Origin of the sequence: Megasphaera cerevisiae DSM 20462 (genome assembly GCF_001045675.1) — a bacterium.
Lineage (GTDB): Bacteria > Bacillota > Negativicutes > Veillonellales > Megasphaeraceae > Megasphaera > Megasphaera cerevisiae.
The window spans coordinates 1-57,671 of the sequence record NZ_LEKT01000012.1 but is presented as its reverse complement, the minus strand read 5'-3'; the positions used below and the strand labels follow the sequence as shown (position 1 = coordinate 57,671).

At 43.1% G+C, this 57,671-nt stretch carries 52 protein-coding genes, 4 tRNA genes, 1 pseudogene and 1 other annotated feature (1 of these 58 running past the window's edge); of the genes and pseudogenes, 3 read left to right on the top strand and 54 right to left on the bottom strand.

Annotated features, from left to right (window positions below; translation table 11 throughout):
* The 16 genes from rsxE to AB840_RS05400 form a co-directional block, all read right to left on the bottom strand.
* Positions 1–186: the 5' end (the start) of an electron transport complex subunit RsxE gene (gene rsxE / locus AB840_RS05470; protein ID WP_048513820.1), read on the bottom strand. The gene continues 438 nt to the left of window position 1, outside the view; the window shows 186 of its 624 coding nt (coding positions 1–186); it begins with the start codon at positions 184–186; its stop codon lies beyond the left edge, outside the window.
* Positions 187–188: 2 nt separating this feature from the next.
* Entirely contained in the window at positions 189–740 is a 552-nt protein-coding gene (locus AB840_RS05465) for an RnfABCDGE type electron transport complex subunit G (RefSeq protein ID WP_048513819.1), read from the bottom strand.
* Between the two features lies 1 nt (position 741).
* Complete coding sequence (locus AB840_RS05460; protein WP_048513818.1) at positions 742–1,797, bottom strand: RnfABCDGE type electron transport complex subunit D; 1,056 nt, start codon at positions 1,795–1,797, stop codon at positions 742–744.
* A 16-nt stretch (positions 1,798–1,813) separates the two neighbouring features.
* On the bottom strand, positions 1,814–3,160 hold the full coding sequence (gene rsxC / locus AB840_RS05455; protein WP_048513817.1) for an electron transport complex subunit RsxC: 1,347 nt from the start codon (positions 3,158–3,160) through the stop codon (positions 1,814–1,816).
* Positions 3,144–3,353, bottom strand: coding sequence for a hypothetical protein (locus AB840_RS05450; RefSeq protein WP_048513816.1), 210 nt, complete (start codon positions 3,351–3,353; stop codon positions 3,144–3,146). The genes rsxC and AB840_RS05450 overlap by 17 nt, the downstream gene beginning before the upstream one ends.
* Before the next feature lie 579 nt (positions 3,354–3,932).
* Entirely contained in the window at positions 3,933–5,543 is a 1,611-nt protein-coding gene (locus AB840_RS05445; RefSeq protein ID WP_048513815.1) for a CTP synthase, read from the bottom strand.
* Between the two features lie 84 nt (positions 5,544–5,627).
* A complete protein-coding gene (gene argS, locus AB840_RS05440; RefSeq protein ID WP_048513814.1) occupies positions 5,628–7,292 on the bottom strand; it encodes an arginine--tRNA ligase in 1,665 nt (554 codons plus the stop codon).
* Positions 7,292–7,720, bottom strand: coding sequence for a YwiB family protein (locus tag AB840_RS05435; protein ID WP_078791672.1), 429 nt, complete (start codon positions 7,718–7,720; stop codon positions 7,292–7,294). Before AB840_RS05435 ends, argS begins: the two co-directional genes overlap by 1 nt.
* 110 nt (positions 7,721–7,830) lie before the next feature.
* A complete protein-coding gene (locus tag AB840_RS05430; RefSeq protein WP_048513813.1) occupies positions 7,831–8,577 on the bottom strand; it encodes a TIGR03915 family putative DNA repair protein in 747 nt (248 codons plus the stop codon).
* The gene (locus tag AB840_RS05425) at positions 8,574–9,830 is read right to left on the bottom strand and encodes a putative DNA modification/repair radical SAM protein (protein ID WP_048513812.1); all 1,257 of its coding nucleotides are present in this window, start codon (positions 9,828–9,830) and stop codon (positions 8,574–8,576) included. The genes AB840_RS05430 and AB840_RS05425 overlap by 4 nt, the downstream gene beginning before the upstream one ends.
* 89 nt (positions 9,831–9,919) lie before the next feature.
* Positions 9,920–10,075, bottom strand: a complete 156-nt coding sequence (locus AB840_RS17430; protein WP_169749395.1) for a hypothetical protein — start codon at positions 10,073–10,075, stop codon at positions 9,920–9,922.
* A 319-nt stretch (positions 10,076–10,394) separates the two neighbouring features.
* Positions 10,395–11,630 (bottom strand): FprA family A-type flavoprotein, encoded by a 1,236-nt coding sequence (locus AB840_RS05420; protein WP_048513811.1) that lies wholly within the window; start codon positions 11,628–11,630, stop codon positions 10,395–10,397.
* Positions 11,631–11,746: 116 nt separating this feature from the next.
* The gene (locus AB840_RS05415; RefSeq protein WP_236684550.1) at positions 11,747–13,072 is read right to left on the bottom strand and encodes a hypothetical protein; all 1,326 of its coding nucleotides are present in this window, start codon (positions 13,070–13,072) and stop codon (positions 11,747–11,749) included.
* Between the two features lie 27 nt (positions 13,073–13,099).
* The gene (locus AB840_RS05410; protein ID WP_048513810.1) at positions 13,100–13,768 is read right to left on the bottom strand and encodes a hypothetical protein; all 669 of its coding nucleotides are present in this window, start codon (positions 13,766–13,768) and stop codon (positions 13,100–13,102) included.
* Entirely contained in the window at positions 13,765–15,489 is a 1,725-nt protein-coding gene (locus AB840_RS05405) for a DUF2157 domain-containing protein (RefSeq protein ID WP_048513809.1), read from the bottom strand. Before AB840_RS05405 ends, AB840_RS05410 begins: the two co-directional genes overlap by 4 nt.
* A gap of 192 nt (positions 15,490–15,681) precedes the next feature.
* Entirely contained in the window at positions 15,682–16,128 is a 447-nt protein-coding gene (locus AB840_RS05400; protein ID WP_048513808.1) for a universal stress protein, read from the bottom strand.
* A 253-nt stretch (positions 16,129–16,381) separates the two neighbouring features.
* Here AB840_RS05400 and AB840_RS05395 point away from each other — a divergent pair, with 253 nt between their 5' ends.
* A complete protein-coding gene (locus AB840_RS05395; RefSeq protein ID WP_048513807.1) occupies positions 16,382–17,827 on the top strand; it encodes a sodium:proton antiporter in 1,446 nt (481 codons plus the stop codon).
* Positions 17,828–17,963: 136 nt separating this feature from the next.
* Here AB840_RS05395 and AB840_RS05390 read toward each other — a convergent pair.
* The 4 genes from AB840_RS05390 to speE all read right to left on the bottom strand — a co-directional run bounded on the left by AB840_RS05390 (position 17,964) and on the right by speE (position 19,161).
* Positions 17,964–18,039: transfer RNA gene (locus tag AB840_RS05390), tRNA-Lys, on the bottom strand.
* A gap of 5 nt (positions 18,040–18,044) precedes the next feature.
* Positions 18,045–18,119, bottom strand: a tRNA-Gln gene (locus AB840_RS05385).
* A gap of 2 nt (positions 18,120–18,121) precedes the next feature.
* Positions 18,122–18,197: transfer RNA gene (locus AB840_RS05380), tRNA-His, on the bottom strand.
* A gap of 115 nt (positions 18,198–18,312) precedes the next feature.
* Positions 18,313–19,161, bottom strand: a complete 849-nt coding sequence (gene speE / locus AB840_RS05375) for a polyamine aminopropyltransferase (protein WP_048513806.1) — start codon at positions 19,159–19,161, stop codon at positions 18,313–18,315.
* Between the two features lie 260 nt (positions 19,162–19,421).
* Here speE and AB840_RS05370 point away from each other — a divergent pair, with 260 nt between their 5' ends.
* Positions 19,422–23,726 (top strand): 2-hydroxyacyl-CoA dehydratase, encoded by a 4,305-nt coding sequence (locus AB840_RS05370; protein WP_048513805.1) that lies wholly within the window; start codon positions 19,422–19,424, stop codon positions 23,724–23,726.
* 77 nt (positions 23,727–23,803) lie between these two features.
* On the opposite strand, the gene AB840_RS05365 is transcribed toward AB840_RS05370, so the two are convergent.
* The 9 genes and pseudogenes from AB840_RS05365 to phnX all read right to left on the bottom strand — a co-directional run bounded on the left by AB840_RS05365 (position 23,804) and on the right by phnX (position 32,763).
* Positions 23,804–26,098 carry a xanthine dehydrogenase family protein molybdopterin-binding subunit gene (locus AB840_RS05365; protein ID WP_048513804.1) on the bottom strand — a complete coding sequence of 765 codons (2,295 nt, stop codon included), beginning with the start codon at positions 26,096–26,098 and terminating at the stop codon, positions 23,804–23,806.
* Positions 26,095–26,562: a (2Fe-2S)-binding protein gene (locus tag AB840_RS05360; protein WP_253184848.1), complete on the bottom strand. Its 468-nt coding sequence runs from the start codon at positions 26,560–26,562 to the stop codon at positions 26,095–26,097. The genes AB840_RS05365 and AB840_RS05360 overlap by 4 nt, the downstream gene beginning before the upstream one ends.
* Entirely contained in the window at positions 26,559–27,341 is a 783-nt protein-coding gene (locus AB840_RS05355; RefSeq protein ID WP_048513803.1) for an FAD binding domain-containing protein, read from the bottom strand. The genes AB840_RS05360 and AB840_RS05355 overlap by 4 nt, the downstream gene beginning before the upstream one ends.
* Positions 27,342–27,499: 158 nt before the next feature.
* Positions 27,500–28,633: a phosphonoacetaldehyde reductase gene (locus tag AB840_RS05350; protein WP_048513802.1), complete on the bottom strand. Its 1,134-nt coding sequence runs from the start codon at positions 28,631–28,633 to the stop codon at positions 27,500–27,502.
* A 14-nt stretch (positions 28,634–28,647) separates the two neighbouring features.
* Complete coding sequence (locus tag AB840_RS05345) at positions 28,648–29,490, bottom strand: PhnE/PtxC family ABC transporter permease (RefSeq protein WP_143742686.1); 843 nt, start codon at positions 29,488–29,490, stop codon at positions 28,648–28,650.
* Positions 29,487–30,259 (bottom strand): annotated as a pseudogene (locus tag AB840_RS05340) (PhnE/PtxC family ABC transporter permease). Before AB840_RS05340 ends, AB840_RS05345 begins: the two are co-directional and overlap by 4 nt.
* Positions 30,256–31,035, bottom strand: a complete 780-nt coding sequence (gene phnC, locus AB840_RS05335; RefSeq protein ID WP_048513801.1) for a phosphonate ABC transporter ATP-binding protein — start codon at positions 31,033–31,035, stop codon at positions 30,256–30,258. Before phnC ends, AB840_RS05340 begins: the two are co-directional and overlap by 4 nt.
* A gap of 15 nt (positions 31,036–31,050) precedes the next feature.
* Positions 31,051–31,980 carry a phosphate/phosphite/phosphonate ABC transporter substrate-binding protein gene (locus tag AB840_RS05330; RefSeq protein WP_143742687.1) on the bottom strand — a complete coding sequence of 310 codons (930 nt, stop codon included), beginning with the start codon at positions 31,978–31,980 and terminating at the stop codon, positions 31,051–31,053.
* Between the two features lie 15 nt (positions 31,981–31,995).
* Positions 31,996–32,763 (bottom strand): phosphonoacetaldehyde hydrolase, encoded by a 768-nt coding sequence (phnX, locus tag AB840_RS05325; protein WP_048513800.1) that lies wholly within the window; start codon positions 32,761–32,763, stop codon positions 31,996–31,998.
* Between the two features lie 260 nt (positions 32,764–33,023).
* Here phnX and AB840_RS05320 point away from each other — a divergent pair, with 260 nt between their 5' ends.
* Entirely contained in the window at positions 33,024–33,782 is a 759-nt protein-coding gene (locus AB840_RS05320; protein ID WP_048513799.1) for a DeoR/GlpR family DNA-binding transcription regulator, read from the top strand.
* Between the two features lie 76 nt (positions 33,783–33,858).
* Here AB840_RS05320 and AB840_RS05315 read toward each other — a convergent pair whose 3' ends face one another.
* From AB840_RS05315 to AB840_RS05195, 25 genes are all read right to left on the bottom strand, one after another.
* Complete coding sequence (locus AB840_RS05315) at positions 33,859–34,332, bottom strand: GNAT family N-acetyltransferase (RefSeq protein WP_200809898.1); 474 nt, start codon at positions 34,330–34,332, stop codon at positions 33,859–33,861.
* Positions 34,333–34,351: 19 nt separating this feature from the next.
* Positions 34,352–35,122 (bottom strand): amino acid ABC transporter ATP-binding protein, encoded by a 771-nt coding sequence (locus AB840_RS05310; protein ID WP_048513826.1) that lies wholly within the window; start codon positions 35,120–35,122, stop codon positions 34,352–34,354.
* On the bottom strand, positions 35,122–35,736 hold the full coding sequence (locus tag AB840_RS05305) for an amino acid ABC transporter permease (protein ID WP_143742689.1): 615 nt from the start codon (positions 35,734–35,736) through the stop codon (positions 35,122–35,124). The genes AB840_RS05310 and AB840_RS05305 overlap by 1 nt, the downstream gene beginning before the upstream one ends.
* 110 nt (positions 35,737–35,846) lie before the next feature.
* Positions 35,847–36,560 carry an amino acid ABC transporter permease gene (locus AB840_RS05300; RefSeq protein ID WP_048513797.1) on the bottom strand — a complete coding sequence of 238 codons (714 nt, stop codon included), beginning with the start codon at positions 36,558–36,560 and terminating at the stop codon, positions 35,847–35,849.
* Positions 36,561–36,575: 15 nt separating this feature from the next.
* Positions 36,576–37,403, bottom strand: coding sequence for a transporter substrate-binding domain-containing protein (locus AB840_RS05295; protein WP_048513796.1), 828 nt, complete (start codon positions 37,401–37,403; stop codon positions 36,576–36,578).
* Positions 37,404–37,438: 35 nt separating this feature from the next.
* Complete coding sequence (locus tag AB840_RS05290; protein ID WP_048513795.1) at positions 37,439–38,767, bottom strand: MmgE/PrpD family protein; 1,329 nt, start codon at positions 38,765–38,767, stop codon at positions 37,439–37,441.
* Positions 38,768–38,781: 14 nt separating this feature from the next.
* The gene (locus AB840_RS05285) at positions 38,782–39,879 is read right to left on the bottom strand and encodes a glutathione S-transferase C-terminal domain-containing protein (protein WP_048513794.1); all 1,098 of its coding nucleotides are present in this window, start codon (positions 39,877–39,879) and stop codon (positions 38,782–38,784) included.
* A gap of 143 nt (positions 39,880–40,022) precedes the next feature.
* Positions 40,023–40,241: a binding site (T-box leader), on the bottom strand.
* A 141-nt stretch (positions 40,242–40,382) separates the two neighbouring features.
* Positions 40,383–42,014, bottom strand: coding sequence for an FAD-dependent oxidoreductase (locus tag AB840_RS05280; RefSeq protein WP_048513793.1), 1,632 nt, complete (start codon positions 42,012–42,014; stop codon positions 40,383–40,385).
* 24 nt (positions 42,015–42,038) lie between these two features.
* Positions 42,039–42,602 carry an alkyl hydroperoxide reductase subunit C gene (gene ahpC / locus AB840_RS05275; protein ID WP_048513792.1) on the bottom strand — a complete coding sequence of 188 codons (564 nt, stop codon included), beginning with the start codon at positions 42,600–42,602 and terminating at the stop codon, positions 42,039–42,041.
* Between the two features lie 192 nt (positions 42,603–42,794).
* Positions 42,795–44,003, bottom strand: a complete 1,209-nt coding sequence (locus AB840_RS05270) for an alanyl-tRNA editing protein (RefSeq protein ID WP_048513791.1) — start codon at positions 44,001–44,003, stop codon at positions 42,795–42,797.
* Between the two features lie 57 nt (positions 44,004–44,060).
* On the bottom strand, positions 44,061–44,321 hold the full coding sequence (locus tag AB840_RS05265) for a TIGR04076 family protein (protein ID WP_048513790.1): 261 nt from the start codon (positions 44,319–44,321) through the stop codon (positions 44,061–44,063).
* 207 nt (positions 44,322–44,528) lie between these two features.
* Positions 44,529–45,260, bottom strand: a complete 732-nt coding sequence (locus AB840_RS05260) for an amidohydrolase family protein (RefSeq protein ID WP_072061763.1) — start codon at positions 45,258–45,260, stop codon at positions 44,529–44,531.
* On the bottom strand, positions 45,257–45,739 hold the full coding sequence (locus AB840_RS05255; protein WP_159445782.1) for an amidohydrolase family protein: 483 nt from the start codon (positions 45,737–45,739) through the stop codon (positions 45,257–45,259). The genes AB840_RS05260 and AB840_RS05255 overlap by 4 nt, the downstream gene beginning before the upstream one ends.
* A gap of 227 nt (positions 45,740–45,966) precedes the next feature.
* The gene (locus AB840_RS05250) at positions 45,967–47,277 is read right to left on the bottom strand and encodes an APC family permease (RefSeq protein WP_048513787.1); all 1,311 of its coding nucleotides are present in this window, start codon (positions 47,275–47,277) and stop codon (positions 45,967–45,969) included.
* Complete coding sequence (locus AB840_RS05245) at positions 47,277–48,014, bottom strand: gamma-glutamyl-gamma-aminobutyrate hydrolase family protein (protein WP_048513786.1); 738 nt, start codon at positions 48,012–48,014, stop codon at positions 47,277–47,279. Before AB840_RS05245 ends, AB840_RS05250 begins: the two co-directional genes overlap by 1 nt.
* A gap of 683 nt (positions 48,015–48,697) precedes the next feature.
* Positions 48,698–48,901 carry a hypothetical protein gene (locus AB840_RS05240; RefSeq protein ID WP_048513785.1) on the bottom strand — a complete coding sequence of 68 codons (204 nt, stop codon included), beginning with the start codon at positions 48,899–48,901 and terminating at the stop codon, positions 48,698–48,700.
* Between the two features lie 259 nt (positions 48,902–49,160).
* Positions 49,161–50,021: a GGDEF domain-containing protein gene (locus AB840_RS05235; RefSeq protein ID WP_048513784.1), complete on the bottom strand. Its 861-nt coding sequence runs from the start codon at positions 50,019–50,021 to the stop codon at positions 49,161–49,163.
* A 253-nt stretch (positions 50,022–50,274) separates the two neighbouring features.
* Complete coding sequence (locus AB840_RS05230; RefSeq protein WP_048513783.1) at positions 50,275–50,538, bottom strand: helix-turn-helix domain-containing protein; 264 nt, start codon at positions 50,536–50,538, stop codon at positions 50,275–50,277.
* Between the two features lie 885 nt (positions 50,539–51,423).
* A complete protein-coding gene (locus AB840_RS05225) occupies positions 51,424–52,596 on the bottom strand; it encodes an ABC transporter substrate-binding protein (protein WP_048513782.1) in 1,173 nt (390 codons plus the stop codon).
* 189 nt (positions 52,597–52,785) lie between these two features.
* The gene (locus AB840_RS05220) at positions 52,786–53,490 is read right to left on the bottom strand and encodes an ABC transporter ATP-binding protein (protein WP_171969704.1); all 705 of its coding nucleotides are present in this window, start codon (positions 53,488–53,490) and stop codon (positions 52,786–52,788) included.
* Positions 53,491–53,502: 12 nt separating this feature from the next.
* Positions 53,503–54,270, bottom strand: coding sequence for an ABC transporter ATP-binding protein (locus AB840_RS05215; RefSeq protein WP_048513780.1), 768 nt, complete (start codon positions 54,268–54,270; stop codon positions 53,503–53,505).
* On the bottom strand, positions 54,245–55,219 hold the full coding sequence (locus AB840_RS05210; protein ID WP_234984846.1) for a branched-chain amino acid ABC transporter permease: 975 nt from the start codon (positions 55,217–55,219) through the stop codon (positions 54,245–54,247). The genes AB840_RS05215 and AB840_RS05210 overlap by 26 nt, the downstream gene beginning before the upstream one ends.
* 6 nt (positions 55,220–55,225) lie before the next feature.
* A complete protein-coding gene (locus tag AB840_RS05205; protein ID WP_048513779.1) occupies positions 55,226–56,119 on the bottom strand; it encodes a branched-chain amino acid ABC transporter permease in 894 nt (297 codons plus the stop codon).
* A 341-nt stretch (positions 56,120–56,460) separates the two neighbouring features.
* Complete coding sequence (locus AB840_RS05200) at positions 56,461–56,781, bottom strand: P-II family nitrogen regulator (RefSeq protein WP_048513778.1); 321 nt, start codon at positions 56,779–56,781, stop codon at positions 56,461–56,463.
* A 486-nt stretch (positions 56,782–57,267) separates the two neighbouring features.
* Positions 57,268–57,358 (bottom strand) — tRNA-Ser (locus AB840_RS05195).
* Positions 57,359–57,671 lie beyond the last annotated feature (313 nt).

The following is a 57,671-nucleotide window of genomic DNA, read 5'->3' as shown; positions in this document are numbered from 1 at the left end:
GATCGTCTTACGAATAATAGAAACAACAACGTTGTTAGAGGTAATAACGAACCATACTGTCAAGCCCATTGTCAAACCGTTGACTACGCTGGTAGTGACGGCAAGCCCAGGGCACAAGCTCAAGGCCAGGACAAAGTATGGGTTTTCTTCAATAATGCCTCTGCTAAATACTTTCCAAAGACTCATTATTATTTCCCTCCCATCTGAGCTGCTTGTTCCACAGCTTCCTTAACGCCTAATGTAACGGCACGGGAAGAAATCGTAGCGCCGGTCATAGCCTGAATATGCTTTTTATCGCTTTTTTCCTTGGTTACTTCCAGGTTTTCTAATTTCTTACCTTTAAACTGACCGCGGAACGGCGGTTTCGAAGCATTATCTCCCAAGCCAGGCGTTTCATTGGCTTCGAGCATTACAAAATCAATAACAGATCCATCCGTTGATACAGCCGTCAGCATTTTGATCGGACCACCGTAACCTTTAGGAGCTGTAGGAATAATATAAGCAACCTTTTGGCCGCCTTTTTCTGCAATAAATGTGTCTTTTTTGCCTTCTACGGCAACAAACTTATCAGCATCGGGAACCAGGTTTTTCATAGATTGTTCTTTCATTTCTTCCGCCTTTGCCTTTGCTGTCGGTCCTGTAACAAAGAAAACAAGACCAATAATGCATCCGGAAACAAAGCAGGTAAGTATCAGGTTCATTGCGATCTTGACAATACCGCTTCCTTTTTTATCTGCCATTTTATTTAGCCCCCTTTGTCTTTACTTCACCAAAGACTGCAGGTTTTACAAGGCGGTCAATAAGCGGAGTCAGTGCGTTCATGAGCAAAATAGAATAGCAAACACCTTCCGGATACCCGCCGAGAAGACGAATCAATACAGTAATCAGGCCTGCGCCAAAAGCAAAAATGATCTGCCCTTTTAACGTAATCGGAGCAGTAACCATATCTGTTATCATGAAGAAAGCACCGATAATCAAACCACCGGCCATCATGTGGAAGAGTGGATCGCCTGAAAACAGACCTGTACCAAAGGAAACACCGCCAAAGATCCATGTGAGAACCCCGACTGTTGCGATCATAACGACCGGAGCCTGCCAATTGATGTAACCTTTGTAAATAAGATATAAGCCGCCCAATACAAGAAGTACTGTCGACGTTTCACCCAAAGAACCGTTGCGGAAACCGAAAAACAGGCTTTGATACATAGTTCCGGGATCGTTTCCAAATAACTGGAGCACAGCGTCATGGCCGCCGTGTTTTAAAATATTCAACGGCGTAGCACCCGCAACACCGTCAACGACCGTACCGTTTACCTGGGTCCATGTCGTCATGGCAACAGGCCAGGAAACCATCAAGCCGGCACGGCCTACGTGCGCCGGGTTGAACAGATTATAGCCTAAGCCCCCCATAGATTGTTTACAAACGATAATTGCAAGGAAAGATCCGATGATGCTCATCCACCAGGGAAGCGTCGGCGGACAGGTCATAGCAAGCAACAGGCCAGTAATAACCGCACTACCATCCGTGATGGTAATTTTTTTGTGCATCATTTTTTCCCATAAAAATTCAAATACAACCGCGGAAACAATTGCAACGATGATATTGACAAGCGCGCTGATACCAAAATAATATACGCCGAACGCAGCAGCAGGTACAAGTGCGGCAACAACGTTCCACATGATTTTAGGAATTGTTTCGGTACAGCGAACATGCGGCGAAGATGATACAGTAAGTTTAAAATCCTGCATGTCTTTAGCATCCTTTCCCATAGTTTGTCCTTTAGCTTCTGGACTCATGATATCCCTTCTTCCATTATTTCTTGGCTTGTGCTTCGGCTTTCACCTGAGCAGCCCGTTGAATAGCCTTGCACTGAGCTTTGGCATTACGGATATACTGAACAATATTGCGTTTTGCCGGGCAGGTATACACACAGCTGCCGCATTCCACACAGTTCATTACACCATATTCCGTACATTTTTCCCATGCCTGGCAGGAAGCGAAAATGCTTAACTGACTTGGAATCAATCCCATCGGACATGCATCAACACAGCGTCCGCAGCGAATACACGGTTCTTCTTCGCCGACCTGACACTTTTCCGGCGATAATGCAAGAATGCCGGACGCACCTTTGGTAATAGGAACATCAAGCTGATATTGCGCCAGCCCCATCATCGGGCCGCCGGCAATAACACGATCCGGCTGCTGAGAAAAGCCGCCGCAGTAATCAATGACTTCCTGAAATGTCGTACCAATACGAAGACGGAGATTTTTTGGTTCCTTGATGCAATCCCCTGTAACCGTCGTAAGACGTTCAATAAAGGGAATACCCTGGCAGACGGCATCGGTAATCGCAATGACAGTACCTACGTTGCTGACGACACAGCCCACATTCATCGGAAGCCCGCCTGGTTCGACCTGCCGTCCCGTGCATGCTTCGATCATCATTTTTTCAGCCCCCTGCGGATACTTTGTTTTGCAGGCAAGTACGGTCACTTCAGGGACATTCTTGAACGCTTCTGTAAGATGTTGAACCGCTTCGGGTTTGTTATCTTCAATGCCGATAAATCCTTTTTTGACACCCAGCGCCTTCATGCAAATCTGAACCCCGGTCACAAGCTTATCAGATTCTTCAATCATGGCACGATAGTCACACGTCAGATACGGTTCGCATTCCGCACCATTTACAATAAACGTATCAACAGGCTTATTCGGCGTGAGTTTTACATGCGCCGGGAAAGTCGCCCCGCCGCAGCCAACGACGCCAGCTTTTTTAATCAGCTCAATAATTTCCTTGGTATCCAGCGTCTTCCAATCATGTTCTTCCGGAAGTCCATCCGCCCATTCATCCAAACCGTCTGCCTTGATCACGACAGCCATGCATTTGACCATCATATTGTGCGGCATCGGAGCTACCTTGATAACATCACCGGATGTCGATGCGTGGATGTCAGCATGAAGGAAAGCATCACTAGTCCCAATAAGCTGGCCTTTTTTGACATGATCGCCAACCTTGACCGTCGGGGTACAAGGGGCACCAAAATGCTGGCTCATCGGGATGACTACTTGATCCGGTACTGCCGGGGTTTCTATGACCTTGTCTTTCGCATAGATTTTACCATCATCAGGATGGACCCCACCTCTTTTAAAGGTATTCAACATCAAAAATCACCTCATTAAATATATAATGAAAAACAATAAAAACATGAAGCAACCAATTCAGAGAGTCGATATACTTTCCGGCCAGCTTTTCCGTATCAGCCCAAAGACCACCGGCTGCTGCAGAATCTTCACACCTGATACGGAACAATGCGTTCCATGGATAAGTCTTGACTGTACAATATCGTATCTCCAAGGGGTGCCCCCCATTCTCTGTCATGCCCGGTTGGTATAGACGCAAACCAAAGCATGAAAAGTATGTTTACAATCGGATTATCGTTGCACGTTGATAAGCGGCACCGCTTTTCATGCGGCAACACGTATCAAATCCAGCTATTAAAGATTTCCCGACTGCAGTTTGGAAAAATAAGGCAAAAGATAAAACTATCTCCAACACATACTTTCAATCGCTTACATTATATCATTATATAGTGTAATATTCAATGTGAAAATTATAGCAAGCAGGTCTGTTTTTATATCTTTTTAATATACTATTTTCTACGAAAAGACGCGCTATATTCTTTGTTTTTTTTATAAATATACATTTATAGCTTCTACTGTACACATATGAAAAAGTCACCCATTTTGGTGTCTTTTCGTTATTTTAAAAGATTTTTTTTCATTAATGCCCATAAAAAATGTCTCTATATTGTCTGAAATCCTAAACAAAAAAACTTTTAAAAATGTATGTACTGTTTATCACATATTTTAAATATTTGCTTATAAAAAAAAGCAGGGGCTTATCTTGAAAAGTCCCTGCTCCATACGGTTCAGTTTATTGTTTTTTTAAGTCTAACGCCGTTTTTATTAATCCTTTAAAAAGAGGATGCGCTTTTGTCGGACGAGATTTGAATTCCGGATGGAATTGGCAGCCCACAAACCACGGATGATCTTTCAATTCAACAATTTCCACTAACCGATCATCCGGCGAAGTTCCTGATAAGACCAGTCCGGCATCCATCAATTCCGTACGGTACTTATTGTTGAATTCCCACCGATGACGATGCCGCTCATAAATAAGGTTTTCGCCGTACACTTCATATGCATTAGTTCCCTCCGTCAGCTTACAAGGATACAGGCCAAGACGCATTGTACCACCTTTATCAGAAATGTCGACCTGATCCGGCATAAGGTCAATAACAGGGAACTGTGCATCTTCATTGAATTCCGATGACGTAGCTCCTTCAAGCCCGGCAACGTGACGGGCAAATTCCATAACGGCACACTGCATCCCCAAACATAATCCAAGGTAAGGAACCTTGTGTTCGCGGGCATATTGGACAGCACGGATTTTCCCTTCGACACCCCGGTTTCCAAAGCCACCCGGAACAACGATACCATCAATACCCTTGAATATTTCTGCCATGGATACCGACGGGTCTTCCAGTGTCTCTGAATCAATCCAGTGGATATGTACCTTTGCCTTATAGGCAATGCCGGCATGCGTCAACGCTTCAGCTACACTTAAATACGCATCGTGCAGGGCAACATATTTGCCAACAAGTGCAATATCCACATCATATTTCGTGTGGTAAATATCATATACCATTTGTTTCCATGCATCCATATCACAAGGTTTATCCGGCAGCGCCAGTTTTTCCATGACGATCTGATCCATACCCTCCTCCGAAAGAAGAAGCGGTACTTCATAAATACTGTTCAATGTTTTATTTTCAATAACAGCTTCTTTATCAATATCACAAAACAGTGCCAGTTTGTCCTTCATATCATCCGACAAAGGCCGTTCTGTACGGCATACAATTATGTCCGGCTGAATTCCAATACCACGCAGTTCTTTTACACTGTGCTGCGTTGGCTTGGTTTTCAATTCACCGGCAGCTCCAATATAAGGTACCAGTGTTACATGAATGTATAATACATCATTGCGGCCTACTTCTTTTTTGATCTGACGGATCGCTTCCAAAAAGGGCTGACTTTCAATATCTCCCACGGTACCGCCAATTTCCGTAATAACAACGTCTGCATTGTCGTCATCCCCTACGCGGTACACGCGTTTTTTGATTTCATTGGTAATATGAGGGATAACCTGAACAGTGTGGCCTAAATAATCACCGCGCCTCTCTTTTTGGAGAACGGACCAATAAATTTTGCCAGTTGTAACATTGGAATTTTTCCCTAAATTAATGTCAATAAACCGTTCGTAATGACCTAAATCCAAATCTGTTTCCGTGCCATCGTCTGTGACGAACACTTCTCCATGCTGATATGGGCTCATGGTACCGGGATCTACATTGATATAAGGGTCAAATTTCTGAATCGTTACTTTAAAGCCGCGATTTTTCAGCAAACGTCCTAAGGCCGCTGCCGTAATTCCTTTTCCCAATGAAGAAACAACCCCGCCTGTGACAAATATGTATTTAGCCATAATTCCTCCCTTGCTGAGCATCTGCTCATTCTATTAATTTAAATAATTCCAATTTCTCTATATTTTATAATACTCTTTATTGTATTACATTTTTTTGGGAGCAGAAACCCCTAAAACAGCCAAGCTGTTTGCAATCGTAATACGAACTGCTGTGACCAGCGCCAGCCGCGCTTTTTCTAATTCCTTGTCCTCCTGAATAATACGGCAGTGATTATAAAAGGCATGGAATAAGCCGGCCAGTTCATGCGCAAAATGAGCAATACGATGCGGTGCCCGTTCTTTAGCAGCACGCTGTATCTCTTCAGGAAAAGCCGCCATTTTCTTGATCAGTTCCAATTCTTCTTCATTCTGAAGACGTTCCCAGTGCACATCGGACCAGTCCATATCCAAGCTCATTCCATTCTCCTGGGCCTGATGATAAATACTGTATATGCGAGCGTGGGCATATTGAATATAGTATACGGGATTTTCACTGCTATGAGATTTTGCCAGATTTAAATCAAAATCCAGCTGCGTATCCAGCGAACGCATAATAAAGAAATACCGGGCCGCATCTGTGCCGACTTCTTCGATCAGTTCGTTTAACGTAATTGCCTGTCCGGTTCGTTTGGACATTTTGACCGGTTTGCCATCACGAAACAAGCTGACCATTTGAAGCAGCAGTACTTCCAGTTTCCCGGGATCGTATCCCAATGCAGCCATAGCCGCCCTGACACGGGCCACATAGCCATGATGATCGGCCCCCCAAATATTGATAAGGGTTTTGAATCCACGATCGTATTTATTTTTATGATATGCAATATCTGCGGCCAGATACGTAGGCACACCGTTATCCCGAATTACGACACGATCCTTATCATCACCGTAATCTGTGGATTTCAGCCAAAGTGCTCCGTCTTTTTCGTATATTTTACCGCGCTGTTCCAGCACGCTGCAAGCTGCTCGAATGGCCTCCGGATGAAGGGTTCTTTCACTAAACCAATAATCGTAATGGACGTTAAAATCAGCTAAATCCCGTTTCAATGCCTTAAGCTTTTCTTCATATGCCCTATTTTTGAATATTTCCAGGCGTTCTGCCTCTGCCATATGTAAATACGAATCGCCATCCTGGTCAAAAATCGCCTGCGCCGTTTCAATAATATCATGACCGTGATATCCGTTTTCCGGTATTTCCGATGCTTTTCCCAAAAGTTCCAAATATCGGGCATTGACAGATGCTGCCAGATTATCCATCTGATTCCCTGCGTCGTTAATATAATATTCAGCCTGTACATTAAATCCGGCAGCACGAAGTAAATTAACCAGGGCACTGCCATAAGCGGCCCCGCGGCCATGTCCGACATGAAGCGGTCCCGTAGGATTGGCGCTCACATATTCTACCTGCACCGTATCTTCTTGCCGGAACGGCGCTTTGCCATATCCATCACCAGCGTGCAGGATCGCTTTCAGCGTATCATATATCACATCATGTTTAAGGAAAAAATTGATAAATCCAGCTCCAGCAATATCGGCCCTCTGCAACCAGGAGTATGTCATCTGGCCGACAAGAGCTTGCGCAATCATTTTAGGTGCCTGATGGGCGATACGGGCTGACTGCATGGCAAAATTCGTCGCAAAATCACCGAATTCCTTTTGCGGAGGAATTTCCAGATTAACCTCCGGATAGTCTCCTGCAGGAAGCGTGCCAGCTTTTACAGCTTTATCCAACGCTTCTTCAATTCCCAGCTTCAATAATTCCTTCATTTCCATTACGAATGATCCTCCTGCACTGTTATAGTCAATTGCGTATAATTAGCTCCAATACCCTCTAAATCGATATCGTATCCTAATCGGATCGTACCGATGCCATCGCAAAGATCCACGCTGCATTCATAGGTTTTCATAACAACGTCAAAATTTCCCATTGGGGTTTCATAACGGGACCGCATTGTTTTACCCTTACGATATTCCTGACGCTGCCGTATTTTGCCAAACCGCATGAGCATGACCGCATCATCAGGAAGCACCTTGATAATAGTCGTCACACCTTCCATGTCTGTAAGCTTGCTTTCTTCGTATACGATATATTGCGTGCGTTCTTTCGTATAAAATTTCCCTTCTGAAACAAGCTCCAGCTTCAGTTCTTTTCCTTCTTCATTCCGTTGGATGCTTTTTACGCTTACCAAGACAGGTTTCAATGTCTTCCAACCTTTCTCCTACCAATAATCCAATGTTACTATTATATAACAAGTGCAAAGAAAAAGAAACACTTTTTTAGCGTGCAATCCGCACGGACGGAAACGCATGCCTACTTTTTTTCATTTCGCATTTCCACGATATACGGCCAGTATTTTTTCGGCATAAATCGGCGCCGCAGACCTTCATTGCTGCGCTCCCCAATCGCAATTGTCTGATAATATTTTTTCCATAATGCAGTAAATGCGGCTTCCTCATCAGAAACATCTATCTGCTGCAGCGGCCGGGGAATCTCGATGATCGAAAGTACACCACCCTCGTACCAAATGCCCATATGCCGCCGAATATCGTGAATAACCCATTCTTCTCCCGGCAGACGACGCACAAAATGCGGTGCCATAACCGGAACCACACAGCATGTCGGATTGATTCTGCTGTACAGCATCCCCCCCGATAATTCCTGAAACCGTATCAGTCCCAATAATTTATGCCGTTCATTTCCCGTTTTCTGAGCCCACTTGCGGACTTCCCAAATCTCTTCATCACTGAGGTGGCTGAGGAATTCATCTTTCAAGTGAAAAGCCTGTCGAATATACCGAAGCAGCTTCATGCCCCGATCCGGCTGCTCTGCTAAAAAGGCATAATACAGAACATGACATGTCTTGCCGCCGCACTTGGTCTGAAGAGCTGTCAAAATACGCTGGGCTTTCTTCTCATCCGTATAGACATTGCGCTCTTCACCAAATAAAAATGTACTGCCCATAATTTTTATATCTTCCACATGATCCAAGCCGATATGCCATGCATCAAAAACAGCCGATAAAAAGCCGAAAAAAGTGCCGTCATATGTATATATCATGGGCGTGCCGTGGAAAAGAGATCCATTTCCTCATAGCTTCCGGACCGTTCCCGCAGAATTAGACGCTGCCGTATAAAATCAGGACATGATGATTCTCCATAAAATTTCCCTCTGCAGGTAATAAAATACTTGGCCCGTTTCAAAACAATCCCCAGCCGGCGCAGCGTATCATATGACAGCCATGCCGCCCGCCGGGCCGCACAAATACGTTGGGCCGAGGTGACGCCAATACCCGGGACACGCAGCAGCATATGATATGATGCCCGGTTGATTTCCACAGGAAATACCTCTGGATGCCGCAGCGCCCAACACGCCTTGGGATCCAGCTGAAGATCAAAATCAGGAGTTTTTTCCGTCAAAATCTCATCAGCAGAAAATTGATAAAAACGCAGAAGCCAATCTGCCTGATACAGCCGGTGTTCCCGCAGCAGCGGTGGTTTGACAACTGCCGGCAAATTAGCATCCTGCATCGCGGGCACATAAGCAGAATAATAAACACGTTTCAAATTAACCTTCCGGTATAACGCCTCGCCAAGACGAAGAATCGTCCGATCACTATCGGGCGTTGCTCCGATAATGAGCTGCGTCGTCTGTCCAGCCGGCACAAAGGAAGGCATGTTTTTACTTCTGCGCCGTTCCTCCTGCCGCTCAGCAATACCATTTTTAAGTTCATTCATTGGCAGCAGAATGCTCTGCTTCGTTTTCTGCGGCGCCAGAGCCTTCAAGCTAGCAGCGGATGGCAACTCAATATTGACGCTCATACGATCCACATATCCACCTAACTCCCGGATGAGAGAGCGGTCTGCACCAGGAATCCCTTTCATGTGAATGTAGCCGTTAAATCTCTTTTCCTCCCGCAGCTTCCGTGCCGTGCGAATCAGCAATTCCGTCGTATAATCAGGAGAATGATAGACTCCTGAACTAAGAAACAAACCTTCTATATAATTGCGGCGGTAAAATTCAACAGTCAGATCAGCGATTTCATCAGGCGTTAATATGGCCCGATCCGTTTCATGGGTACACCGGTTGATACAATACGCACAATCGTATATACAATTATTAGTCATTAATATTTTCAACAGCGAAACACATCGTCCGTCGGCCGACCAAGTATGACAAATACCGGAACAGGCCGCATTTCCAATACCATTTTTGGTATTAGCTCTGCGGCTGCCGCTGGATGAACATGATACATCGTACTTTGCCGCATCACTCAATATGGTCAATTTTCTTTGCATACTGTCCCAATCCATAGAGACACCTCCCTTCCATGTATCATAGCATATGGGAAGATTTTTTTCAAACGTATGTTCTATGCAAAAAAATCGAAGCGTCTGCGCCCTTATAAATGCAACCCCTCTTTCAATTTCGCAAAAATTTTTTCCTCTTCCTCTGTCAGCGGTCGTCCCAAGTCCACCTGCAGTTCTTCACCCGTATTTTTAGCCTGATCCTGTGTATGCGGATCGCCGCTTTTAGCGCTGTTATCACGAATAATCATGGTATTACCTCCTTTATAATATGATTGGAATTATTATACCATAGGAGAAGCGAAAGAGGTACAACATGATCAGCAATGTATGTATGCAAATATCTTAGTGCCTGAGCTGCTCTGCAAAAAAAAATTCTTTCTATTTTTCAGCATATAAGCATCTTTCGCAAATTCATAGATTACTTTTATTTTACTTCATTTCGGATCAGTGTTTGTTTAGATTATGCATTTTTTCTTTGGATATTTCTATAAATGGCCTTAAGACATGCTCGCTTTATATAATACAAAATTAAAAAGACCGCCCGCAGGCGGTCTTTTTATCAATTCATCAGATTAATGTTTCCGGATCAGGATATGCCTTGATATCTTCAGCAATCCGCAGTGCCATTTCATCGACAATGCATTCTTGATCATCGCAAAGGGATGATTTCATGTCTAGCGCCGGTTCAATCAGTTCGCAGCATTTAAATTGATCTTCCACATAGTCCACCATCGTTTTATACGCAGCAGAAGCCCAGCTGTGATTTGCGATAATTGCAATCTTACGTTTTTGAAAGAGTAATGTTTTCAAATCATGCAGGAAGCTTTCCATCGGCAAAAACAAATTCAAGTTATATGTAGGCGCAGCCAGCACCAAATGACTATATTCCCAAGCTTTGGCCGTAATATAAGAAGGATGAATTTTTGCTACATCATAGAGTCGAACATCATGAATGCCCTGTTGACTAAGCTTATGTGCCAACACGCAGGCCGCCCGTTCCGTATTGCCATAAATTGAAGAAAAAGCAATAACGACACCTTTCTTTTCCGGCACATATTGAGCCCAATGCTGGTATTTTTTAACAATATACTGAATTGTTTCTGGCGTACGGAAAACAACACCGTGAAGTGGGCAAATAACATCAATCGGAATTCCTGATGCTTTTTTCAAGACATTGACTACCTGCGGGCCAAACTTACCAACAATATTCACATAATACCGCCGTGCTGGGTCCAAATAATTTTCTTCAAAATCGACCTGGTCCGCATATACATTTCCTGTCGTCCCAAACATACCGAAGGCATCCGCACTGAACAGCATCTTATCCGTCAAGTCATAGGACATGATGACCTCCGGCCAGTGAACCATGGGCGCCTTAATAAATTGAAGTGTGTGCTTACCTAGTGCCAGCTGATCTCCTTCTTTAACAGAAACGTAGTTGTTCGGGCAGGGATGACGAAAAAACTGTTCGAAAAGCTTAAAAGTCTGCGGCTGTCCAATAATTTTTACATCCGGGTATTTTTCAATCAAGGCCAGTGCCGAGCTCGCATGATCCGGTTCCATATGCTGCAGAACAAAATAATCCAGTTTACGGCCATGGAGCAAATGTTCAACATTCTCCAAAAATTCATCACGGCAAGATTTATCCATGGCATCTAAAACGCAAGTTTTTTCATCATCGATGAAGTAGGAGTTATATGTTATGCCTTCCGGAATCGGGAATATCCGTTCAAATAACTCTGTCCGAAAGTCATTACAACCCATCCAGTAAATGCCGTTTTTTATTTCTTCTACGCAATACATAATAGTAATGTACCTCCTTATTTAAAAACAAATATTAATTAATAGCCTTCCCTTATACATTCATATCATACCATGTTTTTGTCCAATATCAAATATGTATATGAAAAAAAAGCAGCTTATTTAGAGTTTTTACTTTTATCAGAGCCGGCATTGATATCCTTAGAGGTATCGGCTGCTTTAGCAGAGCCGGCAGAAGCGTCGTCTCCATTGACTCTATCGGCCTCATTAGAAGTCGGCCGCGGTTCATCTTTGGCAGCACTGCTTTTAGCCTGATCCGCTGAAAGGGCATCCGCACGCCGCTGTTCTTCCGAAGCACTGCTGTCTGCTACCCCTTTAGAGACAGTAGAACCGCTGCCGATAGAATCCGCCTCTTCAACCAAACGGTCTACGAGCTGCTGCAGGACATCACGATCTGCCTGTGATAGTTCTTTGTTACTGCGCAGCAAGTCCTGCGCTTGTGCCGCAAGCTTGCTCGCAGCTGTGCGAGCGGCGCTTTGACTGATTTGCCCAGATACGTACTCGCGGTTCAATTCCCGCAGCGAGCTGGATATTTCTATTGTTGTGCTGCGGATACGAGATGCCGCCAGCTCATCGTTTCTCTGTTTCTTCGCATCGGCATCATGAATTCGCTTGTCTTCTTCCCTGTTTTCCAGTAATTCTTCCTGCTGCTGTTCCGAAACTTTAGCTAGTGTTTCTGCCGTGATATGCGTCCCCACATAATATTCATATCCCATATAGCCCAAAAGCAGAATCGGTATACATAAGAGCATCATTTCTATCCTGCGCATATGTGCTGCTCGTTTCCAACTGATAACATTTTTACGGCGATGTTCCATAAAAAGAATGATCAGCAGTACGATAACGATGAAAAACAATGCCATATAAATAAACAGCTTATGCCATACCGTTGCCTGCAGCTTGATCTCTGCAGGATCAGAATTATTCAGACGCCACATATAAGTACTGCCCTGATCATCCGCCTTGGTACTGTTGCTCACTACTCGTGTCCCCGATGGAAAGGATACTATATATTCCAAATCAACACCATTTTCCATCATCGGGATACCTAATCGCAAGGCCTTCATACTATCTGCATTATACTGATAATCAATATAATACGTCGAACAAATAAGACCATCATGTGTTTTATGGACAATTCGGTCTACTGAACTTCGATTGGCGCCTTCTTTTGTGATTGTTTTCATTGCCCGAAAGCCTATGCCATTATTATTATTATAATCCATGATAGTATAATTCCGTTGTTGAAATTCATCCGCATCTGATCTCAGATCCTTCTGCCCTTGCGCCGTATCGGACACCTTCAGCACATCCTGCGTTTCACTCCCGTCGTCATGAATAATTGTCTGTGCCCGAAAGCCTGATAACAGAACAAACGATGCCAGCAGCATAGCTGTCAGGCCTATTTTGAAATACGCTTTCATGATACCCTCACTTTCCATCTATCCAATTTATTCTTCTTTCGGCGGGACCATTCCTGATTCCACAATATGCTTTTTATCCAACGGAGTATTTCCCGGATTACCGGAAACCGCTGTTTTCCGGGCAGCATCCATTGCCGCTCCGCTGCTGCTTGCTTCCAGGGGCACTCCATTTACATAAATACCCTCAATGACACCTTCGCCCTTTTTCATCCGTACACTGGCAATGACGTTATCACCAGCGTTGATATCATATATACCATCTGATTTTTCCGGTGCAATACGGTACCGGTCAAACCCGACCCGGAACTGCACTGTCCCATTTTGAAAGGACACGACGGTGGCATTCATATAGTCACCGCCGACACTGGGTTTAGAGGCCGAAGCCCCTTCTATTTCCATGACACCCTTGGCATCGCGGGAAATATACACATATACAATCTGCCCTGCTTCAGGTTGGGACTGGTCCAGCCATTTAGTCGTATCTTCCGGGAATACAACTCGTATATAATCCGTTCCAAAGGAGGATACTTCCAATCGCGGCACACACTGCCACTGGTAGGGAATGCCATCTACGCCAATATTATGCCAGCGCCAGCCGATATATGCCAGCGTTCCCAGCTGTATGATCACGACCAGCAGAAACAGCAGCCATTTATTTTGCCCGTCAGGAGAAACTTGCCATTTTATTGCTTTCATTTTTTGGATTCTCCTTCCTGCGCCCACGGTGACCGGGACGGTTGTTTTTCCCGTTTCGCTGCTGGTTTCATGGATTGCCACGGAGATGACGCAATACGTTCCTGCTGCCGCGGCTTGCTGCGTTCCGCCGCATGCGGCAGCACTGTTACGTCTGGATCCCGAAATACCGGCGCCACAAAGGCCGAAGCATCCGGAGATTTATGAATAATAGTACCGTCGTTCTCTGTCCTCCCTTGCGGTCCTACTGGTTTCCGCATCGGAGGCATATGCACACCCTTCATCCATTCGGCTACCGTTTCCGCATCCTCTTGAGCATTGCGCTTATCTATAGCATACGAGGGCGGCACGATCTCTTTTTTTTTGGACCTTCTCGTATCTCGATCAGAACGTATCGTGGCAGAACGATGCTTCAGATGCAACCGCCGGTCTGACCGCTGCGCCGCTGCCTTTTTATCGTTTCTGACCCGCCTGATTTGGAAAATAGCCAAACCAAGAATAACAATGGCTATAACCGGTACTAAAGGAGAAAAGCTGGTGCCGAAAATAAATGAAAGAACAAGGCTCGCCAAAATAACGACCCCAAATTTCGCATGACCGAAATGCCCTGGCTGAAGCCCCTGGGCAGTTTCATAAAATCCCAGAAAAAGCATGTACACGGAAGATATGATCAGAGGTACGGAAGAATATAACCCGCTGCGCACAAGCATGGTTTCTCCCGCTAAAATAACAGGAATGCAGACATACACCACAGGCCCCCACAAGCGTTTTTTCACTCCTTTGGCAAGTAATATGACAATGGCCATAAATAAGATGACCGTCACGGCCATTGTCGTCCAGTGAAAGCCTTGGATCTCTGCAATGCCATGCCATGAAGCAGGCATACAAGAAATAAGCAGCGAGCCTGCAGCGGCAAAGCGACCGAACCAGCGGAATGGCACTCCCCACGCCTTGCGGATATCAATAGAATATCCGGTCAGCATGATTGCTACCGCCAAGGTTGCCAGCATAAGAAATGGAATGTAGTCTGCCGTCAGTGCGGCCAATCCAAAAGCGGCAAAAACGGTAATCGTCATCACCCATGAAAATACAGCCAGCCGTATTTCCTCATTATGTCGGGCCAGCACACGGTAAAAAGGAATAGCCAAAACAACCATAACCCACATAAAACCAGCACCGCCCATCGCATTGAGAGGCCCCCCCAATGCAGCCCAGTACAGTACCGCCAGCCCATAAACAATCGTACAGCCTACCGCGCGAAGCAAATACATCGCAGGCAGACATAAGATAGCACAAGCCGCAGCATAAGAAGGCAAATCCCAACCAATATAAAAGGTCTGCTCCGCCATCGCCACCGCCACAAAGACAGCAAGACAATGGACGACTCCAATGCCTTCCGCCAATATCGTCCCCTGCCGTTCCTGAAGCATGACAGCACCGATTCCAATTTGCGATATAATAAGAATACCTGCTGCGATTCCTATCCGCGCCGCCATAGGAACGTGATACCATACCTGAGCGGATCCCCAGATGATTCCCATTCCCAGCACAGATAAACCAATAATGATCAAGATACTATACAGCGATGCCGCGGACCGAAGACGGCTGTCTTCCTGCATGCCGCAAGCGTTGCGTATCTGCTGTTGGGCATCCTTGGAAATCCACCCGTTGGACACCCAATCATTGATCTGATTATCCAGCCATTCTTTATTGTTTTTCATCATCGTTCACTGCCCCCCCAGGCATATATATTAATTATACTATTACATTATATATAATTAGTACAATCAGTACCGAACCAGTCATTACATTGCACGTAACATGTAATCAGTATATCACAAAACAAGCGTTTCCCCTACATAAAAAAAAGACTTTGCCGCTCTTTTAGAAGCAAGCAAAGTCTTTTCAAATTTGTATTATTTCACAATAAGTACCGGGCATACTGCGTGCGTAACAACATAACTGCTAACAGATCCCATGAACAACCCCTTCAACGGCCCCAGGCCACGGCTTCCCATAACAATCAAATCAGCATTATATTTTTTAGCAACAGATAATACGGCCGGTCCCGGTGAACCGACTTCAAAAACGCTCTTGACTTCAAGATTCTGAGGAATCGCCTTGGCAAATTCGTCCAATACTCCTTTTCCTTCTTCTTCCATATCAAGTGCAACCTGTTCCGTTACATACCCGCTTGCATTAGGAATCTGATCAAAGTTAGAAATAACTGATACGATATTGGCTACATATACCAACGTAATTGTAGCACCTAGTGACGATGCAATAACAACGGCATGCTCCAAGGCTCGCTTTGAGTTGACAGATCCATCCGTGGGGACAATAATATTATTATATTTTTTCATATGAATCCCTCCAATTTTTTTACGCATTCATTCTTTCATCTAGTTATATAATTATTTCTCTGAAATACCCGTAATCTCCTTCTTTTTCCCACAAAATAATATAATATTTTTGAGATTAAAAAAAATATACTTTCTCTTATGTAAAAAATAAGCATAATACTTGTTTTTAATTATCTATACCATAGCGCTATCACTATGTTATAATGATAATTATATATAGTCATTATTAAGGTTTCAAGAGAGGTGGTATTGCATGAAAAAAATTTTCAAACCTGTCTTCAGCACATTACTCTTTCTATTGATGAGTACCCCCATCATTTTCGCAAATGATGCCACACATGAATTAATCGGTGCTGCATTACCAGTATGGAGTATAATTCCGTTTGTGGGCATGCTCCTTTCTATTGCGGTTCTCCCTCTTATCAAGCCTCACTGGTGGGAAAAAAACATGCTGGGCGTCGCCTTGACCTGGTCCCTTATTTTTATCATTCCCTTTGCCGCAATTTACGGTTTATCTGAAGCATTATTCAGACTGCTCGAATCGGTATTAATGGATTATATTCCCTTCATTGTCCTTCTTTTGGGTCTTTTCATCGTAGCCGGTGGTATCGTGTTAAAAGGCACACTGATCGGCACGACCAAAGTCAATGCGATTTTGCTCCTTATCGGCACGCTTCTGGCCAGTTGGATTGGAACGACAGGTGCCGCTATGCTTATGATCCGGCCCGTCATCCGAGCCAATTCCTGGCGAAAGCATAAGGTCCACGTCATTGTATTTTTTATTTTTTTGGTTGCCAACATTGGCGGCTGTCTGACCCCGCTAGGTGATCCTCCCCTATTTATGGGTTTTCAACGAGGTGTTCCGTTTACCTGGACCTTCCACCTGTTTCCAATTCTTCTGGTGAACATGATTATTTTATTCTTGTTGTTTATCCTGATTGACCGTTACTTTTATAAAAAGGAACTAGCAGAAGGGCGCACTCCCCACGATGGGCAGGAACATTCTGAAAAAGAGCCTATCCGCATCGAAGGAGTCCACAATATTATTTTCATTGCCCTAATTATTATGGGTGTCATAGCTAACGGCATGCTGCCGAAAACATTCTCTTTCTTTGCCAATAACGCTGGCATTCCTATTTATGACGAAATCGTATTCCCATACGCGACAATGGTCGAAATTATTCTTATCCTGACAGCTGCTTATTTGTCATTGAAGACGACCTCAAAATCGACTCGTGAGCTCAATGAATTTACGTTTGCCCCAATTGCCGAGGTAGCCAAGCTTTTTATCGGCATTTTCATTACTATGATCCCCGCTCTGATCATTCTTAAAACTCATGGTGCCGAATTGGGAATCGATCATCCCTGGCAAATGTTCTGGGCCACTGGTATTTTATCATCTTTCTTAGATAATACGCCAACTTATCTTGTATTTTTGCAAACAGCCGGCGCCCTGGGGACTGCACAAGGTATCGCTACTTCTGTCGGCACAGTATCTCAAATTATGCTGGAAGCTATTTCAGCTGGTGCTGTATTTATGGGTGCCAATACGTACATAGGCAATGCACCAAATTTTATGGTCAAATCCATTGCAGAAGAAAACAAAATTAAAATGCCGAGTTTCTTTGGATATATGGGATGGTCCTGCGCAATTCTGATTCCAACTTTTATTCTTGATATGATTCTATTTTTTTGGTAATCCCGTACTGCATTTACAAGGGCATATCTTAAAATCAAGTATAGATCAAAGGACCCGTTTGACGGGTCCTTTGATCTATACTATAATAAATTTCAATAAAAAACAAAAAAGCCATCCGTTTGGATAGCTTCTTATATGGTGATCCACCCGAGATTCGAACTCGGGACACCCTGATTAAAAGTCAGGTGCTCTGCCAACTGAGCTAGTGGATCATGGCTGGCAGGGGTAGCTGGATTCGAACCAGCGCATAGCGGAGTCAAAGTCCGGTGCCTTACCACTTGGCTATACCCCTATTGGGGCGAGTATAGGGACTCGAACCCTAGCGTAACGGAGCCACAATCCGCCGTGTTGACCACTTCACCATACCCGCCATAGTATCTGCGTTACCAAGGCACACTACTTCTTGAAGAGCCGGTAACGTAGACTATTCTATCATCATTCAAATTCTCTGTCAATAGAGCATTTAAATATTTTTACAGTATATACTACCGTTCTTTTTCTCCATACAGCAAATCCTTGACAAAATTCGGCAAAACAAAGGCACTGCGCTGGATACCTTCATTATAATATCGCGTCGGGAATATCCGATTTCTGTTGGGAGTCCATTGCAACGGATCATATTGTTTCGAACCCATAGTAAAGCAGTGCATCCCACTGGGATATAAAGGGATAAATGAGGTATACAGACGTGTAATGGGAAAAATATCAGACACAGAAGCCCAAATATTTTGAATCAGCGGCTGATGCATAAAGGGAGACTCTGTCTGCTGGACAAACAGACCATCTTTCTTCAGCGCTTTATAAGTGCTTTTATAAAAATCATACGTAAATAATCCTTCCCCAGGTCCAACGGGATCAGAACAGTCGACAATAATCACATCATAAAAATCGGCGGCCTCCTTCATGAATCCGATACCATCCCCCACTCTTACAGTAAGCTTGGGGTTTCCTTCCAGCATAGCCTTGGCAATAGACGGAAAGTAACGTTTGGAGAGCTCGATAACCTTCCCGTCAATATCAACCATCGTCACTTGTTCCACTTCCGGATGACGCACGGCTTCCCGGGCCGCACCGCCATCTCCGCCGCCGATAATAAGAACATTTTTCGGACTAGGATGTAAAAACAAGGGAATATGCGCAATACTTTCATGATATATAAATTCATCCTTAACAGATGTTTGAAATACCCCGTCTAAAACGAGCATCCGTCCGAATTCCCTTGATTCTGCTACAATAATATCTTGGTATTCTGAGTTACCCTTGTACAATATATCCGATACTTCCGTTGTCAAATCTAAATACGGTGACTGATGTTCTGTTACAAATTCTTTCATGGCTGCCTCCTGTACTATTGTTTTACTTTATTCTAACACAATTTTTTTATTTTAAAAATAGATACAAGTGCAAACAATTCTTTTTCCATGGTAATATAGATTTTTATATAATTTCTCCCAATAAGCACCTTACAGTTTTGTCCGGTTATGGTAAAATATAGTATAGAATATTATAAAATATTGCAATATACATTAGCGGTATTTTACTTATACATAATTATTTAGGAAAGATCGGCTATACAGCCGATAAGGTGACACACATGAAAAATGTATTACATATAGGTATCGACATTGGTTCCACAACAGTAAAAATTGCCGTACTCAATGACGCAAAACAATGCCTGCATGCATGCTATGTCCGTCACTATACGGATATACGCCAAAAAGTATGGGACCTGCTCCAAAACGCCTATGAAGTCTTTGGAGATCAACAAATCACGATCGCAATTACTGGCTCCGGCGGCATCGCACTGGCTGATTATCTGGGTGTTGCCTTCGTACAGGAAGTCATTGCCGGTACAAAGGCAGTTCGTACATATTATCCTCAGTCTGATGTCATCATTGAACTAGGTGGGGAAGATGCCAAAATAACCTATCTGACAGGCGGTAATGAGCACCGTATGAACGGTAATTGCGCCGGCGGTACGGGAGCCTTTATTGACCAGATGTCAACTTTGCTCTATACAGATGCCAGTGGGCTCAACACACTGGCGGAAAAATCAGATACACTATATCCCATTGCAGCGCGCTGCGGCGTTTTTGCAAAAACAGATATCCAGGCGCTTCTGAATGAAGGCGCCAGCAAGGAAAATGTTGCCGCTTCGGTTTTTCAGTCTATTGTATTTCAAACCATCACAGGACTGGCCTGCGGCCGTCCGATCAAGGGAACGGTTTGCTTTCTTGGTGGTCCGCTCACTTATCTGCCTCAGTTGCGCCGTCAGTTTGCTAAAACCTTGCATTTATCTGATGAGCAAGTCATCGCTCCGGAAAATGCCCAGGTGTACGTAGCTGTTGGGGCTGCTCTTGGTAGTTTTTCAGAAACACCTGTTTCTTTCATGAATCTTATGGGACAGTTAAAAAACGTTGATGAAGCTTCCTTGGCAACATCCGACCGCATTGAACCACTGTTTTACAACCAGGACGAATTGAAAGAATTCAGAACTCGTCATAATAAGCATACCGTTCCCAAAGCTAATCTTCATATGTATCAGGGCCCATGCTATCTGGGACTGGATGCCGGCTCAACGACGATTAAAACAGTCCTTTTGAGTGAAGACAACAAAATTCTTTATTCTCACTATCAAAATAATGAAGGCAGTCCGCTTACGGCAGCCAAAAAGATTATATCTGAAATATACAGTTTACTGCCACCCGGCGCTTTTATCGCCCGGGCCGGCATTACCGGCTACGGTGAAGCGTTACTGAAGGATGCCTTTCATTTGGATCTGGGCGAAGTTGAAACGATCGCGCATTATCAGGCCGCTGCCCATTTTTGCCCAGATGTCGATTTTATTCTTGATATCGGCGGTCAGGATATGAAGTGCAGCCGTCTGAAAGATGGCCATATCGAAGATATTTTATTAAATGAAGCATGCTCTTCCGGATGCGGTTCTTTTTTGGATACCTTTGCCAAATCGTTGAATTTATCTATTGAAGAATTTGCTCATGCTGCACTCTTGGCTAAAAGTCCTATCGATTTGGGTTCACGCTGCACGGTTTTTATGAATTCCAAGGTCAAGCAGGCCCAAAAAGAAGGTGCCACGTTAGCAGATATTTCTGCCGGCCTTTCTTACTCCGTCATCAAAAATGCGCTATACAAGGTCATTAAGGTAAAAGATCCTTCCAAGCTCGGACAGTATATCGTCGTTCAGGGCGGTACCTTTTACAACGACGCGGTACTCCGCGCTTTTGAAAAATTGTTGGGCCGGCAGGTTATTCGGCCAGCCATTGCCGGACTAATGGGCGCCTTTGGCATGGGACTGATATGCCGCAGCGCATACCATGCCGATCACAGTCCATCAACGCTGCTTACGAAAGAGGAATTGTCCAAACTTTATGTCCACACCTCAATACGTCACTGCGGCCATTGCACCAATAATTGCCTGCTGACAGTCAATACATTTAACGATGGCCGTTCCTTTATTACCGGCAACCGCTGTGAACGGGGTGCTGCTGGTTCTTCGGAACTGAGAAAAAAAGCCTTGCCTAATATGTACAAAATCAAATATAACCTTTTGTTTAATCACTATAAACCAGTAGTCAATGCTCCTCGCGGCACAATCGGGATTCCTCGGGTTTTAAATTTATATGAGGATTACCCATTTTGGTTTACTTTTTTCACATCCTTAGGATATACCGTTGTTCTTTCAGACCCTTCCTCCAAAAAACTTTTTGAAAAAGCGATGGATACAGTGCCATCTGACTCGGCCTGCTATCCAGCCAAACTGGTTCATGGGCATATTGAAAATCTGCTGGAAAAGAAAGTGGATCGTATTTTCTATCCCTGCATTCAAAATGGTCCCAGTGAAGGCAGTAAAGATAATACCTTTAACTGCCCTATGGTAATGAGCTATCCCGAAGTGATCCGCAATAATATGGCCGAACATCTTTCAGATACAAACACGCTGTACCTGTTCCCATTCCTGCCACTTCATGATAAGGAAAAACTGATTCCCCGACTGCAGGAAGAGCTGCGCATATGGGGCCTTGATAAAAAGGCAATAAAAAAAGCTGCATTGGCAGCATGGGATGAAGAAATAAACTATAAACAAAAAGTGTATGATCTGACAAAAACAATTTTGGAACGCTTGCAAAAAACGGGGGAACGAGCCATTGTTCTTTGCGGTCGTCCGTATCATGTTGATCCTGAAATCAACCATGGCATTCCCGAACTCATCAACAGCCTTGGCTTGGCGGTTCTTACAGAAGACGGCGTAGCTCCTCTGGGGCAGTTTTCAGGCGAGCTGCGGGTAGTAGACCAATGGTCTTATCATTCCCGCTTATACCGGGCAGCGCAATATATTGTTCAGCACTCAAATCTAGAATTAGTAGAATTAAATTCCTTCGGTTGTGGCCTTGACGCCATTGTCGCCGACCAGGTACAGGAAATTCTTGCCAGCGGCCATAAAATACACACACTTTTGAAGATTGATGAAGGCTCCAATCTTGGTGCTATCCGCATCCGTCTCCGGTCATTGCTGTTTGTCATGAATCATCGTATACAGACAGAAGAACCAGTCGAACCATACACGTATCAAAAATCGGTATTTACGAAGAAGGATAAGCAAACAAATGTTATTTTAGCCCCCTCAATGACGCCAATTCATTTTCCTTTATTCAAAGCAGCCTTTGCTCATGAAGGCTTCCGCATGGAATTGCTGCCCCATCAGGGACAGCAGGCAATTGATACAGGATTGGCCTATATTCATAACGATGCGTGCTATCCGGCTATTATGTCCCTCGGTCAAATCATTACAGCCTTAAAGTCAGGAAAATACGATCTGAAGCATACTTCTGTAATTATTTCCCAAACCGGCGGTTGCTGCCGCGCCACCAATTATATCGGAATGATACGTAAAGCTTTGGCAGATGCCAATATGGGTGATGTTTCCATCATTTCCCTGAACAATAAGGGGCTTAATAAACAGCCTGGCTTCCAGCCTCATCTCGGTTTTTGGCATCGTCTCGTCATGGGCATGATTTACGGGGATGCCTTGCAGCAGGTCTTATACCGCACCCGGCCTTATGAAAAGATCAAGGGAACGGCAGAAGCTTTGTTCAATAAATGGCAGACGAAGTGTGCGGCGGACTTAATAAAAGCCGATTTCACTACCTTTAAGCAAAATATTAAAAATCTGATCAGAGAATTTGACAGGATCGATATGAATGAAGAACTGAAACCCCGCATCGGCTTAGTTGGTGAAATTTATGTTAAATTCCATCCTATTGCTAATAATCACATTGTACGTATGATTGAAGAAGAAGGCGGAGAAATTATTGTATCCGGCATGGCAGACTTTTTTCTATATGGGCTTTTAGACAGCCAGTTCCGACATAAGTACCTGTCCGGCAGCTGGATGTCCGCTCTCGCCAGCAAGTCAACAGTAAAGCTGCTGGAATGGTATCGCAAGCCTTACTGCGAAGCAGTTGCCAAAAGTCGTCATTTTGATCCGATTACCTCTATCTATGATATTGCTAATGACGCCAAGGAATTTTTATCTTTGGGACATGAAGCCGGAGAAGGCTGGTTCCTTACGGGTGACATGATCGATCTGATCAAACGGGGGGCAAAAAACATCGTATGCCTTCAGCCTTGGGCCTGCCTGCCCAATCATGTAACAGGCAAGGGCATGATCAAAACATTGAAAGCTGCCTTTCCCAACACAAGCATTGTCGCTATCGATTACGATCCAAGCGCCAGTTCCGTCAATCAAACCAATAGGCTCAAGCTTATGCTTACCACCACATTTGAAGGATTGCGTGAAACGGCAGACACAGAAACCAAACCAACGATTCCCTTCCTGAAGGGAGTTCATATCAATAGCACTTTAAACGCCGAAAAATAATATTGTCTGGTGTAGTACATAAAAGACAGGATCGGAACAATGTGTTCCGATCCTGTCTTTTGTGCATACTTATTTATTCATTGCGTCTTACAGTCTTTATGCTTCAATGCCATATACACTTTTTCCGCAGTAATGGGAAGTTCTGTAAACCGGATTCCTGTGGCATTATACACGGCATCAGCAATAGCAGGTCCTGACGTATTGATGACAACTTCTCCGATAGACTTTGCACCAAAAGGACCATTAGGTTCGTAGCTGGGAGCAAATTCGACTCGAATGGTCCCCATATCCATCCGGCAGGGAAGACGGTACTGCATAAAAGAGTTGTTCTGAATCCGCCCCTTGGGATCCAGAATAACATCCTCTGTCAGTGCCATACCAATTCCTTGAACAATACCACCTTCGACCTGTACCCGTGCCAAAGCCGGATTGATAACAGTACCGCAATCTACGACAGCAGCAAAATCAATCAGATCAATATGCCCAGTCTCCGGGTCGACTTCAATTTCTGCAGCGCCAGCCATGTACGGCGGCGGCGATGTTGGAGAAAAATGAGCTTCTGTCGCTTCCAACGCAATTTCATTGGTACACATAGCCCCATTGGCTAAATCCCGCAGAGATACACAGTGCCCTGAATCCGGATCTGTAATAGTAGTGCCGTCAAATTCCAACAATTCCGTATGATGGCATTGCAGCGCCGCGGCAGCTCGAGCCTTCATGCGTTTGATAAGTGTATGACAGGTTTTTTCAACGGCCTTACCCGTCAGATATGTTGTCGACGAGGCGTAGGATCCGCTGTCATATGGCGATATATCCGTGTCAACACCATAGGTCACAATATTATCGACAGAACACTGCAAACACTCTGCCGCAATTTGAGCTAAAATCGTATCGCATCCTGTTCCCATGTCTGTAGCCCCAATGGACAAGGAATAGAAGCCATCGTCATTGACCTTGATCGTAGCCGAGGCAACATCCACATTGGAAATGCTGGAACCTTGCATGGCCAAGGATAGACCAACACTGCGAATATGCCCATTTGACAGTACCTGCCGGGGATATTTTCTATCCCAGCCAATCATATCTCGTACCCGCAGAAGACACTGCTCCAAATGACAGCTCAATGCGGTTTCATTGAAATATGCCGGCATCTTTTCTCCCTGATGGAGAATATTTTTCAAACGCAGCGTTACCGGATCCATATGCAATTCAGCGGCCAGTTCATTGACCGCTGATTCCAAGGCAAAAATCCCCTGCGGCGCACCATATCCCCGATAAGCGCCTGCGGCAATAGTATTCGTATACAGGGCTTCGTAATTAAATCGAAATGCTTTGTATTGATTGTACAGGGGAATAGATTTATGCCCGGAAAGCGTAACTGTTGTCGGGCTGTGATCACCATACGCTCCGGCATTCCAAAGTGATTCCAATGAAATGACACGAATCATTCCATCCCGGTCTGCACCCAATTTGATATGAACATAGGCCTCATGGCGCGGTGAGGAAACGGTCATTGATTCTTCCCTCGAGTATATCATCATAGCCGGTCGGCCTGTTAATTTTGTAATAAAAGAAGGGTATACTTCCATGACAGCACTCTGTTTCGCGCCAAAACCACCGCCAATACGCGGCTTAATGACGCGGACTTGTGATTTAGGTATATCCAATGCGGTCGCTACAATACGGCGTATATGAAACGGCACCTGTGTCGAGCTGACAACAACGAGCCTTCCATACGCATCCAGATAGGAATAGCTACGAAAGGTTTCCATCATACTTTGCTGAACCTGCTTTGTATGATAGGTACGGTCAATAACAATCTCGGCCCGATCCAGCTCTCCTTCTACATCACCCCAGTCTTCTCCAGACTGCGCCACAATATTTCGCTTGTTATCACCGCCAACATTGACCAGCGATTTCCAATCTTCTTCCGAATGAACAATAACCGTATTATCCCTGGCATCTCTAACATCCAGCAGCGGTTTCAGAACCTCATATTCGACGCGGATCATACGCAGCGCCCTATCAACAGCCGCTACATCCGTCCCGGCAACCAGGGCTACGGGATCACCGACATATCGGATATGCGGATCCAAAATAAGCCGGTCATAAGGGCTTAACTCAGGATATGTCTGCCCGGCTATGGTAAATCGTTTTTGCGGCACATCTTCCGATGTAATAATACACACAATTCCAGGCACCCCGGCAGCCGTTTTCGTCTGAACCCGTTTAACAATTGCGTGCGCGTGAGGGCTTCGCAGTGCTTTCACAACCAAACAATCTTCAGGAGCAATATCCTCCGTATAGACAGGCTTGCCCGTCACCAGGCTGACTGCATCCTTTTTCATCACTGAGCGATTGATTTCTTTCATACGTCCACGGCTCCTTTCGCTTTGATAAAAGCATGCAAGGCTCGCAAATGGCTGGCATATCCCGTACAACGGCATAAATTTCCTGATAAATATTCATTAATTTCATTATCCGTCGGATCAGTAACCTCCCGCACCATGGCCAGTACGTTCATAACGAATCCGGGATTGCAGAAGCCGCATTGTTCGGCTCCTTCCCGTCCCATATATAAGGCCAGTTCCCTGGCTTCCTCCTGCATTCCCTCCAAGGTGGTCACCCGCTGTCCGTCAATACGTGCGGCCAATATGGCACAGGAAAGCACCGGCTTTTCATTAAGCCACACCGTACAGAGACCGCAGTTCGTTGTTTCACAGCCGCATTTGACACTATGACAGCCTTTGCTCCGCAAAAAATCCAACAGCATCATGCCGGGCTCAATATCACTTTTTTCTTTTTTTCCGTTCAGCAAGTATGCTATGTTCATCATACATCCGCTCCCATCACCCGTTCCAAAAGCCGCCGGCACAGAACCTCCGCCATGTCGCGCCGGTATTCCGCCGAACCGCGCATATTGGAACCATACGAAACAGCATCCGCCCATTGGCGTGCCATCTTTGCCGGCCCTTGTGCTGCCGCATCTTGTCGCACCGCCCGCAGCACAACTGCCCGTGACGGTCTAGCTCCAATGGCACAGCGCACCGCTTCCGCGCTACCGGAAACAGCACAGGCAATAATAGGGAAATCCGTCGCATTCAGCCGCAGCGAAGCATACGCCGTCCCTCTGCCGGCCTTGGAAAGAATAACATGCGTCAGCACATCCGTTCCCGCACCTGTTGCCGCAAATGCCTCCAGCTTCATCCGTCCGCCTTTATACAACACCACATCAGCATCAAGAGCCAGCAGCAAGGTAATAACATCAGAAAATCCAAACCGGCCGCAAATACTGCCGCCGATCGTAGCCATATTTCGGAACTGCACTCCCACAATATGCCGCAGCGCCTCCTTTAGTGCGCCATCTGTACAGCATTCTAATGCGGCGGATACTTCCAGGCTCCGTAAAGAGGTCATCGCCCCTATACGAAATTCTCCATCTGTTTCTTCGATAGTATCCAAGCCCAACGCCGACAGATCAATTGCGTGTTGTATCATACGCTGCGGCGACAGACGCAGCCAACAGCAGCCACCCAGGATGACTGAATGCCGTTTTTGATGGAGTTCCCATGCCTCGGTCAGGCTTTGCGCTTTCGTATATTGCGCAATCTGCATGCTACAACGCCTCCTTTATTTTAAATTTCTGTATATCACACAGTTTTCTTACATTTTATTGTAACAGCATTTACCGCATTCTGTCCATGCCAATACATATCAAAATAGAGCAGATACCCAACGATAACTCCAAGGATACCTGCTCTATTTTGATAAAATTATACCAGATGACGCAATAACTGATCTACATCCGACTCCTGTACGGCAACGGGATTGTTATCTGTCCGCCCTTTGGTAAAAGAATGCCTGACCAAGTACGGTATATCTGACTGTGTAATACGATAATCATACAGATGAGTGCTGAAATTCCCCAGCCCCAGCATGCGAAAAATCCACGACTTTACTTCTTGTGCCGAATGACATTGAAAAGCCAGCAGTAATTCATCATACCTTGGAATCGCAGCTTTATTAAATTCCATAAAGTCTCCCAATGTCAATGCCGCTGCCACGCCATGAGGAATACCAAACTTCTCTGTCAGCGGATAGGATACCGAATGGCAGACCGTAGTTCGCGTATTGCTAAACGCCATGCCAGCATATAGACTCGCCTTGCCAATCAAAAAGCGCAGCGCATCATCCTGACGGTGCTGCGCCAAGTCTTCTAAATGACCGCGAATCTGACGAATAGCAAGCAGTGCAAATTCTTGTGAAATTTCATTAGTATGGCGGGCCCAAAAAGATTCCGTACTGTGGCAGACCGCATCCAGCGCTGAAGATATTGTAAGTGACAGTGGGCAGGTTACGGTAAATATCGGATCAATAACCGCCAAGACCGCAAAATTTTTATCACAGGAGCAAGACATTTTACACTCGTTTTCCTTATCCCATACCGTCGCCCATGACGTTACTTCCGACCCCGTACCCGAGGTTGTTGGAATACCGATCCAGGGAATTGGCACCACTGGCTCATACTGCCCGCGAAGAACAAACTTCCGCAAAGCCGCAATACCCCGGATGCCCACCAGAAGGGCCAGCGCCATCGTTTTAGCTGTATCCAAAACACTGCCACCGCCAACTGCAATAATCCCCTCATAGCTTTCTCCGGAAAGTATCTCCAGCAATGCTGCCATATCAGCTACATCCGGATTGGAAACCGTTAAAGAAACTTCGCGTACTTTCCAAGGCTCCAATATGCTTTTCAATAATTTATACGCATCACTTTGCAGAAAATCCATGCCCCGTGTTATCAGCAGTATCATTCCCAGTTTACTATACTGCTTTTCTATAAACCTAGTCAAATAAGCTGCTCCATCTATACCCGCCACAATATGTACAGGATTAAAAAATTCCAATACCTCTCACTCCTTCAACGAATGGACTGTTTAACGAATAAAAAACCTCGTTCCAGATAAAATGCAAAAAGAAATACTAAAAAAATGGCAATTCCTGCCTGACCATATTGATAATTCTGTATACTGGTAGAAATAGCAAACCCAATACCGCCGGCCCCCAGCATACCAAGAATGGCACATTCAGAAAAGTTGATTTCAAACCGCAAGGCAATCCATGCGATAAGCTGCGTAACTGACGAGGGAATAATGCCGCACCAAATGACCTGCAGCCGCGTAGCCCCCAAAGCCTCCAAGCTGTCTATTGTATCCTGCGGTACATCTTCAAAGGCCTGCGAAAAAGCACGGGTAAAAAAAGCCGTCGTGTGAATGGATAGGCCCATAATCCCAGCAATCGGCCCAAAACCAAAACATACCAGCATCAGTAATACCCAGACCGGCGTCGGTACTGCTCGAAGAAAAGTAAAAAAGGCCTTGACACTCATTGACACAGCGCGATTTCTGACAATATTTTCCGATGCCAGCAGGCCAAACAGCAGTCCGCTCAGAATGCTGTATACCGTAGCTAATACCATAATAGAAAAAGTATCCGCAAAAGAAATAAGTGTAAAATCTATATCGGTCATATTAAAATGTACCATTTTTCCAAAAATAGTAACAATACTCCCGGCTCTGGCTCCCAGCTGCATCCAGTCAATATGAAGCATATACAACGATCCTATCGCCGCTACAGCAGTACCTAGAAGAAATCGCCGGATAAACGGGCTTTCTCCCTTTACGCTGACATCAATCTTTCCTCCATGCCGATAAAAGGGCCGTACCGGCATTTTTACTATCTGCTCGTTTTCATCTATGTTCATCTGTTCATCACCTTCTTTCGCAGCATACTTGTCATACTATCTACCAGAATGACAATACTGGCAATAACAAAAATAATTCCCGCCGACTGTGAGTACTTAAATTCCTTTAAATACGACAACAATATCATACCGCTGCCACCGCCGCCTACCATGCCGACAATCGTCGAAGCCCGGATATTCACTTCCAGGCAATAGAGAAACCATGAAATAAACCCTTCAATACAACAAGGGATAATACATTGAAAAATCCGCTGCCAAAAATCCACCCCGACTGCCTCCATACACTCCAGGGATCCTCCGGTATTTCATCAATCACTTCAATAAATGTCCGGGTCATAAATGCAAAGCTCGTAATAACCAACGCAATAAAACCTACACTGGTTCCAATTCCCAGTGAAGAAAATAAGATAAATGCCCAGACTAGCGTAGGAATGTTTCGTAAAAAAGTAGCAGTTCCCCTGACTATACCTGCAAGCCAGCAAAAGGGCGTCGTGCGTTCACTCCCCAGAACCGCTGCGCCTGCCGCCAGCACCGCTGCCACAGAGGTCGATGAAACAGCCAGCGCAATCGTCACCGCAATACATTCTATAATGGGTTCCTTAAGATGCAGGGGTGGCGGCAGAAAATCCTCGAAAAAGAAGGTCCAGCCTTCTCTCAGATGAGGAATAACGGCTATCGGATTAAACCCGGTGTATGCCGTAGCCGCGATAAAGGACACTCCGATAAGAAGCAGCAGACCTGTCCATACCTGCGATTCCTTTGTATTCATATGGCCCGCTCCTTTACATTAAGCTGTGAAATTGCTGTTCCATAAATTTGTTCTATTACCCCATCAGTCAATTCACCAGGCGTACCATCAAAAACAATTTTTCCTTTGCGCAATCCAATAATCCGTGACGCATATGCTGCCGCCACATCAATTTGATGCAGATTGACCACACAGGCAATGCGGCGTCGGGATGCCATCGCAAAAATCATATCCATAATAATTTTCGCACTGGACGGGTCCAGCGAAGCGATGGGTTCATCACAAAGCAGTATCTGCGGCTCCTGCATGAACGCTCTGGCAATACCTACGCGCTGTTTCTGACCGCCAGACAAATCGGCCGCTCGGGTATTCAAAAAATCGCCCATATCAATTTCCCTTAAAATTCCTATGGCCTTACGTTTATCCTCTTCACAATAACGGCCTAGCATACCCTGCACAGAAGACATATATCCCAGCCGTCCATGCAAAACATTCTGCAAAACAGACAAGCGGTACACAAGATTATAGTTTTGAAAAATCATACCGATTTGCCGGCGCAGCATACGCAAATGACGTCCTCTGGCCCGGGAAATATCTTCTCCGACAATTAGAATATGTCCACCTGTCACATTATGGAGCCGGTTGATAGATCGGAGCAACGTGGATTTTCCAGCGCCAGACGGTCCAATCACAGCAACAAATTCACCAGGCCAGACAGAAAAGGTAACATGGTTCAGCCCATGGACTCCGTTGCGATAGACTTTGCTTACGTCCTGAAAAGTTAATAAGGATGCCATGCGTATCATTCCTTTCTACGGATTAAGAATGTTATTTAATTCAATAATTGGATCATAATCTGTTTTGGAGGCTTCTACAAAACGGGCTCCCTTGACTTTAATAACTTTGGTAAAATACGCTTCATTATCATAGCTAAGTAAAAATTCCGTTACTTTTTTGCGCAGGTCTGCATCCATATCGGCACGAATAATCATTCCTTCTGAAGGAATGGGCTCTGATGTCCCGATAATTTTAATATCTGAAGCATTTACATTGCCGTTGCTGATTTCCGCTTGTAAAATCTGATCCGATACAGCGGCTACATCTACATCTCCTTTGGCGACCGCCTGTATACTGGCCTGATGTTTTCCCGTATGCATAGCCGATGAAAAGAATTTTCCATTCATATGCAGCATTTCTGAATCGAGTTTTTCATTGGAAAACGTTTGAATCAACATCCCGGTTGGTACAAGATTGCCTGATGTGGAACCAGGATCAACAAATGCCATTTTTTTCCCTTTTATATCCTGAACAGCCTTAATATCATTTCGGTCTGCCTGGGTAATAAAAACAGATTTATAGGTGGCTTTTGCTTTATCACCATTTGGGGCCTTCATAACGATGACATCAATCTTACCATCAAGGCGCTTATTGGCCAAGGCAATCCCTTCAGAACCTAAATATGCCATATCTGCCTTTTTAGTCCGCAGCGCTTCAATAATCCCATTGTAATCAGACGCACTGATTTCCTTGACATCTCTCCCCAGCACTTTGCTTAAGTCAGCAGACATACCACTGCGCGCATCGGCACTTTGCTCTGTCGATTCATTGGGTGCATAAGCAATCGTAAAAGGTCTTTGCACCGCTTCACCCGATCCGGAACCACCGCATCCGCCCATAGCAGCAGTTGCTGCCAACAGCAAGCATGAAACACTAATTTCCCGTATTAATTTCTTCATATTCATTTGGTATCTGTCTCCTTATTCTGCCACACACAACACATCCCGGATATCCTGAAAAATATAATCAGTCCCAGCTTCCTCATATACTTTGCGTGCCTTTTCACATGCCATATTTTTTTCTTCTGCTGTCAAATTACCATATTCATCCTGCGAAAGTCCCATAACAGAGCTGCCAATGATAATTCCGGCAGTCTTAACGCCGGCATGCTTGCCTTCCCATATATCGGTTACCGTATCACCTACTTTTAAAATACAGCTGACTTGCTGCCATTTAAAATATTCCATATTACGAAAAATCATATATGGATACGGCCGGCCAAATCCACCAACAGCATCCGGTGTAATCCAAAACTCAGGCTCATATCCCTGCTGGGCTGCAGATTGGCAGACCGGTTTCATCATAATATCGGTATAGCCAGTTGTACTTCCTATTTGATATCCCCTGCGCCGTAACTCACAAATAGTATCAATAGTATGTTCCTTCACTTTTGTTCCCTCATCTAACATATGAAGCAGCATCGGCGTAAAATCATTATACAAATCATTAATATCACTGTTCTGAGGTGCTGTGCCAAATACATTTTTCCATTGCTGTTGAATGCGCGGCATCTTCAACATCGTTTGAATATGATCCCATTTCAGCATTCCCATAGGCCGGCGAATTTCTTCATTGGTCACTGTAATCCCTCTTTTTTCAAAAATATCTTTAAATACTGTCACCGGTGCCATAGAGCCAAAATCAACAGTCGTTCCTGCCCAATCAAGAATAATACCTTCCCATTTCATATTTTTACTCCTCCCCAACACATTGTACATTTATTTGCCTATTTATGCTGTTTATTATTTTGTATATGTTTATATTACGGCTAATTTGTCTTATTATTGCGAATATGTCGTAAATAATCGGTAAAATATTTCATATTTTTATAATGAATATATGATCTTTTTACAGTAAAATATCTTGTCCTTAGAAAAGGGATGATATACAATAAAGAAAATGATTGAACAACAAGCTGCACAAAAGGCATGCCAAAAGGAGTACTCTCATGATTCAAGAAGAACGCAAAAATTTAATTTTACAAGAACTCAACCGTACCTCCGTCGTCAAACTGGAAGATCTGTCAGAACGGCTGCGGGTATCTATTGATACGGTACGACGCGATTTAAAAGCACTGGATCGGGCCGGATTGGTCCAATACATTCGCGGAGGAGCAAAAGCGGTACAAGATTCACTGCAATTTTCTCATTTCAGCGGACGTAAGATAATTCACAATGAACTCAAGCGGGAAACGGCACGCAAAGCACTCCAGCTGATCAAACGAGACGATGTGATCATGCTCAATTCTGGTACGACGACAACCATTCTTGCCGAAGAAATAGGCCGCTCAGGTATAACCTGCGTACTCATCACCAATAATATCGCCGCTGCGGAGGCCGCTTCCTGCAATACAACTTGCCGCATCCATCTCATCGGCGGAGAATGGGACAGCTCGGAGCAATCGACTTGGGGAAGCCGCTGCCTCCGTGAGGCAGAAACATATTTTCCCGATATCTGTTTTCTTGCCGTCAATTCTCTGGACAGTCAGAATGGACTGACCGATTTTCGTTTCCATGAAATCCCAATCATGCAGATTATGGCAAAAAACGCCTGGAAAACCGTAGCCGTTATGGATTCAACCAAACTGAATCGTCTGGCAAAGAAACAGGTTTTCCCATTGATGAAAACACCGCTGATTCTCATGGATAATCAAGTAACATCAGAGGATAAACAAATATACCTTCGTGCTGGCATTCGAATTGAATAAATCAGCAAAAAACAACCGTTGGAACAGATTAATATCCGTTTCAGCGGTTGTTTTTTTGTGTATCACAGGTAAAAAATTATATCAAATTTTTTTGAAAATATACAGTTTTATGTTTTTTATTTTTTAACTGTATCTTGCCAAAACATGTAAATCCCATTTTTTCATACATCTCCTTCAACCAAGGATGTTCTTCCGCTGTTCCTAACGTAACAGCAGGTGACTTTAGTTCTTTTATAATAATGTTTTGTTCTACAGCCCGCAGCAATTTAGTTGCATATCCACAATGCTTGAAATCCGGATCCGTCACAAATTGCCCAATATGAGGAAACACCCGCGGGCCCGGCTTAGGTCCCCACGGCATCCTAAGTGTAATAGCACTAACCATGCAGTCATCAATAAACCAAGCATATGTCGGATTTTGCATCAACCATACACGTTCTTCCTCTTTTGTCGCATCCATTGCCGTAAAGGAAATGTCATATTGCCGATCACTTTGGTATCCTCGATGGAGAACCTTATAGTATGCATCAATATCATCTGTTGTCAACATACGAAAATACTCCATGATTTTATTTCTCCCTTCCCGAATCGCTTGATCCGGAAATTGCTAAATATCGCGTCAGAAATTGCTGTGTTCGTAATTCATGGGGATGTATAAGTACATCTTCGGCCGTCCCTTTTTCGATGACGTTGCCTCCCTCCATAAAGACAACTTGATCGGCTATTTCCTTCGCAAAAGCAATTTCATGGGTCACGATAATCATGGTTACTTTTAGCTCCCTAGCAATTTTTCTAATAACCGCCAAGACTTCTCCTACTAGTTCCGGATCAAGAGCACTGGTCGGCTCATCAAATAAGATAATCTGCGGATTCATTGCCAGCGCTCTGGCAATACCTACCCGCTGCTGCTGCCCACCGGAAAGCTGCACCGGATAGTAATCCGAATAGGTTTCCATACCAACTTCATATAAACATTTCATAGCAATGTCCCGGGCTTCCCTTTTCTTTTTTTTTCGAATTGTTACAAGTCCTTCCATAACATTCCCCAGGGCGGTCATGTTAGAAAAGAGATTATACATTTGAAAAACCATGGCGGTACTACGCCGCACCTGAATAATTTCTTTTGGGGATGCATTATGTAAATCTACACTGTTGTCATTAAAAGTAATAGTTCCGCTATCGGCCCTTCCCAAAAAATTCAATGTCCGCAAAAATGTGGTCTTACCACTGCCGGATGGTCCCAAAATCACGGTTACGGTACCTGTCGGAACTGTCATACTGATATTTTTTAAAACCTCTTTGCCGCCAAAGCTTTTTCTTACATTTTCTATTTTTATCATCATACATTTCCTCTTTTATATTTCCCCAATACTGCCTCCAGTCTGGAAAACATATACTCAAAAATAATTCCCATTCCCCAATACAGACAGGCGACCACAATATACGCTTCAAAGTATTGCGAATTATCTTCACAGTATAGTTTAGCCGCCCCGAATAATTCTACAACAGTAATAACAAAACAAATACTGGTACTCTTCATTGTCGATAAAAATTGATTAGCAAAAAGAGGCAATGCAAAGACTGAAGCCTGCGGCAAAACAACTCTCCGAAAAGCCTGAAACCAAGTCATTCCTAATGCTCTGGACGCTTCAATCTGCCCTTCTGGAACTGATTGAAGTGCCGCTCGGAAAATTTCACTCAAATATGCTCCCGTATGCAGTGTCAGCCCTACCGCTGCAACGAATACAGCCGGCACAACTTCAAACGGCACATGAATACCCGTATGATCAGATAAAGCTAAAAAAGCAATAGGCAGGCCATAATAGACTAAATAAAGTAAAACCATATTTGGTAAACTGCGGCAAACCAGCACATACAATCGTGATAACTGACATAAAACAGGGAACCGTTTTATTTGAACTATACAGCTGATAAGTCCTAGAATGGTGCCCATAACCACGCTGATAATGGTCAAATATAAGGTTACCTTCACATAACCAATAACAAAAAAAAGCTTCCCGAAATATATGTAAAATCAATAATGCTATGGCTCTCCATACGTAACTACTCCTCGCTTGACTGCAACTGTGTTGATCTGCTCGATATGGTACAACGCTTTTCCAATGCTCGTCCTGTAAAAGTCAATACGAAAATTAATATACCATAAATGACCGCTACATCTACAAATAATTCTAAATTACGCTGGGAATTACCGCCCATGAGGTCGGCCTTACGCATGATATCAACAATCCCGACATTAAAAATCAGTGCTGTTCCCTTGACAACACTAATAACAGTATTAATAAGCGGTGGTATTGCCAATGCAAACGCCTGTGGCAGGATAACTCTTGTATAGCTTTGTATCGCCGTCATTCCCAAGCTGGCGGCTGCTTCCTTTTCGCCTTCCGCAACAGCATTAATACTGCTGCGCATAATTTCCGCACCATAAGCCGCTACGTATAAGGTAAACACCACAAGAACAAATAGTATAGGCGGTACATTTCTGACATTCATCCCCATATGGCTTAATAATTCTGGAACACCAAAATAGACCAGAAACAACTGTACCAAAAATGGTGTCCCTCGAACAAATGAAATAAATATCCGCAATAGCTGGCTGATAACCAGCGTTTTTTTGATGCGTACAATGGCAATGATACTCCCTAAAATAATGCCAAGAATCGCCGCTATCAAAGTTATAAAAACCGTAATATGAACATACCCAACCAGTACCGGAAAAGATCGAATCATATATCCGGCATCAAAATGCTGTCCCATTCTGTGTCACCCTTCTCAATTTTCCGGCTTAACTGTGTAATCACCGCCCAAATATTTTTCCGAAAGCTGCTTTAATGTTCCATCTTTTTTCATCGCCTGCAATGCCTTGTCAATTTTATCGGCAACTTGCTGCATTTTAGAATCTTTACGAAGCAGAAAATAAGTTGGTACATCCTGCAAAATAGGACCTACGGTTTCAACAGGAAGATTTTTATCTGTTTGAAAGGACTTAACAAGATATTCATATTCACCAGCAGCATCCGCCCGACCAGTAGCTACAAGATTTAAGGTTTCAGCCGATGCTTTATCGGTATAAATCACATCCACTTTCGGCTCTGCCGTTTCATTAAATTTTTTGATTAAATCGTTGAATTCGGAATTGGTCGTAACCGCGACTTTTTTACCCTTTAAATCCTCCAAGGACTGAATATCCGCACGGCCTTTTTTTACCACCAACCGACGTGCCGTGTAGTTGTTTAATTCTTTCGGAAAAATATACTTCTTATCCCTAGCTTCAGAATGTCTCATCTGATTGGCAATCATATCCACCTGTCCTGAATCCATGGCCACAAAAGCTGCGTCAACCGCCATCGGCTTAAATTCAAATTTAAGACTTGGATCACGCCGTTCAATTTCTTTCAATACTTCCACATCATATCCCGTAAGTCTGCCATTGTCATCTGTATAAGAAAATGGTTTGGAAGTCCCCCGCGTGGCTACGACAATCGTATTACGATCTTCTTGCTTGACCGTACCAACATCGCCGCAGCCAGCTGCAACAGCCATCACGCTGCTAACAGCAACTGCTACGATAATTCGTGATACGTAATTATATATTTTCATTGTAGTATACTCCTTTTTACTATGTTTTTTCTGCATCATGACGGATACATGATTTCCCATATATCGGCCAACGTTCCTGCCGGCCATTTGTGCGCCGCTTTAAAAATAGCTTCCGCTTGAACCGAACCGATAGCTTGGGTAAGTTTTATTTCTAATTGAGCCCTTGAAAACGGCCGTTGGGGCGATCCCAACGGATTTCTTATATCAGCTTGTACAATTCTACCAGCTGTTGTAACTGCCGTAACCTTTGTAAGACGCACCGATTTTTCAACAACCCCCATATCATAGCATCGTTCAAACTTAGGCAGGGATTGCACAAATTCTTCCGGTACCGCAGCTAATTTAAAATATTTATCATTCACTTTGCCGTTGGTCAGAATTTGCCAAGCCACATATTCAATAGAAAATCTCCCTTCCTGACCAGTCCGAGGATTTTTATAGCGCAACGCTTTATCCGCACCTAACGGAAAATGGAATTTCACTTCTTTCAGCTTCTCCAACGGCCATCCTTCTTCATATATTTGCTGACATCCCGCTGCACCGCAAATTCCTGCCGAGCAATAGGAATGAAGTTTCATCCATAATCCTGGTAAAATGATTTGTCCAGGCTGAAGCCATTTTTTCTTGAAATTTTCTATATCAATTTTTTCTCCGCTTATCGTCCTAAGCCAACCGGTATCGTTGTTAAAAGGATTTATATTAGCAGAAAGTCCTGCTTTTGTTAGCAATTCATATGCAAACACGGCATTTCTGGCAGCAAATCCAGCATGCATAGGTTTTGCATCACTTCCTGCCTCAAACCCCATACCTGCCGACTGTGTTGCCCCTAAAGACAGCAGCTGCGCCGTCTGATTTTGACCCAGGTTCTTTAATTTAGCAATGGCCGCTGCGGCCCCAATAGGGCCAATAGTTCCAGTGGAATGCCATCCCTGTTGCTTATGTGCAGGATTGACATAGCTTCCTAAAATACCTTCCAATTCAGCACCTGCCGTATAGGCCGTGAAAAAATCAAGGATAGACGTCTTCATATCAGCAACTGCTAATAAAGTTGAAAACAAAACCGTGCTGAAATGCCCGGCAATATTTGCCTGTGCATCATCATAATCCAGATAATGTGAACAAAAACCGTTAAAAAAAGCCGCTGCTGATGCACTGGCCTGATATGGCTGTCCCAGAAAAGGGGTATAAGCCTGTGATAGACTAAGATATACTGCCGTATTTTTTACTTTTGGTTCCCGTCCAGCTGCCAACGCTGCTGCTAAATAATCAATAAAAGCAGATTTACTTTGCTGCAGCAAATCTGGACGTTTCTTTATATCTGTTTGTCCAATCAAAGATACAATCACTGCAGTATTTCTATCCAAAGTGATCACCTCTTCTATTTGCTGAATTTTTCTGCTCTGTTATTGGGTTCCTGCCATATCGACATATCCGGCCCTTTGGGAACAATGCGCTGAAAATCTTTATATGGTGTATGATCTACGTAATAAAACCGCTTACGCATGGAATTAAAGTCTGTATTGTCTCCAAAGGCAGGTATAGAATATAAATCCTTGGAATAATTCCATAAATTAGGATAATCCACCAATCTTTTTTTGTTGACGAAATATTTTTGATAAAACACGAGATCAAATCGTGATAAAGTAACAAACAAGCGAATATCCGGATCAGTAATAGTATTGCCCATAAGATACCGCCGTGTTGTCAATCGTTCTTCCAGCCAATCCAGGCGATCAAAAATTTTATCATAATAAAACTCATACTCTTTTTGTGTACTTACCAGCGCTGCCAGATTAACCGCAAGATTGATATCAGCATAGATAATATCATTTAACGCATCAATATCTGCCCTCAATTTTTCTGGGTAAATATCCGGTGCATTAGAATTTTCATATTCTTTCCATGCAACGGCAATTTCTGTTGTTAAATCATGATAATCGTTATTGACAACCGCTCCGGTATGAACATCAACAATTGCAGGTACCGTTGCTCGCTGCGTATATTCAGCATTTCCCCTGCGATAGCATTCACCCAGCGAATGCACCTTTAGAATCGGGTCCAGACCATCTGGGTCCAGAGTAAAAAACCAATCACCGACTACACCAGCCGGACGCAGCGGATCAACGACACCTTTAGAAATAGCCGTATCCAAGCCTAACAAATCAATGGCAATCGCAATACGATTGGCCCAGGGGCAGTGTCTTGACCAAATTAGCCGGTAACGCCCCGGCTCTACGGGTAAATATCCAAAACCTTCTCCAAAAAGCGTGGTAAATTGCGGTTCTTCATCATCAGCATACTTCTGACGCTGGTTAAAATTAGATACATCTCGTCCTTCATATTCTTTTTGAACAGTATGGGCTCTAGGATTACTAGAATGAAACTCTGAAAAATCTATAGGGCATGGATTCATTGCTTTTTTCACCGTTACCGTCTGCCATTCTTTTGCAATATTCTGATCTAAAATTATTCCCATTATGAATTCGCTCCTTCAGTCTTTTTGGTTAGATAAAACATGTTGCTATAAAAAATAATACCAAAAAGGTATATTTTATAATTATATCTTGACATGTTTTTCCATGCTCTACACAGCATAAATAAAGCCCACCATCTCCTTCTTACAGAGACAGTGGGCCGTGGTTCCACTCTGTTTACAGCAAATATCATGCTGCAACTCGACACCCATAACGGAGGCTTCCGAACTGGCATACTATAATTCTGTCAGCTTGCTCACAAAGGCATTCCATCATAACCGTTTTTCCTGCAGGCTCTCACCCTAGACCCGCATTCTCTGTAGGATACTTAATTATGTGTACTTAATTTGATCATTGCATTTCAATGTTTACCGATATGGCACACTTATTGTCGTTTTTTGTCAAGAGAAAATTACAAAAAAATTGCAAATTGAATCATGGAACACAAATAGAATCCTCCGCAAATTTATTATACGGAGGATTCTATTCGTTATGCTCGTTCTGCTTATTGCTGCAGCAAATTTACAATTTCAGCAATATCTTTTTTTCCGAAATACACATCGTTATCATTCACGATCATACAAGGCACACTCATAATATTATATTTTTTTCTTATATCCGGAAAATGCTGAACATCATACATTTCAGCTGTCACGTTAGAGGATGCTGCAGCCAAACGCTGCGTCCCCATGACTACTTCCGGGCACATCGTGCATGACAAAGATACAACAACTTTGACATTCACAGCCTGCTGTATTTTTTCCAATGCCTGGGCTACCCCTTCATCCAGTCCCTGTCCCGGACCGGCTACATTATAAAGAGCCAGGACAAAAGAATTAAACTCATGTCCCCCCGGCACTCCATGAAAAACAATACCACTGCTAGTTTTGTCTTCATGCAGGATTTCTAAGCCGGGAGCGCCGTCTGTCACACTTTCTTCATATGATACAGCATCTGTCAAGCCACTGAATTCTTCGGCAAAGCCTTTGAGTTCCGCTGCAAAAGCACTATCATTCAGCCAGGCTTTAAGCACCACCGGATGTGCAAATTTAGCGAAAACAGGTTTAAGTTGTTTTCTGATATCAGAAGAAATAAAACTCATTTCTTCATCACCTTCTTTCTGCGCGGCATTATTTTCTTCTTGTTTCTCCAGCCGATCCATATCAGCCTCTGGACGGCTGAATTCAGGCAGATGCAAAGTATCATGCATCATTGAAATATGCTTTTCTGACGCGGTTGCCGCAATGGCCCCATCAGATACGGCAGTAACTACCTGACGTAAATTTTTGATGCATAAATCCCCGGCCGCATATACTCCAGCAATATTGGTTTTCTGATTGGCATCGGTAATCACATACCCCATCGTATCCAATTCCACTTTATCAGCAAAAAGAGCCGTATTAGGAACATATCCGGCAAACACAAAAATGCCGAACCCACCATGGTCAGACGCATTATAACGCCACTGCTTACCAGTCAGATTATTCTTAAACTCCGCATAAGATACCATTTGTTCCCCGCCGGCACGAACCAACTCGGTATTGAACTTTATTGCGATTTTGGGATATCGTTTTAATTCGTCAGCAATCGTCTTTGCACAGGCAAAATGATCCTTACGTACAAGAATCGTTACACTCTTCGCATATTTTGTCAAAAATATGCTTTCTTCAACAGCGGCAAAACCACCACCGATAACAAAAATATCCATACCAGTAAAAAACTCGCCATCACAAGTTGCACAGTAAGCCACGCCCCGGCCTTGAAATTCTTTTTCGCCATGAAATCCAATTTTACGCGGATTTGCTCCCGTAGCCAATATCACTGCCAGCGACTGATAGTCTCCCTGCGTAGTACGAATTTCCTTGATATCATCGCTGAGCTCTAAAGCCTGCACATCTGCCAAAAGAAATTCTGCGCCAAAAGCTTTAGCTTGCGCATACATTTCATCGGTTAAGTCTTTACCGCTTACTTTAGCCACGCCGGGATAATTGACAACCTCAGAGGTAATCGTAATCTGGCCGCCTATTTTTTCTTTTTCCACGACGAGAACTTTATATTTTGCTCTGCCTAAATAAATGGCGGCAGAGAGCCCTGCTGGCCCTCCGCCGACAATTATGGCATCATACATATTGCGCATATGCATTGCCTCTCTTCAAATAGATTAGATAGCACCGACCAAATCAAAACTCGGTTTCAAGGTTTCTGCACCGGGCTTCCATTTGGCGGGGCATACCTGATCCCCATGTTCCGCCACAAATTGAGATGCTTCCACTTTACGCAGGAGTTCATCCGCATTGCGTCCTACATTACCGGCATTGACTTCATATGCTACAATTTTTCCCTCTGGATTAACAACAAAGGTACCTCGTTCTGCTAATCCTGCATTTTCAATATATACATCAAAATCACGAGCCAATGCCGCTGTCGGATCTCCCAACATAGGATATGTGACTTTCTGGATAGCATTGGAGGAATCATGCCATGCCTTATGCACAAAATGAGTATCGCAGGATACACTGTACACTTCACACTGAATCGCCTTAAATTTGTCATATACATTGGCCAAATCTTCTAATTCCGTTGGGCACACAAAGGTAAAATCCGCAGGATAAAAGAAAAACACAGACCATTTTCCAAGGATATCTTGTTTCGTTACTTCCTTAAACTCCCCGTTCTGATACGCCTGTACACTAAAATCGGAAACTTCTTTGTTGATTAAAGACATAGTAGAACCTCCTTTGAATTTCTTATCAATAGATAACATTTATCATCTATGTAGATAATATCACAAATTTCTCGCAAAGTCAATAATCATTATCAATATTTTTTTTGCTGATTTCTAATCCACAAAAATACTGCACGAAACACACTAATGTATTTCACGCAGTATTACTGCACAACTGCAAAAAAGAAAATATCAATTCTCTAAAAATGCAAAAGCTTCTTTCGTCTGCTGTTTCCATTCTGGAAATACCGGTGCGGATCCCTGGCACAAAGCAGGACTGCCACCACCCCGACCATTGAACAAAGCATTTGCCATCTTAATATATGTTCGGCAGTCTGCCTGTGCCCCTGGTCCAAGACCAAACAGGTAATAAATGCGTTCTCCCTGCCGGTATACGATAGCTGCAACCGCACGCTCAACAGCCATCAGCTTTTGCAGCAGCATCTTTGCCGCCTGTGGCGTATACGAATCCTCCAGCACCGTAAGTATAGCGTTACCCTGACTATCTGTAACGCGTCCTGCCAGTATATTGTCCATTTCTCGCAGCTGCAGCGCCTCCGTCTTTTGACGAACTTCTTCCCACAACATGCTCATCTCTTCCTGAAGTCGACGGATACCCTTACAAACCAAAGGTTCTTTCGTCGACAGTAAATTGCCTGCTTCCTCAATATATTGTATATCACTGCGAATCATTTCCAATGCCCACCGGCCACATAAAAATTCAACTCTCATCCCACCGTGATGACGTATCATTTTTATAATTTTAATAATTCCTATCATTCCCGTATACGGCGGATGTGTCCCGCAGCAAGTGCACACATCCCCGTTTTCAATCGCTACCACCCGGACCGGACCTTGTATACGTTCATTTTTCTTCCGCATCGTGAGTCCTGCCGCTTTTTCTGCCGTCGTATACGACACATGGACTGCCTTATTCTGCCAAATTTCGTTATTGGCATCATTTTCGGCCAATGCCGCCTGTTCCCATGTAATTTCCTGGTCCAAATCAATTGTCACCATGCGTTCGCTCATATGAAACCCGATATTATTTACCCCAAAAAGTTTCCAAAACGCATATGACAAAATATGCTCTCCACAATGCTGCTGCATGTAATCCAAACGCCGCTGCCAGTTCAAATAGACCATTACAGTATTCCCAGGAGTCAACGGCCCATCACAGGAATAAATAACCGTACCGTTCTTTTCCACGCCATGCAGCACGGCAACCGTTGTCCCGTCACTTTCAATCCGCCCCGTATCGCTTAACTGTCCCCCACCCTCTGGAAACAAGACAGTCCTATCCAATATAATATCATACAGCTCACCATCTGATTCGCAGGACATAATCACGGCCTTGCATTCTCGCGCTAACGAATCATTCTCATATAGTTTTTCTGTCATCCTGCCACCTCATAAAAACACGTACTATATCCCAGCATGAATCTCAACGTGCCGCAGTTATACATCAAAGGTTTCCGACTGAACCTCTACTTTAAATATAACTTTTTCATCACAATCAGGACACTGAACCAAATGATCCCACAAAGCCCCCTGCCGGCCAGCAAATACAAAAGGATATAATGCCTGCAATGCTGTCATACAAAGATTTCCGCTTCTTCCCTTATCAATTAACGGCCCGTCAAAAATGATCTCATCGCCAGCAGTATAATGATCGCATTGAGATTCTACAACGACTAATTTAATTTTATATGTATCCATATTAATTCCTCCTTAAAAAAACAGCACACAAGAGTGATCCTTCCACCTCCCTGTGTGCTGCAGCTCCATATCTTATTTTATTTATATTATACAGATCAAAAGCGTATCACGCAAGCCATAAAAACAAGACGGGTACGCATCGCTTTGAAATCCCCACCATGCGGCAGCGTCATCAGCTACATGCCGTGTGTACTCCTTTAGAGTTTGTTAAAGTGCAGGGGGAACCAAGCGACCCTGCTGGTACACAGCTTCCAGTCCCGTTTCAAATATATGCAGATCACATAATGGATTTCCTGACAGCAATAGTACATCGCCATCCTTTCCTTCTTCAATAGATCCTTTACACGCGTCGATACCCAGCACCTCTGCAGGAACTATTGTCGCAGCTCGGGCAACCTCTGACGCATCCATTCCATATTCATTCATCACATACATTTCGCCAAATACCCTGGGATGCGGTCCGAAATTCGGAGATCCTGCATCCGTTCCCAGGGCAATACGGATCCCGCTTTTCAATGCATGCCGGAAGGTTACCTTTTGCTGTTGCACAATGTCAAAAGCTTTACGGCTCATATACTCGTCCACAATACCCTTGCTTTCTGCCAATACCTTATATACCCACAACGTCGGTACTAGCGTGATCCCCTTTGCTTTCATAGCTGCTATTTTCTCAACAGGAATATCTGCACCATGTTCAATTGTATGAATACCTGCATCAATACAGCTGCTAATCCCTTCACGAGACAAGGCATGTGCCGCAACCTTCATATGAAGACGACTGGCCTCCGCCATAATTATACGCAAATTTTCTTCACTATACATAGCTAGTCCTACTTCTTCCGGACCGGCGGCACCTCCTGTAGCCATTATTTTTACCCATTGACAAGAAACGCCCGCATGATTTTGTATATTTTTTATCGTACGAACAGCTCTAATCAACTCATCATTGGTATCGGCAATCCGTCCGATAGAAGGAACATGTCCATATGTACCAGTAATAGCTCTGCCACAAGGAATAATCTGACAACCCCAAACCAATTTTTGCGCATCGCTGCCGCAAGGTAAATGGTAACATCCTCATTGCAGCCTACATCCCGCACTACTGTTATCCCTCTGCACAAATATTCTTGAGCTGCATGGAGCGCGCGAAACATGGCAACATATGGGCCTTCGGCTATATTGGCCGTCACCGGGTCTGCCAAGGTACCATCCCAAACCAGATGAACATGCATATCCATCAGTCCAGGACAAAGATATTTTCCGGTACAATCAATTGCCCCTGAAATTTTTTTCTCTGTATGCGGAATAAGAGATGCGATTTTTCCATTTTTCATAGTCACATCCTGTCGTTGTATAATGCGTTTTTTCTTTACGTCCACTACATTTACATTGCAAAAATATACCTCTTGCATCAGCATAATGCCTCCTTTATCCGTCGTGATAGGGGTATCAAAATTACTGTCAAAAAGCAAAGAAGGACACCGTATCATGACTGCGATGTCCTTCTTACTTTCTAAAATAATTTTATTTTTTATATCATATACTATTACGCCAGTAAAGTAAATACATATATACAAATATATGTATACGTCATGTACAACAACGCTAAACTGTTATTATCCATATCCGATATATCCGCCATCCCTTACAAAACATCATTTTCCTTAATCAAACCCTTGCGTTTCTTATTTAAATAGATAAAATAAAAAGGAAGAACAACTATACATCCACCAAATCCCCATATCAGTTGAGATATTTGGGCCTGCGCCAGCATCCATAAACTGACAACGATAGCAATAATTGGAATAGTAAGTCCAAACGGAATCGTATAAGGTCGTTCTTTATCTGACCATTTTTTACGGAAAATAATAACAGCAATACAGGTTGGCAGATATTGTGTAAACCGAGAAACGGCACTAATTGCAGCCAGCGTCGTAAAACTACCTGACCAAGCAAGCAGAATACTAAAAACAGCCGTTACAATAGACGCAACATAGGGTGTATTCCAAGCAGTACGCTTAGCTAATGCGGCCGGCAGCATTCCGTCTTCTGCTAAAGAAGTACATACCCGTGGTCCCAGAAAAGATTCTGCCATATTGATACCACCCATGGAAAGAAGCGTACCAGCCAACACAAAGTAAGCACCAGCCGGTCCTAAAATCATCCCGAAGGCATCTTGAATGGGAGCCTTGGTATGCGCCAGATCCGTCCCCATAATGCCAATGCTAATGCCTAGTATCAGCATATATAACACAGAAACAATGATCATTGTAACAATAATAGCACGCGGTAGATTTTTCTTGGGATTTTCCATATCTTCGGCAGCCACCGCAATCGCTTCGAAACCAGTATATGCAAAGAAGAGTAAAATAGCTGCGCTGGCAAAAGTCCCTTCCTGATATTCATTCCCCGGAAATATGGGAGAAAAATCAGCACCATTAACAAAGAAAATACCAATAACGATAAATGCAATCAGCGGAACTAATTTAGAGATGGTAATAATATTACTCAATATTTTAGTAGCATTTACACCTGCAATGTTAAGAATTGTCAATATAATAATCATCGCTGTCGCAATGATATCCTTCATGGTTTCACCGGCAAGTACAGGGAATGCCGCACCTAAAGCAGTGGCAAATCCGACAGCCATAGTAGCCCATGCAATCATGACAACAATCCATTTCAATACGCCAACTTCATATCCAAAAAAGTCTCCCAGTGAATGCTTGGCATATAAATATGGGCCGCCATTACGTGTGAAAAACCCTGCCACTTCAGCAAAGCACAGCGCCATACAACCTGCCAGCAGCGCATCAAAAAGAAGAACGCCTAAGCTGGCTGTTCCGATAAGAGAATAGGCTTTATTCGGTAAAAGAAATATTCCTGTTCCTACAATCCCATTAATTCCCAAAAGAACAATACTCCAAAATCCAAATTTTCCAGATTGTTTATTCATTACATGCCTCTTTTCTCTGTCGCATTTACAAAATCACAAAACAGCTTTTTAGCAGTGTCATTGTTGACAGACATCATTTCCGGATGAAATTGATAGGTTATCAAATACGGGTATTCAGTTCCCTCCAGCGCCTCAATCGTACCATCTTTTGTTCTTGCCGCCACATGCAATCCCTTTCCCACTGTTTTCACTGTCTGATGGTGATGAGAATTCGTGACCATTTCCGCAGATCCGACAATATGAGCCAATCGGGAATTCGCCTCTATAAAAACAGTATGTGTCGGTGTCGCCGGATCTTGATTTTGAGAATGTTTGATATAGCAATGCGCATCATACGTCAGATCTTGATACAGAGTTCCTCCGTGATATACATTGACCACCTGATGCCCGCGGCAAATAGCCATAATAGGAATTTTTCTTTTTTCTGCTATTTTCAGCAATAAAAAATCAAAGTGATCCCGTTCCGGCCAAACAGTACCATTTCCCTGCATCGGCTCCTCTCCATACTGCAACGGGTACACATCATGCCCTCCAGACAATATCAGTCCATCAACATACTCCATAGACTGAGAAACTGCTTCATCATCATCTTGAAAAGGTAATATAACAGGAATTCCGCCGGCTTCTGTTACGGACCGAATATAATCGTTGTTTACATAGGCCCGGTGATATCCAGCAAACCCACCATGATCATCGATCATTTGAGAACCAGATATACCAATTAAAGGTCTTTTCACTTTGCATCCTCCTAATAACAAATAGTTTTATTCCGGGGTATTCATAGTATTTCTTTTCTTCACCCCATGATTTCAATGCAGCCTTACCATTTGTACTATAATTGCATAACGCATTGCTGTCAAGATACAAATGCAGCATATCACTGAACCCTCTTACCGGCAAAGGGCTTCAATGGTTTCCAATTTGTCCGTAACCCCAGTATATGGCGGCAGCCGCCATCTTTACATCATCGTGTCCCACGGCCGGAACAGTTATCCGCGCCGGGTAAGCGGCACCCCTACATTGGCGCTTTCCGGCTTTTATTATAAAATTTCATTCCCCTCGCAAATCGATTAGTCTTTTGGGCATCCGCTTGTTTTGTATGACGCAGTCCTGATAAAGCCAAATGTATATCTTTTTTTCCTAACAATATACGTACGAGGTTGGAAAAATCAGCGTTCTATAGCCCTTCTCCTATCGGAACATTTTTTATCCCGTATGGAAAATCAATAGGTGAATCTGGCAAGGTATCCTATCCCGCATTCGCAATAATAATTTGTAAAATTCGTGTATCTTCATTGACAAACAGCATATATTGATAAACAAATTGAGTTCCTGCAGAATAACCAAACAAAACAATCGTACTTTATGTCTTAAACCGATAGCATATATCATCTATTACATGATAAATAACAGAAAATATCTATCGGCTTTCAGGCTGCAACCGCTTCGCTGTAGTGCTGTCTGCCATATTACCCAAATTATAATAACGCGCACCATGATATTTATCTTTTGAAAATCCCGGACACTCGATGAGTACATCATATTTCTCCGCATAAGAAATCCGTTCGTTTCGATATGCTTCCGCATTTCGCTGTATCCCAGCTGTATAATCACCACCGTTCAAGCAGCCTTCCAATAAACAGAACAATAATAAACTTTCATGCCCACCGTATTGACTCCACTGTCTTCAGCAGGGATAATTCTTCCTCTTCCAGATATCACTGGGCCAGCCGAAGTCTGAAAAGAGCATACGGAAAGTGTAAAAGATGCCGTTGCAAATATAGAAAAAAGTAATAAGTCCCATTGCACGCTATGCATTGGCAAAATTCAATAGCCCTTTCTTCTGCTGATTTAGAAAATCATATCACATTTACCACGATACATCATCTATTATTTTTATGATATGATCGTTTATGACTATACATCCGTTTATCTGCCTTCATGATCATTTTCCCCAAAGCATTGCATTGTGTAGACCAAGCCGAGCCGATAGCCACCGAAAGTCCCGTATTTTTTTGAATATTCATCTGCAGTAAAGTAATGCGGTCCCGAAATCCTGATTCCGAAATATTTCGGCATATAACCACAAATTCATCACCCCCAATCCGGTATATCTCATTTCTGTGAAACACTCTTTTTAATTCGTCTGCCAAAGTAATAATTTTCAGGTCTCCAGCCCGATGTCCATAATTGTCATTAATTCGTTTTAATTCATTTAAGTCAAAAAAAGCAGCCCCTACACTTTGCCCATAATGAGCATGGTTCATGTACTGCTTTATATCCCTAATCAAAGCATTTCGGTTGCAAACCTTTGACATATCATCTGTATAGCTGACATGTTTAAGCTTTTTCAGTGCCTTTCTCAGCCGTTTCTTCTGCCTGATCTGCACAGATATATCGATTGCAACCTCCAAGCAGCATACCTGTTCCTGATACCTGACAATAGTATCATTGACTTTAAAATGTCGTCTCATATACGGATGATACCATATCCACGAACGGGTTTCCCCTATTTCCATATTGATAAATCGATTGCAACTGCTGCACACCTCCGCTTTATTTTGTAGTATTTCATAACATTTTTTGCCAACATGCGTATCCCATGCAAAAACCGTACAAGCTGCCTGATTGGCAAACAGCACATTGTGCGTGTGCCCCGAAATAATATAAATAGGTTCCTGGATTAAATGAAACAAATTAATATTGCTATCTAAAATAGCTCCATAATCACATTGTTTTTTCATACATTTTCACCTTTACTAAAACTCCCATAGCCGTATCACCGTTGATACCACAGCTGCTATTCCAGGCAATCGCTGCTTCTCTATACGCAAAGTAAACCCTCCTCATGGTACTTCGTATCATAACATTTAGTTATCTTTTTGCCTATAGCATTACTGGCCTCATGTCTTATCCATTTTCATATTTCCAATGCCGGTCCCTCAAGTGTCCAATTACTGCGCATTCTACGGTTCTTGAAAATGCCGCATATTAACGCTACCGTTCGTCCTTCCATTGTTTTTTCTCATCTTCACTAAACGTAAGCAGTAATGTAAAATCCATTTCCAGTCCATTAGCAATGTCCATCAATACCGATAAAGAAATATTATTATTGTATTTTCCTCTTTCAATTCTGCCTAAGGCACTTTGACTAATATTTGAAACTTTAGCCAAATCTTCCTGCGTCATATCCGCAAGATTCCTGTAATATTGGATTTTAGCTCCAACATATCTAAAAACCACATCCCTTTTCAACTTCATGTAATCACCATCAATCTTTTCCTTAGTATAGAAACAAAAAAACAGTAGGACAGCCAAAAATAGCTGCCCTACCAAATGGAAAACAATATTTCTTATTTTATAGAATTGAATAAAACAGCTAATTCATATGGATTTTTACATAATCCTTCTGCATGATATATGTATATTATCTCATAGAATCTCCGTTTTATTGACTCCTAAAATCTTTATAAAACAGCCTAAATAATGCGGTTTTACGCAATTTCCATAAGGTCTTGCCATTTATTTTATAAATACCCGTTGTTTGGACTGAAAAAAGAAGAAAATGTAGAAAAAAGTACCGTCTCTTTCTGAAAGCAAAATGAATCGCAATACAGACTGATCAATTCTATTTGATATATATGACAGCCTTTGAATACAATACGGCGTGACCGGCAATAATTATCTTATCCTTTGCTGCCTTGCAAAATAATATCCCCCCGCGTTGAGACTTCATACCTATTCTCCCTTTTTACGGTAAATGCCGTTTTCGAAAGATTATTTTCTATCGCGATAGATTACATCAATGCGTCTGGCAGTCATTACCCTATAATACACACGGCGGGCGGATTGCCGCTGAACACAGCCGCTGCAAATGCATCCACTATATATTGTTTCATATTGATCCCTCCTTATTCAATTTTATCATTTTTGGGCATGCGGCTTCAATAGTCAACCGTTAGATGAATGAAGATACTCTACATAAAAGTCAATATGGCCGTATAATTTATATGGGATATTTTTGTATATAGGCAGACAATATTTTTCCCTCAAAAATAGAAGCCAGCGTCCTGAAACGCTGGCTTTCTGTATAAACGGTATCATCTATTCTATTTCAATCTCTATTGCACAGATATTGCTGATTATTTACGGTGCAATCTTAGTTACAAATGCCTGTTTGCCATCCTTAAAGGTCAAAATGACTGCCGATTTAACAGGGTCATGGAATTCATTAAAGCTAATCGTACCGGTAACGGCTTCAAGATTTTTGATTTTTTCCAAGGCCGCTTGTACCTTGTCTTTATCAAAACTATTGGCATCTTTTATAGCCTGCGCAACAATCATCACACTGTCGTAAGCCAGAGCTGCCGGAGCATCTGCTTTTTGATTATATGCTTTTTGATAATTAGTAACAAATGTTTTCACCTTATCAGACGTATCTTTTGCGGAATAGTGGTTCGCAAAATAGCAATTTTCTAAATTGGCTGCTCCTGCGATTTCTGCTAATTTAGCGCTATCCCATCCATCACCACCGACAATCGGCTGTGTAATTCCCATTTCACGAGCCTGTTTAATAATCATACCGACTTCCTGATAATACCCCGGAACAAAAATGACATCGGGATTTTCTGCTTTAATTTTAGTTAATGCTGCTTTAAAATCCGTATCCTTCTGTAAATAGGCTTCCGATGCTACGATCGTTCCACCACTTTTCTGAAATTCTTCCACAAAAAATTTCTGCAGCCCCTTAGAATAATCACTGGAGTTATCTATATACACTGCTGCTTTTTTAGCATGAAGCTGATTGGTAACAAAATTGGCCATGACTTTTCCTTGGAACGTGTCAATAAAAGCAGTCCGGAATACATACGGACGAACTTTTTTTGTTGCCGGATCTACGGTAATATCCGGGTTGGTACCGTACGGCGTAATCAAAGGTATTTTTTCCTTATCTGCCGTGCTGACGCAGGCTAAGGTACCGCTTGACGTATCTGGCCCAATAATCAAATCTACTTTGTCATCAAGCAGTTTCTGCATAGCATTGGCCGCTTCTGTCGCTTCGCTGCGATTATCAGCAACGTCAACTTCCAGCTTTTTACCCAAGAGCCCGCCCTTGTCATTGATTTCCTTCACAGCCATTTCAATCCCGTTTTTAGCAGATGACCCATACGATGCGTTGTTGCCTGTCAATTCCAGATTAGCGCCGATCTTAATCGTATTCGCATCCTCCTTGGCCCCTCCACACCCTGTCAGCATAGCTGCTACGGAGAGTATAATTGCTGCTGTCAATATACTCTTACTTAATTTAGATACTTTCATACATAAATCCCCCTTCGTGTAAAGTTCTCTGAAACAGTTAGTATACGTGCTTCAGGAAAAGCATAACAAGGTTACTAATCACTCCTGCCATGCTATATAAAAATCATTACAAGCAGATATCTCCGATCTGTCACTGTAACAATTCATATATCATAGTGTATCCGCGTCAATCTATAGAGAGAATTTTTTCTATCCTCCCAAATACGCTTTTTTGACATCTTCACTTTCCGCCAGCGTGCGTGCTTCTCCCTGCAAGGATATCGTTCCGGTTTCCAACACATAGGCATAATCAGAAATGGACAAGGCCATACGGGCATTTTGTTCAACTAAAAGCACAGTCGTCCCCATGTCATGAATTTCTTTAATAATATTGAATATTTCTTTTACCAGTATCGGAGCCAGCCCCATGGAAGGTTCATCAAGAAGTAATAGTTTGGGCCGACTCATAAGCGCTCTTCCCATGGCCAGCATTTGCTGTTCCCCACCGGATAAGGTACCCGCCATTTGAGATATCCGTTCTTTCAGACGTGGAAAATGCTCATATACCATTTTAAGCGTTGCAGCAATCTCCTTTTTATCTTTACGCGTAAAGGCCCCCATTTCCAAATTCTCACTAACTGTCATATTGGCAAAAATGCGCCGGCCTTCCGGACAATGAGAAATACCCTTACACACGATATATTCCGCATTTTTTTTATGAAGCGGTTCGTCAAAAAACGTAATCCCGCCGGTCTTTGAGCGGAGCAAACCCGAAATCGTTCGCAGCGTCGTCGTCTTACCAGCACCATTAGCCCCAATCAGGCTGACAATCTGCCCCTCTTCTACGGATAGATTAATTCCTTTGAGGGCATGAATCGCACCATAATATACATTAATATCTTTTAACTCCAACATACTCATGGCCTGCTACACCTCTTCTCCCAAGTATGCCTTGATGACCTCTGTGTTGGACTTGATTTCATCAGGTATTCCCTGTGCCAGAATTTTACCGAACTCTAATACATAAATACGTTCACAAATACCCATAACCAGTGACATATCATGTTCAATCAAAAGGATCGTAAGATCGAAGGTTTTCCGAATCCAGCTGATCATTTCCATTAATTCATGTGTTTCCTGCGGATTCATGCCGGCGGCTGGTTCGTCCAGCAGCAATAATTTAGGCTGGGCCGCTAACGCGCGGGCAATCTCCAGACGCCGCTGCTGTCCATAGGGAAGATTGGCTGCCAACTCATCTTTTTTATCTGCCAAGTTAAAAATTTCGAGCAGTTCCATGGCTTTTTTTTCTACTACTTCTTCCTCTGAGCCATAGCGGCCCACTCGTAAAATCGCTTCGGCTAAAGTGTATTTTATGTGATAATTATAAGCAATTTTCACATTATCAATGACTGTCAAATGATCAAATAAACGAATATTTTGGAAGGTTCTGGCAATGCCTTGTTTCGTAATTTTGTATGGCTTCATTCCTACCAAACTATGCCCGTTAAATTCGATATTGCCCGTTGTAGGGGTATACACTCCTGTTAATAAGTTGAACGCCGTTGTTTTACCGGCCCCGTTAGGTCCGATCAGGCCTACAAGTTCTCCCGAATTAATATATACATTAAAGTCCTGAACAGCCTTAATACCTCCGAAGGATTTTGATAAATTACTTGTTTTCAGCAGTGGTTCCATCGTTTTCCCCCCCTTTTTTCCATTTAGATAGTATTACGGATGCCAGTTCCTTATCACCAAATATACCGTTAGGCCGATACAGCATCAAAATGATCAGAAGCAGCGCATACACAATCATGCGGTATTCAGGATAGCTCTGCATAGCAGCTGCGATAAAGGTCAAAAGCACCGCACCGACAATCGACCCGGACAAGCTCCCTAATCCGCCTAGCACAACCATAGTCATAATGTCAAAGGATCGCATAAAAGTAAAACTAGAAGGATGCGCAATACCAAAATAATGTGAAAATAGTGCTCCGGCGAGGCCGGCAAACATAGATGCGACCGTAAAGGCAAAAACCTTAAATGCAGTCGTATTAATTCCCATTGCTTCAGCAGCAATGGCATTTTCCCGAACAGACAGGCAAGCCCGTCCCTGATTGGAGTTAATAATGTTTTTTAACACAAAGAGCGTTACAATCATGCAACCAAACAACCACGGAAAGGTAGTTTCTGTAGGTATCCCTGACATTCCCGAGGCACCGCCGACTTGAGGGATATTTAAGATACAGATTCGGATAATTTCACCCATTCCCAACGTGGCAATAGCCAGATAATCGCCCTGCAGACGCAATGTAGGTGTGCCGATACAAAATCCCAGGACACCGGCAGCGGCCGCACCGGCAAGAATACTGCAAATAAACGGCAAGTGGAAAAACATGGTGCAAACCGCAGATACATAGGCACCAATCGCCATAAACCCAGCATGTCCTAACGAAAACTGCCCCGTTACCCCATTGATCAAATTAAGACTTGACGCCAAAATAATATTCAAACAAATAACAGTCACATTCAGCCGCCAAAAGGATGTCAAAATCCGTTCCGACATTAAAAACTGAAATACAGCAAAAATCACCAAGGAAAGCAGCAGAAAAATAACATCTTGTTTACGCAGTTGTTTTATCATCATCGTCACCTACACTTTTTCATGTTCATTTTTGCCGAAGAGACCTGTCGGTTTGATGAGTAAAATAATAATCAAAATAGCAAATGCCGCCGCATCACGAAATGTAGAAGAGATAAACCCGCTGATAAGCGCTTCCACCACTCCCAGAATCAAGCCGCCGGCCATCGCTCCCGGAATAATTCCGATCCCTCCAAGTACTGCCGCAATAAAGGCTTTCATACCAGGCATTATTCCCATAAGCGGTTCAATCGAATTATAATATATCCCGACAAGTACACCTGCCGCTCCTGCCAGGCTAGACCCCACAAAAAAAGTGAAGGATATTGTCTTATCTACATTGATTCCCATCAATTGTGCCGCATCTGGATCATATGAAACAGCTCTCATAGCTTTTCCCATTTTAGTGTGATTGACAACATACGTCAGCAAAATCATTAAAATAACAGATACGGCAAGAATAACGATCTGTTGAAACGATATAATCAATCCGCCTATATGATAAATTGCGTTAGGCAGCAGCGGCGGAAATGTCCGTGGCTGTGGAGTAAGCAAAAGCATAGTTGTATATTCCAAAAATAAGCTGACCCCGATAGCTGTAGTCAAAATAGCAATTTTAGGATGATGCCGCAACGGTTTATATGCTAATCGTTCAATAATTACGCCACCCAGGCCCGTTGCCAGCATCGCCAATATAATAGATGGAAAAAATGGCAGATTGGCTGTTGTTGCCGCAAAAAATCCCACATAAGCTCCTACCATATATACATCACCATGAGCAAAATTAATCAATTTCATAATGCCGTATACCATTGTATAGCCTAACGCAATCAATGCATAAATACTTCCCAATGATATTCCATTGATTAGCTGCTGCACAAATTGCAAAAACAGATTGTCTCCCAATAGAATCTCCCCCTCTCAAAATACGTAACTCGGTGCACGCTGCAACAATACAAATTCTCCCTCTAACTGCAATATATACCGGTACAGACGTTGTGCATGTCAATCTAAAAAATCATAATAAATAGCATCTCTCTTATAAATTGTTCTAAATATCTCCTCCAAGCGCATTACGTTTTAGCTTATTTTATTTTAAAACTATTCAATACAATATATAATCAACAGCGGTTATACTGTTACAAGGTCTCACTGGCTGTACACCGTATCATCCATGATGCCGTATTTCCGCTATATTGCCGCCATAATTTATACAATCCTACAACGATGTCTGCCGCCTATGACGATTATAACAATTGCGTACTAATGGTATATCCTTCGTCAATATGATTGACAAAAATTCGCCCATCTCCCGCCTTCCCCTTCGGAGAAGTTTTGGACATATTGATAATAGTCGTAACCACTGCCGTTTTATCTTCATCATGAACGACTATATAAATCATTTCTTTCGGCAGCTCATCATAACAAAATCCATCAATCACAACCCCTTTTTGTTTTCCCCTTCCCATAACATGCCAATGCGTTAGTCCGGCAAATCCTTGCTCCGATAATTTTTGTTTCACCAATTCTACTTTTTCCCTCCTGATAATTGCTTTAATTTCAATCATTCTTCTCTCCCCCTTAAGACAAGATATAGCTTCAATAAAAAAAAGACGACATAAATCATACTAAGATGACTTCGTCGTCGTAAAAAAAACTTTATTTAATTTTATTAATTATAACATTTCATTAAGTAATACACAATTGTATTTTAGCACAAAATATTTAACAATGTTATGGCATCTGCACAATATACGTTTTATTTTTTATTCCCTGCACCACTCAAATAGATTATATTACCATTTTTATTGATATATTATCATTTTTCTTATTTAATAAAACAATATTTCTTTATTAATTTTATATTTTAATAAATATTATTCATTTATTATATAATTTTAATAACATATCATTTACATATTATAAATCATTTGTATCACTAAATCAATACATTTGCTAATATAACTTCATTTTTTCTTATATTAACGTTTTTGTACTATTACACAAAAAAAGCGAGTTTGGATATACTTCCAAACTCGCTTATACTCATAAAATGGCGGAGTGGCAGGGATTTGAACCCTGGCGGGCCTTACGACCCCTAACGATTTAGCAAACCGTCCTCTTCAGCCTCTTGAGTACCACTCCGCAATGCAACTGACTATATAAATATACTACAAAAGGATAGCTATGTCAATATTTTATATATAATTGTATGTGTCAAGAAGTTCTCGGTGAATGTATTGACCTAGATAATAGCTAGCCTCATCGACATCGTTTTTTTATAAAAATGCAGGCGTTGAGAAACTGTTAGCTAACTTCCCTATGGCACTGCTGGACGGGCCATTATTGCAAATGCGTCCGTGATGAATCCCTACATGCGTTTGAAAGGGAATCTTCCGCATGACTCGTCTCATCGTCCCACGGAAAGTGCGGCTGACTGGAGCGGTAAACCCCTTGG

Excerpts from the sequence above, each read along its gene's own strand:
- AB840_RS05410 (WP_048513810.1), bottom strand. The coding sequence starts at position 13,768 with ATGAAAGCAATAAAATGGCAAGTTTCTCCTGACGGGCAAAATAAATGG.
- AB840_RS05220 (WP_171969704.1), bottom strand. The coding sequence starts at position 53,490 with ATGTTGGAGTTAAAAGATATTAATGTATATTATGGTGCGATTCATGCC.
- AB840_RS05295 (WP_048513796.1), bottom strand. The coding sequence starts at position 37,403 with ATGAAAATATATAATTACGTATCACGAATTATCGTAGCAGTTGCTGTT.
- AB840_RS05395 (WP_048513807.1), top strand. The coding sequence starts at position 16,382 with ATGAAAAAAATTTTCAAACCTGTCTTCAGCACATTACTCTTTCTATTG.
- phnX (WP_048513800.1), bottom strand. The coding sequence starts at position 32,763 with ATGAAATGGGAAGGTATTATTCTTGATTGGGCAGGAACGACTGTTGAT.
- phnC (WP_048513801.1), bottom strand. The coding sequence starts at position 31,035 with ATGGCATCCTTATTAACTTTTCAGGACGTAAGCAAAGTCTATCGCAAC.
- AB840_RS05225 (WP_048513782.1), bottom strand. The coding sequence starts at position 52,596 with ATGAAAGTATCTAAATTAAGTAAGAGTATATTGACAGCAGCAATTATA.
- speE (WP_048513806.1), bottom strand. The coding sequence starts at position 19,161 with ATGAAAGAATTTGTAACAGAACATCAGTCACCGTATTTAGATTTGACA.
- AB840_RS05305 (WP_143742689.1), bottom strand. The coding sequence starts at position 35,736 with ATGGGCACCATTCTAGGACTTATCAGCTGTATAGTTCAAATAAAACGG.
- AB840_RS05315 (WP_200809898.1), bottom strand. The coding sequence starts at position 34,332 with ATGTTGACAACAGATGATATTGATGCATACTATAAGGTTCTCCATCGA.
- AB840_RS05230 (WP_048513783.1), bottom strand. The coding sequence starts at position 50,538 with ATGAAGTTGAAAAGGGATGTGGTTTTTAGATATGTTGGAGCTAAAATC.
- AB840_RS05300 (WP_048513797.1), bottom strand. The coding sequence starts at position 36,560 with ATGGGACAGCATTTTGATGCCGGATATATGATTCGATCTTTTCCGGTA.
- AB840_RS05445 (WP_048513815.1), bottom strand. The coding sequence starts at position 5,543 with ATGGCTAAATACATATTTGTCACAGGCGGGGTTGTTTCTTCATTGGGA.
- AB840_RS05250 (WP_048513787.1), bottom strand. The coding sequence starts at position 47,277 with ATGAATAAACAATCTGGAAAATTTGGATTTTGGAGTATTGTTCTTTTG.
- AB840_RS17430 (WP_169749395.1), bottom strand. The coding sequence starts at position 10,075 with ATGATTATTCGTGATAACAGCGCTAAAAGCGGCGATCCGCATACACAG.
- AB840_RS05365 (WP_048513804.1), bottom strand. The coding sequence starts at position 26,098 with ATGAAAGAAATCAATCGCTCAGTGATGAAAAAGGATGCAGTCAGCCTG.
- AB840_RS05430 (WP_048513813.1), bottom strand. The coding sequence starts at position 8,577 with ATGATATATACATATGACGGCACTTTTTTCGGCTTTTTATCGGCTGTT.
- AB840_RS05330 (WP_143742687.1), bottom strand. The coding sequence starts at position 31,980 with ATGAATATGAAGAAATTAATACGGGAAATTAGTGTTTCATGCTTGCTG.
- AB840_RS05460 (WP_048513818.1), bottom strand. The coding sequence starts at position 1,797 with ATGAGTCCAGAAGCTAAAGGACAAACTATGGGAAAGGATGCTAAAGAC.
- AB840_RS05415 (WP_236684550.1), bottom strand. The coding sequence starts at position 13,072 with ATGAAAGCGTATTTCAAAATAGGCCTGACAGCTATGCTGCTGGCATCG.
- AB840_RS05210 (WP_234984846.1), bottom strand. The coding sequence starts at position 55,219 with ATGATGATAAAACAACTGCGTAAACAAGATGTTATTTTTCTGCTGCTT.
- AB840_RS05405 (WP_048513809.1), bottom strand. The coding sequence starts at position 15,489 with ATGATGAAAAACAATAAAGAATGGCTGGATAATCAGATCAATGATTGG.
- AB840_RS05215 (WP_048513780.1), bottom strand. The coding sequence starts at position 54,270 with ATGGAACCACTGCTGAAAACAAGTAATTTATCAAAATCCTTCGGAGGT.
- argS (WP_048513814.1), bottom strand. The coding sequence starts at position 7,292 with ATGGAAATGAAGGAATTATTGAAGCTGGGAATTGAAGAAGCGTTGGAT.
- AB840_RS05425 (WP_048513812.1), bottom strand. The coding sequence starts at position 9,830 with ATGGATTGGGACAGTATGCAAAGAAAATTGACCATATTGAGTGATGCG.
- AB840_RS05235 (WP_048513784.1), bottom strand. The coding sequence starts at position 50,021 with ATGAAAAAACAATGTGATTATGGAGCTATTTTAGATAGCAATATTAAT.
- AB840_RS05465 (WP_048513819.1), bottom strand. The coding sequence starts at position 740 with ATGGCAGATAAAAAAGGAAGCGGTATTGTCAAGATCGCAATGAACCTG.
- AB840_RS05355 (WP_048513803.1), bottom strand. The coding sequence starts at position 27,341 with ATGCAGATTGCGCAATATACGAAAGCGCAAAGCCTGACCGAGGCATGG.
- AB840_RS05420 (WP_048513811.1), bottom strand. The coding sequence starts at position 11,630 with ATGTATTGCGTAGAAGAAATAAAAAACGGCATTTACTGGATGGGTTGT.
- ahpC (WP_048513792.1), bottom strand. The coding sequence starts at position 42,602 with ATGTCTTTAATCAACAAAGAAGTTTCCGATTTTAGTGTACAGGCGTAT.
- AB840_RS05310 (WP_048513826.1), bottom strand. The coding sequence starts at position 35,122 with ATGATAAAAATAGAAAATGTAAGAAAAAGCTTTGGCGGCAAAGAGGTT.
- AB840_RS05280 (WP_048513793.1), bottom strand. The coding sequence starts at position 42,014 with ATGCGCAATATGTATGATGCCATAATTGTCGGCGGAGGGCCAGCAGGG.
- AB840_RS05345 (WP_143742686.1), bottom strand. The coding sequence starts at position 29,490 with ATGAACATAGATGAAAACGAGCAGATAGTAAAAATGCCGGTACGGCCC.
- AB840_RS05255 (WP_159445782.1), bottom strand. The coding sequence starts at position 45,739 with ATGCTGATGCAAGAGGTATATTTTTGCAATGTAAATGTAGTGGACGTA.
- AB840_RS05270 (WP_048513791.1), bottom strand. The coding sequence starts at position 44,003 with ATGACAGAAAAACTATATGAGAATGATTCGTTAGCGCGAGAATGCAAG.
- AB840_RS05265 (WP_048513790.1), bottom strand. The coding sequence starts at position 44,321 with ATGGATACATATAAAATTAAATTAGTCGTTGTAGAATCTCAATGCGAT.
- AB840_RS05200 (WP_048513778.1), bottom strand. The coding sequence starts at position 56,781 with ATGATTGAAATTAAAGCAATTATCAGGAGGGAAAAAGTAGAATTGGTG.
- rsxC (WP_048513817.1), bottom strand. The coding sequence starts at position 3,160 with ATGTTGAATACCTTTAAAAGAGGTGGGGTCCATCCTGATGATGGTAAA.
- AB840_RS05370 (WP_048513805.1), top strand. The coding sequence starts at position 19,422 with ATGAAAAATGTATTACATATAGGTATCGACATTGGTTCCACAACAGTA.
- AB840_RS05320 (WP_048513799.1), top strand. The coding sequence starts at position 33,024 with ATGATTCAAGAAGAACGCAAAAATTTAATTTTACAAGAACTCAACCGT.
- AB840_RS05285 (WP_048513794.1), bottom strand. The coding sequence starts at position 39,879 with ATGGGAATAATTTTAGATCAGAATATTGCAAAAGAATGGCAGACGGTA.
- AB840_RS05360 (WP_253184848.1), bottom strand. The coding sequence starts at position 26,562 with ATGATGAACATAGCATACTTGCTGAACGGAAAAAAAGAAAAAAGTGAT.
- AB840_RS05400 (WP_048513808.1), bottom strand. The coding sequence starts at position 16,128 with ATGAAAAAATATAATAATATTATTGTCCCCACGGATGGATCTGTCAAC.